We start from the raw sequence: 55,464 nt of genomic DNA, 5'->3' as shown, positions 1-55,464 counted from the left end.
ATTTCTGGACCCGGACGTGCACAGTGTCCAGGCCGGCGGGATCCGGCTCGCCTACCGGGTGTGGGGGGACCCGTCCGCACCACCCGTCGTCCTCGTCCACGGACGCTCCGGCGACAGCACCACCTGGACCACCGTCGCCGAACGCCTCGCCGCCCGGCACCGGGTGTACGCCTTCGACTTCCGCGGCCACGGACTCAGCGACTGGACCGGCCGCTACTCCTTCGAGCTGTTCCGCGACGACCTGCACGCCTTCCTGGAGGTCCGCAACCTCTCAGGTGCCACGGTCGTCGGACACTCCCTCGGCGGCGCCGCCGCCTATCTGCTCGCCGAGCGGCAACCCGGACTCATCGGCCGCCTCGTCATCGAGGAGCCGCCGCCGCCGTTCCCGCTCGACCCGCCCCGCTCACCCGTCGAACACCCCGGCGGAGAGCTGGACTTCGACTGGCACGTCGTGACTTCCACCGACGCCCAGCTCAACGAACCCGATCCCGAGGGCTACGAACGCCTCGGCGAGATCACCGCGCCCACGCTCGTCATCGGCGGCGGACCCAGGAGCCAGATCGCCCAGGAGGACCTCGCCCGGATGGCCCGGCAGATCCCCGGATCACGGCTCGTCACCATAGACGCGGGCCACCTCGTGCACATCGAACGACCGGAGGAGTTCCTCGCCGCCCTCCGGTCGTTCGATGTCGGCTGAGCCCCCGGAGCCCCGCCCTGACGCGGCGTCAGTCCCGGTGCAGCAAAGCCACCATGACCTCGTGCAGCGCCGCCTCGGCGTCCTCGACGCCCGACGTCGCACGCCAGGCGACGAACCCGTCGGGACGCACCAGCACGGCGCCCCCGGCGCCCGTCCCGTGCGCCTCGGCCCAGTCGGCACCGGCTTCCGGCTCCAGATCGCCGCCCGGCCCTGTGCCGATCCCGAAGGCGTCGAGCCGCGCCCCGAGCCGGTCGCCGACCCGCGATGCCGCCTGCCGCCACGCCACGTCCGCCGCGTCGGTCAGCAGGACGAACGACCGCTCGTACAGATCCAGCGTGGAGATCCGCTCTCCGGCCCGGCGCACCCACAAGTGCGGTGCCCTGCTGCCCGGTTCACCCGTCAGCTGGACACCCTCGGGCACTACGGGCCGGTCAGGGCCGATACCCAGCACGGCGCCGTCCACATAGCGGTAGCCCAGCGCCACGTTCAGCATCCCGCCCCGCTTCCCGCCGCCCACGGTCGGCGGCGCCGCGTAACCCGGGTGGCTGTGCTCACCGGAACGCGCCGAGGCCCGCTCGCTCGTCGCGCGTGCCACCGGCCGCCGCTCCGCCTCGTACGTGTCCAGCAGACCCGGACCCGCCTCACCGCGCAGCACTGCCGCGAGCTTCCACGCCAGGTTGTGCGCGTCCTGGATGCCGGTGTTGGAGCCGAACGCACCCGTGGGCGACATCTCGTGCGCCGAGTCGCCGGCGAGGAACACCCGGCCCCGGGCGTAGCGGTCGGCCACCCGCTCGGCCGCGTGCCACGGCGCCTTGCCGGTGATCTCGACGTCGATGTCCGGCGCCCCGACGGCCTTGCGGATGTGCGCCGCACACCGCTCGTCCGTGAAGTCCTCCAGGGTCTCGCCCCGGCCCGGCTGCCACGGCGCGTGGAACACCCACTCCCGCTCGTTGTCCACCGGCAGCAGCGCACCGTCGGCCTCCGGATTGGTCAGGTAGCACACGATGAAGCGCCGGTCGCCCAGGACATCGGCCAGACCGCGGGAGCGGAACGTGATGCTGACGTTGTGGAACAGGTCACCCGCACCCGAACGGCCGATGCGCAGCTGCTCGCGGACCGGACTGCGCGGACCGTCGGCGGCGATCAGATAGTCCGCCCGCACCGTGGTGTGTTCACCCGTCTGCCGGTTCTTCAGGGCCGCGGTGACACCTGAGCCGTCCGGGTCGAACGACATCAGCTCGGTGGAGAACCGCAGATCGCCGCCCTGTTCCCGGGCCCGGTCCAGGAGGACGGGCTCCAGGTCGTTCTGACTGCACAGGCACCAGCCGCTCGGGCTGAAGCGGGCGAGTGCGCCACCCGGGTCGATTTCCTTGAACAGCCACTCCTGGTCGTCACCGGTCAGTGAACCGGCTTGCAGAATCCCGTGGTTCTCCGCCAGGACCGACGCCGCCGCACGGATCTGCGGCTCCACCCCCGCCCGGCGGAAGATCTCCATCGTGCGGACGTTGTTGCCACGGCCGCGCGGATGCGTCGAGGTGGCGGCGTGCTTCTCGACCAGCAGGTGCTCGACGCCGAGCCGGCCGAGGAAGAGGGACGCGGACAGGCCCACCAGGGAGCCGCCCACGATGAGGACCGGTACTTGGACGTCGACGTTCTCGTTCATGAGTTGCTCCAGCTCGGACGTCGTACAGATGCAGTGTTCATGCCCTTGTCGGAGCCTCGTCGGAGCGGTTCGGACGCCCGCTCACCTGAACGGTTCATAAATCTCGCGTCAGCCGGACCAGCGTTTCACGATCGGTCACGGAGACGTCGCCCGCGGTCCGGGCGGACCGTGCGCATCCGCCGGGAGATTCCCCGCTCCGCCCCCACTTGACGGTTCCCCGCCGGCCCGGCCGGTTCGCCCTCGTCTCGAAGGAGTTCGCAAGATGACCACCACCCTCTCGGAACGGACCTCCCAGTCCGCCTTCGACGGATCAAGGCTGCGGGTCATCCTGCTGCTTGACCTGCACGACGGCGCCCAGAAGCAGTTCCTGGAGGCGTACGAGCACATGCGCAACCAGGTCGCCTCGATCCCCGGTCACATCAGCGACCAGCTGTGCCAGTCCATCGAGAACCCGTCCCAATGGCTCATCACCAGCGAGTGGGAGAGCGCGCCGCCCTTCCTCGCCTGGGTGAACAGCGAGGACCACGTCGCCACGGTCCAGCCCCTGCACAGCTGCGTGCGCGACACCCGCTCGCTGCGCTTCAGCGTCCTGCGCGAGACCGGAGCGGCCTTCGAGGAGAGCTTCGAGCCCGTCAAGGGCGGTCTCCAGGCCGCGCCCCGCCTCGGGGACGGGGTGGTGCGCCACGCGCTGACCTTCACCGTCAAGCCGGGAACCGAGGAGATCGTCGCGAAGATCCTCGCCGACTACGACTCCCCGCAGGCCCGGGTCGACGAGCACACCCGACTGCGCCGCACCTCGCTCTTCATGCACGGCAACCGCGTGGTGCGCGCGGTCGAGGTCGAGGGCGACCTCCTCGCGGCCCTGCGCCACGTCTCCCGGCAGCCCGAGGTCCGGGCCGTCGAGGAAGCGATCAACCCGTACCTGGAGCAGGACCGCGACCTGGCCGACCCCGACTCCGCCCGGATGTTCTTCACCCGGGCGGCGCTGCCCACCGTCCACCACGTGACGACGGGCCGCCACGCAGCCGGGGAGCACAAGCGCCACGCGCTGTTCTACCAGGCCAAGGAGGGCTGCGGCATGGCGCTGGCCCGCCTCCTGGCCGAGCACGACGAGGAGGAGGCCGACAACACCGGCAGCCGCATCGAGAGCAGCACGATCTTCCAGCGCGACGACGTCGTGGTCCGCCTCCTCGAGATGAGCGGCCCGCTCGACGCGCAGCCCGCCCAGGCGCTCGGCATCCACGGGCCCGGCAAGGCGGCCCGGCTCGCCCGTCTCCTCGACGGTGAGGCGAACGCCGCGCCGACCACGGACCAGGACGCCGCGCGCTTCCTCGCCCGGTCCGAGATGCGACTCATCACCGACCGTCGGGCCGCGGAGTCCTGAGCCGCGCAGCAGCACCCTGGGGGGTTCTCGCTCAACCCGTCGACACAACGCGCAATGCGCCAGGAGGAAAGCAGCCATGACCATGCACCGGCCACGCATCGTGGACCTCAGCGAGACCGAGCCCAACCGCAGGCGCGGAGGTGACCTGCGCGCACTGCTCACCCCAACGGCCGTGGGAGCCACCAGCGGCTTCATGGGACTGGCCATCGTTCAGCCCGGCGACCGCATCGGCGAGCACTACCACCCGTACTCCGAGGAGTTCGTGTACGTGGTGAACGGGCTCCTGGAGGTCGACCTGGACGGTGAACCGCACGCGATGCGGCCCGACCAGGGACTGCTGATCCCCCCGCACGTCCGGCACCGCTTCCGCAACGTGGGCGATGTCGAGGCGCGCATGGTGTTCCACCTCGGCCCGCTCGCCCCGCGCCCGGAACTCGGCCACGTCGACACCGAGGTCACCGAGTCGGCCGAGCGGGGCGCGCCCCCAGAACGAACCGAGGCCGCGTCATGACCCGGCGCGTGGCCGTCACGGGTGTCGGCGTCGTCGCCCCGGGCGGCATCGGCACCCCGGCCTTCTGGGACCTCCTGTCCAACGGCCGCACAGCGACCCGGGGCATCACCCTCTTCGACCCGGCCGGCTTCCGGTCCCGGATCGCCGCCGAGTGCGACTTCGACCCGAAGGCGCACGGACTGGACGAGGAGGAGGTCGCCCGCGCGGACCGCTATGTGCAGTTCGCGATGGTGGCCGCCCGTGAGGCACTCGCCGACGCGGGCCTCGACCCGGAGCGGACCGACCCGTGGCGCATGGGCGTCTCGCTCGGCACCGCGGTCGGCGGCACCACCCGGCTGGAGCACGACTACGTCGCCGTCAGCGGCAGCGGAGCACGCTGGGACGTCGACCACCGTCCGGCAGGGCCCCATCTGGAACGCGCGTTCTCACCCAGTTCGCTGGCTGCGGCGGTGGCCGAACAGGTCGGCGCGCACGGACCGGTGCAGACCGTCTCGACCGGCTGCACCTCCGGTCTGGACGCGATCGGCTACGCCTTCCACTCCATCGAGGACGGCCGCGTCGACGTGTGCATCGCCGGGGCGTCGGACTCTCCGATCACTCCGATCACGGTGGCGTGCTTCGACGCGATCAAGGCCACCTCGGCCAACAACGAGGACCCGGAACACGCCTCCCGGCCCTTCGACTCCCGCCGCGACGGCTTCGTGATGGGTGAGGGCGGAGCCGTACTGGTCCTGGAGGAACTGGAGCACGCCCGCGCCCGCGGTGCGACGGTGTACTGCGAGATCGCGGGCTACGCGACCTTCGGCAACGCCTACCACATGACCGGGCTGACGCCGGAGGGTCTGGAGATGGCCGAGGCCATCAACCGGGCGCTCGGACATGCCGGGATCGCCGCCTCGGACATCGACTACGTCAACGCGCACGGCTCGGGCACCAAGCAGAACGACCGGCACGAGACCGCCGCCGTGAAGCGGGCGCTCGGCGCACACGCGCACGACGTACCGATGAGCTCCATCAAGTCGATGGTCGGTCACTCGCTCGGGGCGATCGGCGCGATAGAGATCGCCGCCTGCGTACTCGCCCTTGTCCACCAGACCGTGCCGCCCACGGCGAACTACGAGTCCCCGGACCCCGAGTGCGACCTCGACTACGTGCCCCGCACCGCACGTCCCCTGAAACTGCGCAGCGTCCTGTCGGTCGGCAGCGGATTCGGTGGATTCCAGTCCGCGGTGGCGCTGACCAGAAGCGGTGGGAGGACACCATGAGTACCCGCAAGGCCCGGCAGACCGTAGTCACCGGCATCGGCGTCGTCGCCCCCAACGGCACGACCACCGAGGCCTTCTGGAAGCGGACGCAGGAAGGCATGAGCGTCCTGGACCGGGTCACCCGTGAAGGGTGCGAGGAACTGCCGCTGCACGTGGCCGGCGAGGTCAGGGGCTTCGACCCGGTCTCGCTGATCGAGGAACGCTACCTCGTGCAGACCGACCGCTTCACGCACTTCGCGATGGCCGCGGCCGACATGGCTCTGGACGACGCCCGGCTGGGCCGCGCCGACTACGAGGACGCGCCGTACAGCGTGGGAGTGGTGACCGCCGCCGGCTCGGGCGGCGGCGAGTTCGGCCAGCGCGAACTGCAACGGCTGTGGGGCCAGGGCTCCAAGTACGTCGGCCCCTACCAGTCGATCGCCTGGTTCTACGCGGCCAGCACCGGCCAGATCTCCATCCGCGGCGGCTTCAAGGGGCCGTGCGCGGTGGTGGCCAGTGACGAGGCCGGCGGCCTCGACGCCCTGGCGCACGCCGACCGTTCCGTACGGCGCGGCACCGATGCGGTGGTGGTCGGCGCGGCCGAGGCCCCGCTCGCGCCCTACTCCGTCGTCTGCCAGCTCGGCTACCGCGACCTGAGCGCAGCCGAGGAGCCGACGCGGGCCTACCGCCCGTTCACCTCGGAAGCCTGCGGGTTCGTGCCCGCCGAGGGCGGCGCCATGTTCGTGGTCGAGGAGGAGGGAGCGGCGCGGGAGCGCGGCGCCCGCGTCCGGGCCGAAATCGCCGGGCACGCAGCCACCTTCACCACCGCGATGCGCTGGGAGGAGTCCCGCGAGGGGCTCGCCCACGCCATCGAGGGCGCGCTGAGGGAGGCGGGCTGTGCGCCCGAGGAGATCGATGTGGTCTTCGCGGACGCACTCGGCGTGCCCGCAGCCGACCGGGCCGAGGCGATGGCACTGGCCGACGCACTCGGTGCCCACGGCCGACGCGTCCCCGTGACCGCACCCAAGACCGGTATCGGACGGGCCTACTGCGGAGCCCCCGTCCTGGACACGGCCGCCGCCGTCCTCGCCATGGAGAACGGCCTGATCCCGCCCACGCCCAACGTGTTCGAGGTGTGCCACGACCTCGACCTGGTCATGGGCCGGGCCCGCCCCGCCGAACTGCGCACGGCCCTCGTGCTCAGCCGCGGCCTCATGGGCTCGAACGCGGCGCTGGTGCTGCGGCGCCCCGCGTGAGCCCCACCGACCCCTCTCGTGACAAGGAGAAGCCCCTCATGACCGATCGACTGACGTACGAAGAGCTGGCCGCCCTGATGAAGAAGGGTGCCGGACTGACCGTCGACCCCCGGGAGATGGAGAACCGGTCGGGTACCGCGTTCGACGAGTTCGGCCTCGACTCACTGGGTCTCCTCGGCATCGTCGGCGTTCTGGAGAACCGCCACGGGCGGCCGCTGCCGGCCGACGCCGACCGTTGCAAGACGCCCCGCGAGTTCCTCGACCTCGTCAACAACAGCCTCATGACAGGAGCCTGAAGTGTCCGGACACACCGAGAACGAGATCGTCATCGCCGCCCCTCTGGACCTCGTCTGGGACATGACGAACGACCTGGAGAACTGGCCCCAGCTGTTCAGCGAGTACGCCTCGGTCGAGGTCATCGAGCGGGACGGCGAGCGGACCACCTTCCGTCTCACCATGCACCCCGACGACAACGACAAGGTGTGGAGCTGGGTCTCCGAGCGCACCACGGACCGTCCCGGTCGCACCGTCCGGGCCCGCCGCGTCGAGCCGGGCCCGTTCCAGCACATGGACATCCGCTGGGAGTACTCCGAGGTTCCCGGCGGCACCCGCATGCACTGGGCGCAGGACTTCGCGATGCGTCCCGACGCCCCGGTCGACGACGCGTGGATGACCGACAACATCAACCGCAACTCGCGTGTCCAGATGGAACTCATCCGGGACAAGATCGAGCAGCGCGACCGCGAGCGCCGCACGGCCGGGGTCCCGGCCAACTGACACACCGTCCGCCGACGGCCGGCCGCCCGGTCCTCCCCGCCGGGCCCGGACCGGGTACCAGAAAGGCATCATCCGATGCACCACGCCCTGATCGTCGCCCGGATGGCGCCGGAGTCCGCGCCGGACATCGCCGAGCTGTTCGCCGCCTCCGACAGCAGTGAGCTGCCGCACCTGGTCGGCGTCACCCGGCGAAAGCTGTTCCAGTTCGGCGATGTCTACCTGCACCTGATCGAGTCCGAGCGCCCGCCGGGCCCGGAGATCGCCAAGGTGACGGGCCATCCGGCGTTCAAGGACATCAGCGACCGGCTCACGGCCTTCGTCAGCCCGTACGACCCGCAGACGTGGCGGGGACCGAAGGACGCGATGGCGCAGGAGTTCTACCGCTGGGAGCGCGACACCAGCGCCTGACAGCACGGAAACCGCCCCGGGTCCGGCCACAAGGCCGGACCCGGGGCGGTTTCCGTGCTGTCAGGAATCGGCGAGTTCAGGTGGCCCGAGGGCCGTCCGGATCGTGCCGGGCCCGCGGGGTCCGGCACGTGCACACCTGCCGCGTTGTCGTCGGTCGCCAGTGCTCCGCAGTGACTCCCTCCATTGCGCCGCAGCCGCACGCACCGGGCCCCGCTCCCCGATCCGGCCCGATCCGGACGGAAGGTCCTAGTCCGGGACCACACATTCGAACGCGTGCAGGTACGGGTTGACCGGCCGGATCTCGCCGATCTTCAGCCCTGCGTCGGAAAGCCGGTCGACCAGGCTCTGCCGGGTGTGCTTGGCACCGCCCACGTTCAGGAGCAGCAGCAGGTCCATGGCGGTGGTGAACCGCATCGACGGGGTGTCGTCGACGAGGTTCTCGATGACGACGACTCTGGCCCCGGGACGGGCCGCCGCGATGACGGCGCGCAGTGCCCTGCGGGTGCTGTCGTCGTCCCACTCCAGGATGTTCTTGATGATGTAGAGATCGGCCGCCACCGGAATGCCCTCACGGCAGTCACCGGCCACGATGTTCGCCCGGCCGGCGAGAGGACCGCCGTCCCGCAGTCGTCCGTCGGCCCGTGCCACCACGCCCGGGAGGTCCATCAACGTGCCGCTGACCGACGGGTGCTTCTCCAGCAGGCTCGCCAGTACGTGCCCCTGACCACCGCCGATGTCGGCGACCGCCGACACCCCGGTGAGGTCGAGCAGTGCGGCGACGTCCAGTGCGGACTGCATGCTGGACGTCGTCATGGCCCGGTTGAACACCTGGGCCGACTCGTGGGCGTCCTCGTGGAGGTAGTCGAAGAACTCCTTGCCGAACACGTCCTCGAAGACATTGCCGCCGGAGCGCACCGCGTCGTCCAGCCGGGGCCAGACCTCCCACGTCCACGGCTCCGTGCACCACAGCGAGATGTCCCGCAGGCTGTGCGGGTCGTCCTCGCGCAGCAGCCGCGACATATCGGTGTGGGCGAACGTGCCGTCGGCGTTCTCGGTGAAGATGCCGTAGCAGGACAGGGCGCGCAGCAGCCGCCGCAGCGGGCCGGGTTCGGTCTTCACCACGGCGGCGAGCTCGGCCGCGGTGGCCGGCTTCTCACCCAGCGCGTCCGCGACACGCAGCCGCGCCGCGGCGCGCACGGCCGCGGAGCGGGCCGCGCCGAACACGATCTCGCGCAGCCGCATGGCCGGCTGCGGGGTGGGAAGGGGCTGGACGGGAGTGGTGGTGGGGGTGGTGTTCACGGTGGTCATGCCGTCTCGCTTCTCCTTGTGCGGGGGGACACCGGTCAGCACATCCCGGCCGGTGCGGAGGTGGTGCAGACATTGCCGGTGAAGCGGTTGCCCGTGCCGGTGTCCTGGTTGGACAGGTCTGCCGGCCGGTTGCCCTGGACCAGGTTGCGGCTGATGGTGTTGTCCGTGTTCTTCGCACCCACGAAGCTCTTGAACAGCACGACGCCGCCCGAGAGTGGAGTGGCGCCCACGTTGTCGCGGATCACGTTGGACCGCACCTCGGTGGACTCGGTGCCGGTGAGGACGATCCCGGAACCCTGGATCGCGGGCAGCCGCTCGGTGGCGGCACAGAACTTGTTGTTGCCGGTGATCCGGTTGGACCGGATGGTCATGGCACCGGCGCGCGGCGTTCCCTCGTCACCCACGACGAACACGCCGCTGCAGTTGGCGGTGAAGGTGTTGTCGTTCACCGTCAGGTTCCGCACGCGCCGGGCGGTGAATCCGATCCGGTTGTCGGTGAGTGTGTTGCGCCGGACCCGGGTACCGCCGGTGTCGGTGGCGCCGCCCTCCTCGTCGACGCTGTTGGCGACGAAGATGCCCGCGTCCCCGTTGGAGCGGGCGGTGTTGTGCCGGATGTCGGAGCGGGTGGACCGCTGCTGCGCGATGCCCCAGACGCCGTTGGACGCGGACGTCACGGAACGGACCTCCAGCCCGTCCGTCCAGGACGCCCAGACTCCGCTGCGGGTGAAGCCGGAGACGGTCAGGGACCTGATGGACACGTCGTCCACGGTGTGCCCTGCCGTGCCCAGCACGCACACGCCGTTGCCGGCCTTCGCGCAGGCGTTGTCCGGCTGCGTCCCGCTCGCGCCGGGCTGGATGACGGTCCGGTTCCCGGAGCCCCGCAGGGTCAGTCCGGGCGTGGTGATGAGCACGCTCTCCCGGTAGGTGCCGGGCCGGACGATGATGGTGTCACCGGGCTGTGCGGCGTCCACCGCTGCCTGGATGGACTGGCCCGGACGCACCACGTGGCCGCCCGCGGCGGCGGCCGGGACGGACGGCGCGACGACGCACAGTCCGGCAGCCGAGGCGGCGGCGATGCTCACGAGGCCTTTGATGTGTCGTTTCCTCATGAGCCGAAGCTATGGGCGATCACCCCCCGATGCCACGCAGGGTGCCCGGATGGACACGGGGCGTGCCCGAATGGCTTACGTCTGCGCGGATGCCCCGCGTCCGCCGTGGACGCGGGGCCGTGCACTCGGGTGATTCGCCCTCGCGGCGGGGTCCGTGTCAGTCGTCGGCCGGGCCGGCGGGTGCGACGACGGAGCGGGCCCACCGGTAGTCGGCCTTGCCGCTGGGGGAGCGCTGGATCTGCGGCGCGATCACCAGATGGCGCGGGATCTTGTACCCGGCCAGCCGGGTACGGCAGTGTGCCTGGACGTCGCCGAGCGAGGGGGCGTCGGCGCCCTCGCGCACCTGCACCACGGCGGCGACCTGATTGCCCCAGCGTGCGTCGGGGGCGCCCGCGACCAGTGCGTCGTACACGTCCGGGTGGGACTTGAGAGCCTGCTCGACCTCCTCCGGATACACCTTCTCGCCTCCGGTGTTGATGCACTGCGAGCCCCGGCCGAGCACCGTGACGATACCCTCGGCGTCGACCGTCGCCATGTCGCCGAGCAGCACCCACCGCTCATCGCCCTTGCGGAAGAACGTCTCGGCGGTCTTCCCCGGGTCGTTGTAGTAGCCGAGCGGTACGTGACCGCGCTGGGCGATCCGTCCCGGCTCACCCGGGGTCACCGGTTCGTACGTCGCGGGGTCGACTACGGCCGTGCGGGAGTTGACCCGGAGCCGGAAGCCGTTCTCCGGGCCGGAGTCGGCGGTCGCGGTGCCGTTGAAGCCGGACTCGGAGGAGCCGAAGTTGTTCAGCAGCATCACGTGGGGCACCAGTGCCTGGAACTCGGCCCGCACCGAATCGGACATGATCGCGCCCGAACTGGAGACGGAGAACATCGCCGAGCAGTCGGTGCCCTTCAGCGGCCCCTTCAGCGCGTCGATCAGCGGCCGCAGCATCGCGTCGCCCACCAGCGACACGCTGGTGACCTTCTCCTTCTCGATGGTGCGGAGCACCTCGTGCGGCACGTACTTGCGGTGCACGACGACCCGCTGGCCGAAGTTGAAGCCGATGAACGCGGTGAGCGTCGAGGTGCCGTGCATCAGCGGGGGAGTGGGGAAGAAGGTGATGCCCTCCCCACCGGCGGCCACCCGCTCCGCCAGCTCCTGCGGCGTCTTCACCGGATCACCCGTCGGTGCGCCGCCGCCGAGGCCGGAGAAGAACAGGTCCTCCTGGCGCCACATCACCCCCTTGGGCATGCCTGTGGTGCCACCCGTGTAGATGATGAACTGGTCGTCGGCTGAGCGTGGCGCGAATCCGCGCCCAGGATCCCCGCCGGCTTCCGCCGCGGTGAACGCGACGGCATCGGGCCCGGGCGTGCCGTCCACCGGCCTGCCGACCCGCACGAGATGGCGGAGCTGCGGCGCCTGCGGGGCGGCGGCCGCGACGCGCTCGTCGAACTCGGCGTCGAAGACGAGCGCCGCCAGATCCGCGTCGCGGTAGAGGTAGACCAGTTCCTCCTCCACGTACCGGTAGTTGACGTTGACCGGGACGATGCGCGCCTTCAGGCAGGCCAGCACGGTCTGGAGGTATTCGATGCCGTTGTAGAGGTGCAGCCCGAGGTGCTCGCCCGGGCCGATGCCCGCCTCGATCAGATGATGGGCGAGACGATTGGCCGCGGCGTCGAGCTGCGCGTACGTGAGCCTGCGCTCGGCACCTGTTCCGGGATGGTCGAGGTAGACGAGCGCCTCCCGTTCCGGGACAGCGTCGACGACCGATTCGAACAGGTCGGCAAGGTTGTACTCCACCGTTCCTCCTGACCCCGGTTGCTGAGTGGCCCGGCGGTCATTAGAGCGCCCACCGGCACAAGTGGGAAGAGGTCCCGGGAAGAAATCTGACTGACTGTCAGAAAACTATTGAACTGCTCCTCCGTCTACTGCAACCTGTTCTAGCCTTGAGACGGGAGACAGATCATGGGCGGTACGGAACACCTCACCGTGCAGCGCGAAGGCGCCACACTGGTGCTCACCTTGAACAGGCCCGAGAGCAAGAACGCGCTCTCGCTGCCGATGCTGGTCGGCCTGTACGACGGCTGGCTCGCCGCCGACGACGACGAGGAGGTCCGATCCGTCGTCCTCACCGGAGCCGGCGGCTGCTTCTGCGCAGGCATGGACCTCAAGGCCCTTGCCGGCAAGGGGATGGAGGGCGAGCAGTACCGGGACCGGATGAAGGCCGACCCCGATCTGCACTGGAAGGCCATGCTGCGTCACCACCGCCCCCGCAAACCGGTCATCGCCGCCGTCGAGGGCCACTGCGTGGCGGGCGGCACCGAGATCCTTCAGGGCACCGACATCCGCATCGCCGGCGAGAGCGCGACCTTCGGGCTCTTCGAGGTCAGGCGCGGTCTCTTCCCCATAGGCGGCTCGACGGTCCGGCTGCCGCGCCAGATCGCCCGCACCCACGCGCTGGAGATGCTGCTCACCGGCCGCCCCTACACAGCCGGCGAAGCGGCCCGCATCGGGCTGATCGGCCGGGTCGTCCCCGACGGCACCGCACTGGAGGCGGCCCTCGCCGTCGCCGAACAGATCAACGCCTGCGGCCCGCTGGCCGTCGAAGAGGTCAAGGCATCGGTCTACGAAACCGCGGAGATGACCGAGACGGACGGCCTCGCGGCCGAACTCGAGCGCGGCTGGCCCGTCTTCGCCACCGCGGACGCCAAGGAGGGCGCCCGCGCCTTCGCCGAGAAGCGCCCGCCCGTCTACCGGCGGGCCTGACCAAAGGAGCCAACCGTGCCCGAAGTCCTCAGCGCACCGCTGGTGGTCGAATTCCCCTTCACCCGCTCCCTCGGCCCCGTACAGAGCGCCTTCCTGACCGGACTGCGCGAACGCACCGTGCTCGGCGTACGGACCGGCGGCGGCCTGATCCTGGTCCCGCCCGTCGAGTACGACCCCGTCACCGCCGAGGAGATCCACGACCTGGTCGAGGTCGCCGGCACCGGAACCGTCACCACCTGGGCCTGGAACCCGAACCCCCGCCGCGACCAGCCCCTGGACACCCCCTTCGCCTGGGTCCTCGTCCGGCTCGACGGCGCCGACACCGCACTCCTGCACGTCCTGGACGCACCCGGACCCGAGGCCGTCAGCACCGGCATGCGGGTCCGCGTCCGCTGGGCCGAGACCCGCACCGGCGCCATCACGGACATCGCCTGCTTCGAACCGTACGAGAGCGAACCCGGCGGATCCGCCCCGCACGAAGGCGAGTTCACCGACCCGGTCACCGGCATCGTCACCCCCGCCCGCCTCGACTACACCTACTCGCCGGGCCGCGCGCAGAGCGCCTACCTCGAAGCACTCGCGAGCCGGCGCGTCGTCGGCGAACGCTGCCCGTCCTGCCGCAAGGTGTACGTCCCGCCCCGCGGCGCCTGCCCCACCTGCGGCGTCGCCACCGACGAGCGGGTGGAGGTCGGGCCGCGCGGCACGGTCACCACCTTCTGCGTCGTCAACATCAAGGCGAAGAACCTCGACATCGAGGTGCCCTACGTCTACGCGCACATCGCCCTCGACGGCGCGGACCTGGCTCTGCACGCCCGGATCGGCGGCATCCCCTACGACCAGGTGCGGATGGGACTGCGCGTCGAGCCCGTATGGACCGAGGGCAGCCGTCATCCCGACCACTACCGGCCGACCGGCGAGCCCGACGCCGACTACGACGTGTACAAGGAGCTGGTCTAGATGCGAGACGTAGCGATCGTCGCCTTCGCGCAGACCGACCATCTGCGGCGCACCGACGAACTCTCCGAAGTCGAGATGCTGATGCCCGTCCTGCACCAGGTTCTCGACGCCACGGGCCTGCGGACCAGCGACATCGGCTTCACCTGCTCCGGCTCCAGCGACTACCTCGCCGGCCGTGCCTTCTCCTTCACCATGGCTCTCGACGGAGTCGGGGCGCACCCGCCGATCTCCGAGTCCCATGTCGAGATGGACGGAGCCTGGGCCCTGTACGAGGCCTGGGTGAAGATCCAGACGGGCGAGGCGGACACCGCGCTCGTCTACGCGTACGGGAAGTCCTCGCCCGGCCAGGTGCGCGACGTCCTCACCCGGCAGCTCGACCCGTACTACACCGCCCCGCTGTGGCCCGACTCCGTCGCCCTCGCCGCCCTCCAGGCCCAGGCACTGATCGACGCGGGCGACGCCGACGAGACCGCGCTCGCGGCCATCGCCGCTCGCAGCCGCGCGGACGCGTCGGACAACCCGCACGCGCAACTGAGCGGGTCGGTCCCGGCCGGCGGCTATCTCGTGCAGCCGTTGCGGACCGGTGACTGCCCGCCCATCGGCGACGGCGCCGCCGCCGTGATCCTCGCAGCCGGGGACACCGCGCGGTCCCTCTGCGCCAGGCCCGCCTGGATCCGCGGCATCGACCACCGCATCGAGGCCCACGGTCTCGGCGTGCGCGAGCTGACCGAATCGCCGTCGACCCGGCTCGCCGCCGAACGGGCCGGGGTCTTCGAGCGCCCCGTGGACACCGCCGAGCTGCACGCCCCGTTCTCCTCCCAGGAGGTGGTGCTGCGCAAGGCACTCGGCCTCGGCGACGAGGTCCGGGTCAACCCGTCCGGCGGCGCACTTGCCGCCAACCCGGTGATGGCGGCTGGGCTGATCCGTATCGGCGAGGCCGCCGCCCGCATCCACCGGGGCGAGTCCGACCGGGCACTCGCCCACGCCACGTCCGGGCCCTGCCTGCAGCAGAACCTGGTCGCCGTTCTCGAAGGGGAGAGTGCTCATGCCTAAGGAGCCCGTGGCCGTCGTCGGCATCGGCCAGACCAAGCACGTCTCCGCCCGCCGCGACGTCTCCCTCGCCGGCCTCGTCCGCGAGGCCGCCGTAGCCGCCCTCCAGGACGCCGGACTGACCTGGGCGGACATCGATGCCGTCGTCATCGGCAAGGCCCCCGACTTCTTCGAGGGCGTGATGATGCCGGAGCTCTATCTCGCCGACGCCCTGGGCGCGGTCGGCAAACCCATGCTCCGGGTCCACACCGCGGGCTCGGTCGGCGGCTCGACCGCACTCGTGGCCGCGAACCTCGTGGCGGCGCGCGTGCACCGGACCGTCCTGACGCTCGCCTTCGAGAAGCAGTCGGAGTCCAACGCGATGTGGGGCCTCTCCCTCCCCATCCCGTTCCAGCAGCCGCTGCTGGCCGGTGCGGGCGGCTTCTTCGCCCCGCATGTGCGCGCCTACATGCGCCGGACCGGGGCGCCGGACACCGTGGGCTCCCTTGTCGCCTACAAGGACCGGCGCAACGCGCTGAAGAACCCGTACGCGCACATCCACGACCCGGACATCACCCTGGAGAAGGTGCAGGCCGCACCCATGCTCTGGGACCCCATCCGCTACTCGGAGACCTGCCCGTCCTCCGACGGGGCCTGCGCGATGATCCTCACCGACCGTGCGGGCGCGGACCGTTCACCGCACCCGCCCGCCTGGGTGCACGGCGGCGCGATGCGCAGCGAACCGACCCTCTTCGCCGGCAAGGACTTCGTCTCGCCGCAGGCCGGCAAGGACTGCGCCGCCGACGTGTACCGGCAGGCGGGGATCACCGACCCGCGCCGGGAGATCGACGCCGTCGAGATGTACGTGCCGTTCTCCTGGTACGAGCCGATGTGGCTGGAGAACCTCGGCTTCGCCGACGAGGGCGAGGGCTGGAAGCTCACCGAGGCCGGAGTCACCGAGCTCGACGGCGACCTGCCGGTCAACCCTTCGGGCGGAGTGCTCTCCACCAATCCCATCGGCGCCTCCGGAATGATCCGCTTCGCCGAGGCGGCACTCCAGGTCCGGGGACAGGCCGGTGAGCACCAGGTGGACGGTGCCCGGCGGGCCCTCGGCCACGCCTACGGCGGCGGGGCCCAGTTCTTCTCCATGTGGCTCGTGGGCGCCCAGCCGCCCACGGGCTGAACCACAAGCCCCGGACAGGCCGCACGCAACGGTTTCCGCGGCCTGTCCGGGACGGCCCGCGATGGCTGAGGGCTGTCCCGTAATCCCTGGCGGGCGCGCGACGACAGCTACGGCACCTCGCCGCGTTGTCGGAACGTCCGAATGCATCCAGTATGGGACGCTCCTCCGCCTTGCGATGCACCGCATCCGACGCCGCGCGCTGATCCACCACGGATTACGGGACAGCCCTCAGGCTTCGTCCGGCCGCATCCGACGAGCAGGAGGAGCCGACGTGGCACGGAGGATGATCCCCCAGCAGCGGTTCGCCGGCTGGGACAAGGCGGGGCTCGACCTGGGCAACGCCCGGTGGCAGTCCGGCAGTCAGGGCATCGGCGACGTCCAGATCGCCTTCGTCGAGGGATTCATCGCGATGCGCAACGCCGGGCGCCCCGGCAGCCCGCCGCTCGTCTTCACCCCGGCGGAATGGCGTGTCTTCGTCGAGCGCGCCCGGGACGGCGCGTTCGACCCGAAGTGAAGGACCCCGGTCGGGACCACAGCAGCTCGCGCCCCCAGCCACCTGCCTGCGGCCGGTGGCCGAGCGGCCTGTGCCATGCACCGGCCCGCGAGAAGTCCGCGCCGACCGCACCCGAGGGGCACGTCCTCGCGAGCGGCACCGCGAACCATCGGTAGCGTGGTGGACGCGACAGGTGAGAATGATCTTCGCGTCCTGCTGAGCGACCTGCGTCCGGAGCTGAACCCCGGGCGCTACGTCTACGCCACCGCGCCCGACGGAGTCGTGCCCGAAGGCACCGCCCCCGTCGTCATGGTCCGTGAGGCCGAAGGGCTCACGCTGGTGCTCCCGGAGGCGCAGGCCGCGGCGGCGGGACTGTCCTGCTCCTTCACTGCCGGCTGGATCACGCTCCGTGTGCACTCGGCGCTGGAGGCCGTCGGGCTGACCGCCGCCGTCTCGCTCGCCCTCACCGACGCGGGAATCAGCTGCAACGTGGTGGCCGCCTTCCACCACGACCACCTCTTCGTCCCTTACGACCGGGCCGCCGAGGCCGTCGCCGTTCTCGAGACGCTGGCCGCGGAGTCGGGCGCGGGGTGACAGGGCGGCGCGACAGGGCGGACGGGGGCACCCTCCTGCGCACGGGTGCCTCCGGCTGCCGAGCCCGCCTTGCGGGCCCGGCTCGGCGAGGCGGGCCCGGCCACGTAACATGTCTGCATGTCCTTCCTCCGCCGCCGTAGCGCCGCCACACCCGCGGGCCCCGACTTCGACGTCCTGGCCATGGACCCGGGCGACTGGCCCGGAAACCTCGGCGCCGGCCTGCTGCCCGCCCCCGACGGCAGCTGTCAGGGCGTCTTCCTGCGCTACGACCTGTTCGGCGGCCGCGGCCCCGCGATGATCATCGGCAACCTCCCTGAGGGATCACCCGCCCGCGAGACGGAGGAGGGCCAGGTCCCCTTCGAGGTGGCCCAGCTGCTGCTCGCGCTGGAGAACGACGAGCCGGTCGAGGTGACCGGCACCGAGGACATGCCCGTGATGCAGGGGGACAACCTGCTGATCGTCCGCCGTGTGAAGCTCTCCGAGAGCCGCATCTCCTGCGTCCAGTTCGACCGCAGCGACGGCGTGCTCGTCACCATCGCCAGCTGGGACCGGCCGATCACCGACGATCTGTACACCCTCCTGAAGCCGCTGCCCGCCGAGCTCTTCCAGCAGGGCTGATCCGGCCCGGGTCGCCGCACGGCGGCCCGACCGGTGGTGGCACTTCCGTCCAAGTACAAGCGGCCTCCGTCCAAGAGGCCGCTTCGTCATGCGTCTTGTCCGGGCAGTCGTCGGACCTCTAGCGTCGTTCGGCATGACATCCGGGATGACGCGACGTACCACCGTGAAGACAGCGATCGGCGTATCAGGTGCTCTGGCACTGGGAGTTCCCGCTCTCAATGGCACTGCCACCGCCGCAGGGACCTCCGATGAATCGACGACGGTAAAGCAGAAGGCGGAGCTGCCGAACCCGGTGCTCCACTACCGTGCGCCCGCCGCCGACTGGGAGCGCGAATCCCTGCCCATCGGCGGCGGAGCCCTCGGCGCGAGCGTCCATGGAACGCTGGCCTCCGAGCTCCTCACCTTCAACGAGAAGACCCTCTGGACCGGCGGCCCCGGTTCGGCCCAGGGGTACGACTTCGGCAACTGGACCGCCCCCAGACCGGGCGCCCTCGCCGGCGTGCAGGAGCGCCTCGACAACGAAGGCGCCCTCGGTCCCGACGCCGTGGCCGCCGAGCTCGGACAGTCGCGGCGCGGCTACGGCGCCTACCAGGTCTTCGGAGAACTGCACCTCGACGTGCCGGGCGCACCGGTCGCCCCCGACTCCTCCTACCGCCGTGGCCTGGACCTGCGGACCGCCCTCGCGACCGTCACGTACACGCACGAAGGCGTCGCCCACAGCCGGGAGTTCTTCGTCTCCCACCCCGGTTCCGTCATCGCCGGACGGCTGACGGCGGACCGCCCGGGACAGGTGGCCTTCACTCTGCGCCACACCTCGCCGCGCACCGACTTCTCCGCATCCGCCGTCGGTGACCGCCTCACCGTCAGGGGCGCCCTCAAGGACAACGGCCTGCGCTTCGAGGCCCAGATCCGCGTCCGCACCACCGGTGGCAAGGTCACCGCCGGGGCCGACGGCAGCCTCACCGTCACCGGCGCGGACAGTGCGTGGTTCTTCCTCGCGGCCGGCACCGACTACGCGGACACCTGGCCCGCCTACCGCGGACAGGACCCGCACACCAAGGTCACGGCCGCGGTCGACACCGCGGCGGCAACCCCGTACGAGCGCGTCCGCGACGCCCATGTGAACGACCACCGCACTCTCTTCGACCGGGTCGCCCTCGACATCGGTCAGCAACTGCCCGACCTGCCCACCGATCAGTTGCTGAGCGCCTACACCGGCGGAACGAGCGCCGCGGACCGGGCACTGGAGGCGCTCTTCTTCCAGTACGGCCGCTACCTGCTGATCGCCTCCTCGCGGGCCGGCTCGCTGCCCGCCAACCTCCAGGGCGTCTGGAACAACTCGACCACCCCGCCCTGGTCCGCCGACTACCACACCAACATCAACCTCCAGATGAACTACTGGCTCGCCGAGGTCACCAACCTCGCCGAGACCACCGCCCCGTACGACCGCTACATCGAGGCCATGCGCGAGCCCGGCCGCAGGACGGCGAAGGAGATGTTCGGCACCGACGGCTGGGTCGTGCACAACGAGACCAACCCGTACGGCTTCACCGGAGTGCACGACTGGTCCACCGCGTTCTGGTTCCCCGAGGCCGCCGCCTGGCTCACCCAGCAGATGTACGAGCACTACCGCTTCAGCGGTTCCACCGACTACCTGCGCTCCACCGCCTACCCGGCGATGAAGGAAGCCGCCGAATTCTGGCTGGCCAACCTCCGCACCGACCCCCGCGACGGACTCCTCGTCGTCACCCCGAGCTACTCGCCCGAGCACGGTGACTTCACCGCAGGGGCCGCGATGTCCCAGCAAATCGTCCACGACCTCCTCACCAGCACCCTGGAGGCGGCCCGCACCCTCGGTGACGCACCCGCCTTCCGCGGCCGTCTCGAAACGGCCCTCGCCCGCATCGACCCCGGCCTGCGCATCGGGTCCTGGGGCCAGCTCCAGGAGTGGAAGACCGACCGCGACGACCCGGCCGATGACCACCGCCACGTCTCCCACCTCTTCGGCCTCCACCCCGGCCGGCAGATCGAGGCGGGCAGTGCCTGGGCCGAAGCCGCCAAGGTCTCCCTGGGTGCCCGCGGGGACGGCGGCACCGGCTGGTCCAAGGCCTGGAAGATCAACTTCTGGGCGCGGCTGCGGGACGGAGGCCACGCCCACAAGATGCTCTCCGAGCAGCTGAAGAACTCCACCCTGCCCAACCTCTGGGACACCCACCCGCCGTTCCAGATCGACGGGAACTTCGGCGCCACTTCGGGTATCGCGGAGATGCTGCTGCAGAGCCAGCACGACGCCGTCGAGATCCTCCCCGCCCTCCCCGCCGCCTGGCCGGCCGGGTCGGTGCGCGGGCTGCGCGCCCGCGGAGGATTCACCGTCGACATCGAATGGGCCGCCGGGCAGGCCCGCCGTGTGGTGATCACGGCGGGCCGGACCCGCGAAGTGACCGTCCGCAGCACGCTGTTCAGCGGCGGCGAGAAGGTCATCAGGGCCCGCGCCGGCAAGCGCTACACGCTGACCCCGGAGAGCTGAGCGAACAGCGAGGTCACCTGCGCCGCCGAAGTACCGATCCCCGTGGGACCGCTCAGGTGCCACGGGGCCGCGGTGCCCCGTCGCAGATCCTCCTCGCGGTAACGCCTGCAGCCCCGGTGCCAGATCAGGATGCCCGCGATCCAGTGCTTCAGCTCCTGGACGTATCCGGCTAGGACCTCCCTCGCCTCGGCATCCAGACCGAAGTCGTCGTACAGCACAGGGAGTTCGTTCTCGGCGACGTGCAGGAACTGGCGCAGCCGCGACTTCATCAGATCGTGCAGGATCGCCACCCCCGTCGGATAGTCCACCCCGAAGAAGTTCTGCACCACCAGCACACCGTTGTGCACCTCACCCTCGTACTCGATCTCCTTCTGGTACGAGAACAGGTCGTTGAGGAGTGCGGCGTAGTCGGCCGCCGCGTTCTCCAGGGAGCGCAGCGGGCCGCTCTCGTAGATCTCCGGCGGTACCTTCCTGCCGTGCCCGAGCCGGCACAGGCTCATCGTCAGATCCGAGCCGAACGTCATGCGGCGCATCTCGACATAGTCCACCGGGTCAGGAATCCGGTTCTGCGCCTGGTTCGCCAGCTCCCACAGCCAGCTGGCTGTCATGTCCTCGATGGACGTGCGGAACGCACGCCTGCCGCTGTCGTCCATGGGCGCGCAGGTGCGCTGCCAGAGGTCGCACAGGCCGCGTTCCAGCGCGTTGACGGGCGCGGGCGGCGCGGCCCCGTCCAGTGGCATGAAGAGCGACAGCCGCTCGTTGGCGAGGCGGGCCCCCGCCAGATCACGGGTGCGACCGTGCACCACCGGGAACCAGTCGTCCCCGTACGTCCCCCACGCCAGCCACTGCGAGGACAGGTCGAGTTCCTCCGGGGTGGCGTCCGGGTGGATACCCGCCGCGCACAGTGGCAGGTCGATCGCCCGCAGCCGCTGCTCGTCCCAGATGTGCGAGCCCGGCACCCCCGGCTGCGCCTGGAGGATGCCCACCCCGTCCGCCCAGCCGACCATCCGCTCCCGGGCCCCGTCCAGATGCGGACTGAGCGTCGTGCCGAACGGAAGATCGAAGTCGGGCAGCAGGGACGGGCCGACATGCCGGTACGGCAGATGGGTGTGGCTGCGCAGCCTGGCGAACTCCGAGCGAGGAGTGAAGCGGATCGACGCGGCGGCCATCCCGAAACCCGGCACGGCCGGTTCGGCCCCGCCGTCGTTCATGTAGCGGCTGGAGCGCATGTGCCACTCATGGCCGCCGGACTGCCAGTCCTGCAGCCCCTTGACGTACGCGAGCACCGCGGCCGTCTGCGCGGCGTCGAGACCCTTCCCCGCGCAGAGCGGGCCCAGTTCGGTGAGTGCGGTGTTCTCGAACTGCTGGAGCCGTGACGTCAGCAGATCGTTCACCGCCTCGGCGGCCTCCTGCGTCGAGCAGTCGAGAAAGCGCTCAAGGACCAGGACGCCGTTGCTGTTCTCGCCCTCGTCCTCGACCTCGCGCTGGTACGAGAACAGGTCGTTGCGCAGGTGGACACCGTCCGAGAACGCGTCACGCAGTACGCGCAACGCCCGTTCGCCGGCCACCGCCTCGGGCACCTCGGCACCGGCCGCGTACTCCACCAGACCCGCCGACCAGGGGGCGCCGCCCACCTTGCGGCGCATCTCGATGTACTCGACGGGGTTCGCGATGCGCCCCTCGTTGATGTTGGCGAGCTCCCACAGCGACTCGTTCAGCAGGTTCTTCGTCGCCTCGGCGAACCTCACGCGCCATGCGTCCGTCATGCCGGGCACCGTCCGCGCCCACAGGTCCGCCAGCCCCGCCTCGACCGGATTGGTCGGCTCCGGCGTCGGCGCACCCCGCTCCATCGGCATGAACGCGGGCAACCGGTCCAGGTACGCCTTGCCTCCCGCGCGGTCCGGGGTCCGCTTGAACAGTTCCAGGAAGTGGTCGTCGAAGAAGAAGACCCACACGTACCAGTCGGTGACCAGGGACAGGGCCTCGGCCGAGCAGTCGGGGTGGGTGTACGCGCACAGCAGCGCGTAGTCGTGGGAGTCGAGGTCCTTCTCCTCCCAGATGCCGGACCCCTCCAGCATCCCTATGGCCCGCGCCCACGTCTTCGTGTGCTGCCGCGCCTCCTCGACATGCGGATTGAGGCGCGCCGGATACGGAACATAGAAGTCCGGCAGAGTGAAGGGCTGTGCCATGTGCGTCCGGCCTTTCGGTGAGCCTCCGCGCGAGCGTCACGCGGATCGGTCGTGTCCGCGCGAGCACTACCCCTCGGCCGTTCGGGGCACGCACAGACATCATTAGTCACACAAGAAGTGCGCTCGTTCGAGGGACGACGCCCGGCCCCGCCGGCCGGCCGGCCCCTGCGTAAAACTCAGGTAACGCGGCATCGCCAGAATCCCGTTGCTCCTTTCCGGCCGCAGGTCAGAGCACCTGCCAGTGGTCTGGTCCACTGGCTCGACCCGCGGCCTCCACCACACCCTTGACGTGCCATCACCTCAGGTCACAGAGTGTGCGCGCACGAAGCAACACGAGATCGGAACACGAACACCTCTCGACACGTACGGCTCGGGAAACGCCCAGCTCCAAGAAGGGTTGTCATGACGTCCAAGCAGAGGACCGGACGCGCACTCGCGCTGACCACCGCCGGCGCACTGAGTCTCGCGCTGCTGAGTCCCGCGGCACACGCCGACGCGGACGGGGTGCGGCCGGAGTGCCCGCGCGGTCTGGCATGCGACTGGGTCCCGGCCGCCTACCAGCAGACCGGTGACCCGGCCGACAAGGAGACGTACGGCAACTACGACACCGCGGACCGGCCGCACAGCAACAAGATCAAGTTCATTGTCCTCCACGACACCGAGGAGGACTTCGACACCACCCTGAAGATCTTCCAGAACCCGCTGAAGCAGACCTCGGCCCACTACGTGGTGCGTTCCGGCGACGGTCATGTCACGCAGATGGTGAAGAACAAGGACGTTGCCTGGCAGGCCGGGAACTGGTACCTCAACACCCACTCGATCGGCATCGAGCAGGAGGGCGTCGCCACCGAGGGTGCGAAGTGGTACACCCCCGAGATGTACCGCTCCACCGCGGCACTCGTGCGCTATCTCGCCGCCAAGTACGACATCCCGCTCGACCGCCAGCACATCATCGGCCACGACGGGGTACCGCCCACCAGCGCCGCCGGCACCAAGAACATGCACTGGGACCCGGGCACCTACTGGGACTGGAACCGCTTCATGGCCCTCCTCGGCGAACCCACTGTGCCGACGGCCCGGAAGAGCAGCGAACTCATCACCGTCAGCCCGCGGTTCAAGGACAACCAGCAGGCGTTCCGCGACTGCGAGAAGGGCGTCGACCTGCCCGTGCAGGGCTCCAGCGCCGTGCCGCTCCACACGGAACCCTCCGACGACGCACCGCTCTTCTCCGACCCGGGGCTGCATACGGACGGCTCGCCCGGCACCAACTGCGCCGCCGACTGGGGCAGCAAGATCAGCGCCACTCAGCAGGCCGTCGTCGCCGACCACGCACCCGGCTGGACGGCGATCTGGTGGTACGGCAAGAAGGCTTGGCTCCGCACCCCGGACCACGCCCGCACCACCACCCCCACCGCCGGGTACGTCGTCAGGCCCAGGGCGGGCAAGGCGGAGGTGCCGGTGTACGGGGTGGCGTACCCGGAGAAGTCGGAGTACCCGGCCGACTTCGCTGACCAGCGGGTGGGCACTGCCCTGCAGTACACCATCAAGGCCGGCCAGTCCTACCCCGGCGGTGGAGAGGCCCCCACCGGCTTCTTCTACGCGCCGACCATCGACTCCTCCTACCCCCTGGACCACGCGTACTTCCGGGGCAAGGAGAAGTACGTGACGGTCCAGATCGGCCACCGCATCGCCTTCGTGAAGGCAGCCGACGTGGACATCGTCCGCGCACACTGAGGCCCGCCGGCCGGGCTCAGGCCTCGGCCCGGGGGACAGCACAACAGCGCGCTGCGGGTCCGGTGTGTCGGCACCGGCCCCGCAGCGCGCATCCCCATCGGCAGGTCAGCGAGTGCCGACCGCGGCTCGAACGGCACTCCGCGCCATGGCGCAGTCGTCGTGCAGGCGACGCAGCAGCAGTCGCTGCTCCTCACCCGACGAGAGCGCACCCGGACGGTCCTGCCCCGTCCTGGCCGGTGCGGTGGTGTCCCGCATGGCCCGCTGGAGGGCCGTCTCGTACGTACGGATCTCTCGCGTGAGTACGAGCATCAGGTTGACCAGGAACGAGTCCCGCGCCGCCGGGCCCGCGACCTGGGCCAGCTGGCTGATCTGACGGCGCGCCACCGGCGCGTCCCCCAGAACCGCCCACAGCGTCGCCAGGTCGTAGCCCGGCAGGTACCACCCGGCGTGTTCCCAGTCCACCAGAACCGGACCGGTGGGCGACAGGAGGATGTTGGAGAGCAGGGCGTCACCGTGGCAGAACTGCCCCATGCCTTGACGGCCCCCGGCGTGGGCCAGGCCGTGCAGCAGCTTCTGAAGGTCCCCCAGATCGCGGTCGGTGAACAGACCGAGCTCGTGATACCGCGCGATGCGTGCCGCGTAGTCCAGAGGGGCGTCGAACAGACCGGCCGGTGGGCGCCAGGCGTTGACCCGGCTGACCGCACCGAGCACGGCCCGCAGGTCGGCGCGTGGCGGGGCCTCCGACGGGTGCCTGGTCAGCGCCGCCACCCGGCCGGGCATCCGCTCGATGACCAGAGTGCAGTTCTCCGGGTCCGCTGCGATGAGCCGGGGCACCCGGACCGGCGGACGGTGCCGGACGAACGCCCGGTATGACGCTATTTCGTGGCGGAACCGCTCCGACCATGCGGGGGAGTGGTCGAGTAAACACTTGGCGACCGCGGTCGTGCGGCCGGTGGAACCGACGAGGAGTACCGAACGGCCGCTGCGCCGCAGCACCTGAACCGGATTGAACTCCGGGCAGATCCGGTGGACCGAGGCGATCGCCATCCTCAGCTGAGCGCCCTGCGGACCGGAGAGGTCCAGTCTGCCGCTGAGCGAGGGGGTACCCGGCCCTGCCGCGCGCCGGGGCCGGCCGATGCCGGGCGCGGGGACGACGGCGCGGGGGTCGAGATACGGTCCGCCACCCACTCCCAGGGGACGCAGCGGCCGGGGCGGGGCGGACACGGAGGACGATGCTGTGTACATGGGCTAGACAGATCCCTTCGTGCGCCGACAAGTTGCGTGCGCCGCCCCGGCCGACGGCCGTTCGGCACCCTGGGGAGTACCTAGGGCTGCCGGGCGGGGTGGCGCTTTCCTACCTGACACCGGCGCGCGGGTGGCAGACCATGTGGCGGACCCTGGCGAACCCTGGCGAATAGTCGCAGGGCATCTGACAGGGGGTTACTGTCAACACAGCCGAGAACCTGGGGGCTTGACGTGACCGGAGAACCCAACACCCGCCTGTCGGACCTGTTCGGCCTTGCCGGCTGGTCCAAGGGCGAACTCGCGAGAATGGTGAACCGGCAGGCGGCGGCCATGGGCCACCCGCAGCTGGCCACCGACACCTCGCGCGTAAGGCGATGGATCGACATGGGGGAGTCCCCGCGCGATCCCGTGCCCAAAGTGCTGGCAGCTCTGTTCACCGAGCGGCTCGGTCGTGTCGTGACCATCGAGGATCTCGGGTTCGGCCGACGCGGGCGTGTGGGGAAACGGCGAGAGACCGGGACGGAACACAATCCCGACCAACTCCCGTGGGCGCCCGAGCGGACGGCAGCGGTCCTCACCGAATTCACGGGAATGGACCTCATGCTCAACCGACGCGGCTTGGTGAGCGCGGGCGCCGCGCTCGCCGCCGGCTCCACGATTGCCGGCCCCATGCACGACTGGCTGCACACTGACCCCGTACTGGCGGCCGACGCCCCACGCATCGACGACCCCGTGCACGCGGATCCGGCCGGCTACGACCGGTACGAGGCAGCGCCCATCGGCTCCGAGGAGATCGAGGCGCTGGAGCGCTCTGTGGAGGTGTTCCGCGCCTGGGACGCCTCCCGTGGCGGCGGCCTCCAGCGCAAGGCCGTGGTGGGCCAGCTCAACGAGGTGGGAGGCATGCTCGCCTACCGCCACCCCGACCATCTGCAGCGCCGCCTCTGGGGCGTCGCCGCCAACCTCGCCGTACTCGCGGGCTGGATGTCCCACGACATCGGCCTCGAACCCACGGCCCAGAAGTACTTCGTCATCGCCGCGCACGCCGCGCGTGAGGGCGGTGACCGGCCGCGGGCGGGCGAGGCGCTCTCCAGGGCGGCCCGCCAGATGGTCCATCTGGGCCGTCCCGACGACGCACTCGACCTCATGAAGCTCGCCAAGTCCGGCTCGGGCGACATGGTTCTGCCACGCACCCAGGCGATGCTGCACACCATCGAGGCATGGGCGCAGGCCTCCATGGGGCGGGGACAGGCGATGCGGCGCACCCTCGGCCGGGCCGAGGAGCTCTTCATCTCCGACAAGGGGGATGTGCCACCGCCCAGTTGGATGCAGATGTTCGACGAGGCGGATCTGCACGGCATGCAGGCCCTGGCGTTCCGCACGCTGGCCGAGCACGACCCCTCAGCTGCCGTCCCCGCCCAACGCCATGCGAAGCAGGCGCTGGAACTGCGGGTCAACGGACGCCAGCGATCCAAGATCTTCGACTACATCTCGCTGGCTTCGGCATGCTTCATCGCCGACGACCCCGAGCAGGCCGACCGTTACGCCCGGCTCGCCCTGGTGACGATGGGGGAGACATCCTCGCACCGCACCTGGGACCGGCTGCGCGAGATGTACAGGCTCACGGGCCAGTTCGCGGGCTACGCGAAGATCGAGGACCTGCGTGAGGAGATCGAGCTCTCGCTGCCGCACAGTTCCATCATCAAGAGGCCCAGGAGTTCAGAGATCTGACCATCGGGTGTGTGGCGACAGCGGTCCCGTGCCCTGAACTTCCTGAGCCCACTCCTGTGCGTGGTGTGCCCGTACTGTTCTACGCCCCGACACGGGCGATCAGTACACACGCGTCGTCCAGTCGCTCGGTGCCACCGAACTCCTCGACGACGGTCCGCACACATTCCTGCGCCGTTCGGGCCTCGGCGAAGCGCGGCGCGAGTCCGAGGAGTTTTTCCGTGCCCGGACGAAGACCGCTGTGTGCGTTCCCCGTGCCCCGGGCCAGCCCGTCGGTGTGCAGTACCAGCACATCACCGGGCAGCAGGTGCACTTCGTCCTGCTCGTAGGCGACCCCGGATGCCGCTCCGAGGAGCACACCGTCGGGCTGGGGAATCGGGCGCCCGGCTCCGTTGCGGAAGAGCAGCGGAGCCGGGTGTCCGGCCTGCGCCCACTCCAGCGTGCGGGTGGCGGGGTCGAACCGGCAGCACACCGCACTGCCGAGGGCCGGCTGGATCGATGTCTCCAGTAACTGGTTGAGGTGTCCCATCAGGGCTCCGGGCTCGATCCCGGCCACCGCCATGCCTCGCAGTGCACCCAGGATCATCGCCATGGCGGAGGTGGCCTGGATGCCGTGACCGGTCAGATCCCCGACCGTGAGCAGCGTCCTGCCGTCCGGCAGTTCCATCGCGTCGTACCAGCCGCCGCCGATCAGGGCGCTCGAATCCGACGGCAGATAGTGGGCCGCGATGTCCAGGGACCCGGGCCCCTGATCCGGAAGGCTGAGCGAGCCCCGCCACGGGGGGAGTACGGCCTCCTGCAGTTCCACGGCCATCCGGCGTTCGGTCCTGGCGATGTGCTGCTGGTGGCGGAGGGACTCCTGGGTCCGGTGCACCGCCTGCTGGCTGCGGCGCAGCGCGCTGACATCGCGCAGGACCGCCCACATGGATGCGGTGCAGCCGTCGATGTCGAGGACGGGTTCGCCCATCATGTGCAAGGTCCTGATCCGCCCGTCCGTGCGCAGGACGCGGAACTCGCCGTCTATCGGCTTGCCGTCGACCAGGCAGTCCGTCACCAGCGCGGTGAGCAGGGGCTGGTCCTCGGGCACGAGCACGGAGGGAAGGTCGTCCAGCGAGAGCGGTCCTTCCTCGGACGTGCGGCCGAAGATCTGGAGCAGTTCGTCGGACCAGCGCACCTCGTCGGTCAGCAGATTCCATTCGGCGCTGCCGACCCGGCCGATGAGCGAACCCGGTTGCTCGCCGGCGGGCGAGTCCTCGCCCGCGAGCCCCGCAGCCTCGGCCGTGAACTGTTCCGCGGCCTCCGACGGCAGTCCCTGCTTGAGCTGCCCCAGATGCGCGCCGAGATCATCGAGCTGATGGACCGCCAGGTCGCACAGGGCGCGCTGCCAGCGCAGCCGAGGGTCGTCCTCGTCGACGAGGACGGTGTCGCGCCGCACCGCGTCCACATCGCCACGCAGCCGTTGCGTCCGGTTGATCAACGCGTCGACGGCATCGCGCTCGGGCGGCTGGGGGGCGCGGCGGTCCGCGGACGGATGGGGCGGCATGTCGTACTCCGATACAGGCGCGGTACAACCAGGTCTGAGGGGGGACCGAATACGACTGTTGCACAGCCCGCAGGCGCCCGTAAGGGGTTTGGCAACACTCGAGGCGTTCTTGCATCCGGCATATGCCAGCGGCTGGCCGGAACTCCGATTCATCGAACACCCTTGCTGAATACGGGTGTTGATGCAAGTCACCGGGTACCCGATGCCTGATGCGCGCCCGGGGAGCGGCGTTTCGCGCGGTGGTGGCGGACCGGTGGCGGGGCATATGCGGGGCCGGAGCCCCTGCCGGGGGCGGGGGCTCCGGGGTCGCGTGGGCCGGGCCGCGGGGGCGGTGCCGGCCCGCGGTGTCAGCAGAGGGCGATGCGGCCGTACGAGCCCATCTTCCACTTCCATTCGAGGGTCTCGCCGGGGGAGGTGGTCCAGCACGACCTGTCGGGACCGTTGTTGATCACCAGCTGGATGTGCATGTTCCGGCCGCAGTTGTTCGTCGTCCAGGCGGTCTTGTTCTGCTTGATGACGTCGCGCGCCACGCAGGCGGGCGCGGTGTCCCCGGCGGCGGCCGCAGGGCCCGCCGCCGTCATCGAACAGGCGGCGATCATCGCGGTGGCCGCCAGGGTGGTCAGGGAGTTCTTCAGGCGCATGGCTCACGTTCCTCGGGAAGTCGGCTGCAATGCCGGGCACAGCGATCAACGATCGTCACGGCCCCGCGTGACGGCCCGCCGGAGAGTGCGCGAGGCGTTCGGGTGCGGCGCGCGGACGCTCGGTGAGGGAGTGGCCGACGGGCCGGGAATGGACGCGCGCGGGCCCGCGTTACAGGACCAGAATGAAAACGAATCCCGTTCCCGGTAAGGGGTCGGGGTCGGTGCAGAAGTCCGGAGGTGCCCATGGCCCGCAGTGAGGCCCGTCCCGTCGTCACGCTCCGCTCGACCGCCGGAACCGGTCAGAGCTATGTGACGCGCAAGAGCCGTCGCAACAACCCCGACCGCCTGGTCCTGCGCAAGTACGACCCTGCGGCCGGGCAACACGTTCTGTTCCGCGAGGAACGCTGACCGCGGCCCCGACCGCCGACGGGCCGGACGCGTCGTCCGGCCGCTCCCGCACCAGGGAAGGAATGCCCATGAAGTCCCGAATCCACCCCGTCTCCCGTCCGGTGGTCTTCCGTGACCGCGCCGCGGGGGCGGCCTTCCTCACCCGTTCCACCGCGGATTCCGATCAGCGGGTGACGTGGGAGGACGGCCGGAGCTATCCCGTCATCGACGTGGAGACCTCGTCGGCGAGCCACCCGTTCTACACGGGGACCCGGCAGGTGTTGGACACGGCCGGCCGGATCGAACAGTTCAACCGCCGTTACGGCGCCGAGGTGCCCACCGCCGGAGCGTGACGCCGCGTCCCGGAGCCCGGGAGTCCGTGCCCTGGATCACAGTCCGGGGTGCGGATTCCCGGGAACTGGACCGGATGATTTATCGTTCACCTATATGTGGATGACGCGCTGAGCGCCCACACCAGAGCCGCCCCGGCTGGATTCCCCCGATCCGGCCGGGGCTTCCCTTTGCCCGTGGCCTACGACCGGGCCGGTGCCGGGACGGCCCGCCGTCCGGCGGCTTCGACGCACAGCGCGGCGGCCGCCAGACCAGCGGCGGAAACGGCACCCGACGCAGGCCACAGGCGCACCGTCAGCGCCGCCAGTGCCGCTCCGGCCACGACGGCGAGCAGCCGGCCGGTGACCCAGCCGTCGTCGCGGTGCCACGATGCCCGGGCCAGCCGTGCGACGAGAGCCGTCAGCGTTCCGGTGAAGTAGTTCGTGGGGGTGGCCCGGACACGCCCCTGAATGCCCATCGCGAGCCCCATGACCACGAGCAACCCCAGCCGGTCCGCATCCGATGTGATCAGTCCGCACGCCCACAGCACCGCGCCCGCTGCGAGCAGCACCACCTCGAACAACAGCATGACGGGCAGCCGCCACCACATCCGCTCGCCTGCCACCGCGCCCCAGGCCACCCCGCATCCGTACGAGACCAGCGCGGTGACCACCCGCAGCGCGACCCCCTCCTCGCCGGCTCCCGCGGCCGAGGCGCCCAGCAGCACCAGATTGCCCGTCATCACACCGGCGAAGACCTGGCCGACGCAGATGAAGACGAAGGCGTCCGCCGCCCCGGAGGCCGCCGACAGCAGCAGAAGCGCCGTATGGGCACGGGAGCCGTCCGTGGTGTCGCGGCCGGCGGGTTCGGTGGATGCGGTGGGAGTCGGCACGTCAGCATCTTCGCCGCCGCCCGGCCGGCCGGGCGGCGTTGCCCACGGTGCGGCGCGGCGGACGCGGCGCCGCACCGTTCCCGGTGGACGCGGGCCGTGCTCACCGGCTTCGGCTCCGGAGCGCGTGCGGCGCTCAGTCCAGACCTCGCGCCCGCCTGAAGCGGGACAGGCCGTCGGGCAGCTCCACCACAGGCCGCGGATAGTCCGGCAGGTCGTGCCCCGCCCCTCGGAGCTTCCACGGCTCGTGTACGGCGGCTCCGGACACCGCCGCCAGCTCCGGCACCCAGCGGCGGACGTAGTCGCCGTCCGGGTCGTATCGCTTGCCCTGGGTCACGGGATTGAGTACCCGGTTGGGGCGGCTGTCCGTACCCGTCCCGGCCATCCACTGCCAGTTCAGCTGGTTGTCGGCGATGTCGCCGTCGACCAGCAGGTCCAGGAAGTGCCGGGCGCCGACGCGCCAGTCCACGTACAGCGTCTTGGTCAGGAATCCGGCGGCGAGCAGCCGTCCGCGGTTGTGCATCCAGCCCTCGTGCAGCAGTTGACGCATCGCCGCGTCGACCACGGGGTAACCGGTGCGCCCCTGCCGCCAGGCCTCGATGTCGTCGGCGGCCTCCGACTCGGACCGCCAGTGATCGTGCCGGGTGCGGTAGTCCTGCCGGGACGCGGCGGGACGGGCCGCGAGGACCTGGTGATGGAAATCGCGCCAGCACAGCTGTCGGACGAAGGCGTCGGCCCCGGCCCCGCCGGCCGCGCGGGCCCGGTGGACGAGTTCGACGGGGGACAGGGTGCCGAAGTGCAGATGCGGCGAGAGCCGGGACGTGCCGTCGCCGGACAGATCGTCGTGACCCTCCTCGTACGCGGCGAGCCCGTGGCGGAGCCATGCGGCGAGCCGGGTGCGGCCCTGCCGCTCCCCGCCCTCGGCCAGCCCCTCCGACACACCGGACACCTCACCCCGGTCCGGCAGGGCCTCGGACCCCGGCCCGTCCGGGACCCGCACGGCACGTGGTGCGGCGAAGGCCTCCCGTACCCCTTGCGAGGACCAGCGCCTGAAGTACGGCGTGAACACGGCGAAGTGGTCCGATGCCGCCGGCGTCACGGCGCCCGGCACGACCGCGGTGATCACGCCGTCGTGGACGTGCAGCCGTTGCCCGCCGGCTTCGAGCGCGGCGCGCAGCCGCTCCTCGCGACGACGGGCGTACGTGCTGACGCCGGCCGCGAGATGGACGTCCGCCGCACCGGTCTCGGCGACGATCCGGCCCACCTCCTCGACGACATCGCCCGAGCGGACCACCAGCCTGCCGCCGCGCTCACGCAACCCGGCGTCGAGGTCCCGCAGGCAGTCGGCGAGGAAGGCAAGGCGGTTCGGGGCGCCGAAGCCCGCCGCCTCGATCGCGCTGTCACGCACGAACAACGGCACGACCTCGTCCGACGAGGCGAGCGCCGCCCGCAGCGGCGGATGGTCGTGCAGCCGGAGATCGGCAGTGAACAGGACGACCGCTGCGGTCATGGCACAACTCCTGGGAGGCCGGGGACCTGCCATGCTGCCGCCCCCGGCCGTCCGCGGGCGCACCGGTCAGGGCGACACCGCGGCACTCGCCGGTTCGGGTGACCTTGCGGCTGCTGCCGAACGGGCGATGTTGCGGGCCATGCCGCCGAACACGATCGAGTGAAAGGGCCACACGCTCCACCAGTACGCGTGGCCGAGCAGCCCGCGCGGATGGAACAGCGCGCGCTGGCGGTAGCGCGAGCGGCCCCGCCCGTCGGGCTCCGCGTACATCTCCAGCCAGGCCAGACCCGGCAGCCGCATCTCGGCGCGCAGCCGCAGCAGGCGGCCCGGCTCGATCTCCTCGACCCGCCAGAAGTCCAGCGAATCACCCACGCGCAGCCGGTCGGTGTCCCGCCGTCCGCGCCGCAGTCCCACCCCTCCCACCAGCCGGTCGAGCCACCCGCGCACCGCCCAGGCGAGCGGGAAGGAATACCAGCCGTGGTCGCCGCCGATCCCTTCGACGACCCGCCACAGAGCCTCCGGGGGCGCGTCGACGTCGAGTCCGCGGACATCCGTGTACAGGCTGCCGCCGGCCCAGTCGGGGTCGGTGGGCAGCGGATCGCTGGGCACGCCGGGCACCGATGCGGAGGACCACCGGGTGGTGACCCGCGCCTCCCGGACCCGTTGGAGTGCCAGCCGCAGCGCCTTGTCGAGGCCGAACGGCTGCCCGGGGCCGTCGGGGACGTACTGCGCGATGTCGTGTTCCCGGCACACCACCTCGTACCGCAGCGACTCGGCGAGCGGGCGCGCAATCGACCGAGGCACGGGTGTGACCAGTCCGATCCAGTGGCTGGACAGCCGTGGGGTCAGCATCGGAACGGGCAGGATGAGCCGCTGCGGAAGGTCTGCGACCTCCGCGTACCGCTGCATCATGCCCCGGTAGGTGACGATGTCCGGCCCGCCGATGTCGAAGGTGCGGCTCACCTCCCGCTCCATCCGGGCGCTGCCCACCAGATAGCGCAGCACGTCCCGCACGGCGATCGGCTGGATCCGCGTGGACACCCAGCTCGGCGTCACCATGACGGGCAGCCGCTCCGTGAGATAGCGCAGCATCTCGAAGGAGGCCGACCCGGATCCGATGATGACCGCGGCCCTCAGAGCGGTGGTCGGGACGCCGGAGGCCAGCAGGATCCTGCCGACCTCGGCCCGCGACCGCAGGTGCGGTGACAACTCCTGCTCGGGTACGCCGGAAGGAGTGAGGCCGCCGAGGTAGACGATCCGGCCGACCCCCGTCGCGCGTGCCTGTTCACCGAAGACCGTGGCGGCCCTGCGGTCCGTCTCCTCGAAGCCGCCACCGGCCGTCAGTGCGTGCACCAGGTAGTAGGCCACGTCGATGCCCTGCATGGCAGGGGCCAGCGACTTCGCGTCGGTGACATCGCCGCGGACGATCTCCACCTCACCGGCCCACGGGTAGTCCCGCAGCTTCTCCGGGCTGCGGGCCAGGCAGCGCACCCGGTACCCCGCCGCAAGAAGTTCCGGGACCAGCCGCCCACCGATGTAGCCGGTGGCGCCGGTGACCAGGCAGTGCGGAGGCTGATTCCCGCGGTCGCTCGTCATGAGATCTCCGCATCGTCTCGTCCAGCCGTGCCCGCCGGGCCGTTCGCGTGCCCGGCGGCTCAGACCAGTCTGGCCCGCGCCCACCCGTATCGCATGCGCCGGTGCGCGTGCCCGGAGCGGCAGGACCAGGTGTGGTGCGGCCGGTCGGGGGCACCTGTCGCCCATGAACGCAGAGGCGGGAAGAGACGAGCGCGACGTGACGCGGCACAGGGCATGGGGTCATGTTCTGCTCCAGATCACCATCCTGGTGACGGCCTTCGTGGCCATGGTCGGATTCTCCGTCGTCCTGGCGAAGGTGACGCTCACACCGTCGCCGGCCTCGGAGGATCTCGTGACGTCCAATCTCCGTCCGGGACGCTCACTCCGGCAGTACGCGGAGGACTACACCTTCCTTGCCGCCTGCAAACAGGCCGGCGGCAACCTCGTGCTGGGCATGCCGTTCGGAATTCTGCTGCCCGTCCTCGTGCCGCGACGGCTGCGCATGATCCGCATGGTCCTGCTGACCGTGCTGGTCATCGTCGTGGTCGAACTGGTGCAGGGAGCCCTGGTCGCGGGGCGGGCCTTCGACATCGACGACGTCATTCTCAACACGACGGGTGCGTTGCTCGGCTATCTGTTGCTGGGGCGGCGGCTGAGCCACCGGTACCACGTGCTCGCGGACGGACCAGGGCGCGAGGCCACCCCGGCCCGGACCCGGAGGCCCCGGCCCGCCCGGCCCCGGACCGGGAAGCGAACCGGACGGGTGGCCACGTCCTGGACGCGGGTGCGACAGGGAGTACGGACGGGCCTCACCCGAGGTCGCGCCCGCAAGGAATGACCCGGAACCGGGGCCCGACGGCGCGACAGCCGGCCGGGCTCCGGCCGGGCACTCGATCGGCCCGTGGCCGATTGCAGGTTCGTCCGGGTGGTCCCAGCGTGGGGTGACGCCGCATTGTGCCGCGGCCGTACGGATCACCCGCCGAAGGGGAACGACATGGCCGACGCGCAGTGGAGTCCGGGGCGCCGGGCAGGGGACGCGGAGGAGTTCCTGCCGGTTCTGGACATCATCGAACCGGCCCGCCAGCGCAGGCTCACCGTCCTGGTCCGTCTCCTGCTGCTGATCCCGCACTTCATCGTGCTGTTCTTCCTGGAGATCGCGGCCTTCTTCACCGTCGTGTTCGGCTGGTTCGCCGCCCTGGTTCTGGGCAGGCTGCCCGAACCCGTCTTCCAGTTCCTCGCGGCGACCCTCGCCTACCGCACGAGGGTCGCCGCAAGCGGCATGCTCCTCGTCGACAGCTATCCGCCGTTCACCCTGACCCAGCCGCCGGACCATCCGGTCCGGATCGACGTCCGTCCAACGCGGCTCAACCGGCTGGCCGTCTTCTTCCGCCTGATCCTGGTGATCCCCGCGGCCATCCTGCAGAGCCTGGCCACGTACGGCTGGTACGCCCTGTCGTTCGTGTGGTGGCTCATCACGCTCATCCTCGGGCGCATGCCCCGCCCCCTCTTCGAAGCCACGGCGGCGACCCTCCGCTACGAGATGCGCGTGTCCGCCTACGTGACGATGCTCAGCCCCGCCTATCCCAAGGGGTTCTTCGGCGAGGACGCACTCTCCGTACCGCAACAGCAGGGACGTTCCGCGACCAGGCCCCTGGTCATGAGCACCGCCGGCAAGGCGCTGCTGGTCCTCTTCCTGGTCATCGGGCTCATCGGCAGCATCACCACGTCCGTGACCCGCTCGTCGTCGGACGACGTCGACTACCACATGCAGGCGTAAGGGACTCGTGCGAACCACCGGCCGACCGGCATGATCGCCCGATGACATGGACAGCGCCTGAAGCCATACGTACCGAGGGCTCACTCTTCGCCGGGGAGCGGGAGATGCTCACCGGATACCTGGCGTGGTTCCGCGGCACTCTTCTCCAGAAGTGCGCCGGCCTGACGGGCGAACAACTTGCCGAGCGGACCACGCCGCCGTCGAACCTCTCGCTCCTCGGACTCGTCCGCCACATGGCCGAGGTCGAACGCATCTGGTTCCGGCAGCGGTTCGCCGGTCAGGACCTCGCGCCGATGTACGACCCGCGGAAGGGCAAGGACGCGGACTTCGAGGACCTCGATCCTGCCCTGGCCGCCGAGGACTACGCCCGGCTGGTCGAGGAGTGCCGCCTGGCGGACGAGATCGTCGCCGGTGCGTCGTTCGACGACACGGTCGTCCACAACGGCGAGGTCTTCTCGCTGCGCCTCGTGCACGTCCACATGATCGGTGAATACGCGCGCCACATCGGCCACGCCGATCTGGTGCGTGAGCGGCTGGACGGAGTCACCGGGGACTGAGGGGCCGAGAACGTACGGCCGCGGAGCCGCCGTCCGCGTGCCCGCAGCCGCACCGATCCAGCCACTTCGCGTGCCGAACACTCTTTCGGCGCCGTGCACTTGACGGTCAGCCTCGATGGGTATGGTCTAGTCCAAGTGCAGGGTCGGCGTCGGACGCCCCGTTCCCGGGGCGTATCCGGCCAGGCAATCCTGCCGTGCCCTTCGCGCCTCTTGGCCCCACACCTGAGAGGCTGGACTGCCGCTTCCGGGCTCCCCACCGTCCGCCCGCGTGCAGCGATGCCTCATGTGAAGGAGAAGCATGCACGCGAAAAGGAAGACTGCCGCGGTCATCGGTGCCCTACTCGCACCGGTGCTCGCCCTGAGCCTCCCGGTGAGCTCCGCCAGTGCCCACGGCTACATCTCGTCACCCCCCAGCAGGCAGGCCCAGTGCGCCGCCGGAACGGTCAGCTGCGGCGACATGAAGTACGAGCCCCAGAGCGTGGAGGGCCCCAAGGGTCTGACCAGTTGCAGCGGCGGCAACAGCAGGTTCGCCGAACTCGACGACGACTCCAAGGGCTGGAAGGTCACTCCGGTGAGCCGGAGCACCTCCTTCCAGTGGGTGCTGACCGCCCGCCATTCCACCAGCACCTGGCAGTACTTCGCCGGTGGCCAGAAGATCGCCGAATTCAACGACAACGGCGCCCAGCCCGGCGCCACCGTCACCCACCAGGTGGACTTCGGCAGCCACACCGGAAAGCAGAAGGTCCTCGCGGTGTGGAACATCGCCGACACGTCCAATGCCTTCTACGCGTGCATCGACGTCGACGTCAGCTGACCGCCCGCACGACCCGCCGTTCTCACACGCACACCGGCGGAACAGGAGCCCCCACCCCGCGCAGGGTGGGGGCTCCGGCGGCGTCGCCGGTCCACGGCCCGCGACTTGACGCGCGGGGCGGACGGATGGCGACGCCGTCGCCGACCTGTGGGTGGGGCCGGAATCCGACCGGAACCCGACCGGAGCGCGACGTGCGCAGGATCCGCACCTCTCGCCACTCGGTGAACGACATCGCCGTCGGGTTGAACCGGGCCATGGGTCACACCGACGCCGAATGACCCGCGCGGGCCCTCGAAGAGGCCGACACGTCGGCGGGACCGGGATTTTTCGGTGGCCGGTGTTGTTGAAGCCATGATGAGGGTCCGCGGCCGACTCGATGCCGCGGACGGACGTCGACGACGGGACAGCTGCCATGCCGCTTCAGGGCGAGTACGAGCCGAGCCCCACCCCTTGGGTGCGTGAACAGGTCGAGCAGTACGAGAGTTCGGGCGGGACGGAGGGGACGACCATGCGGGACATGCCGGTGATCGTCCTGACGACGCTGGGGGCCAGGAGCGGGAAGATCCGCAAGACGCCCCTGATGCGGGTCGAGCACAACGGCTCGTACGCGGTGGTCGCCTCACTGGGCGGGGCGCCGAAGCATCCGGTCTGGTACCACAACCTCACCGCCGACCCACGTGCCGAACTGCAGGACGGCCCGGTGCGTCAGGACATGATCGCCCGTGAGGTGACCGGGGACGAGAAGGCGCTCTGGTGGGAGCGCGCCGTCGAGGCGTATCCCGACTACGCCGACTACCAGGAGAAGACCGACCGGCAGATCCCGGTCCTCGTCCTGGAGCCCGTGGACGGCGGCCACTGAGCGACACGGAACGTACGGACGGGCCTGGCTCGCCCCGGTACGGGTGCGGCCGGTCCGTCCGGCTGCGCGGAGCCGGACGGACATCACGTCTGCGGGCCGGCCGTTGCGTACGAGTGCGGACAGCACGACGGGATACTCTCCAGCACGGCTCCTGAGGGTGGGGCCGAGCGGAAGGATGCACAACCAGATGACAGACAACTCCGAGCTGGTCGCGTTCGTGCGGGCGCGCCTCGACGAGGAAGAAGACGTCGCACGCGCGGCCGGCGGCGAGGGGTGGCGGTGCCCGGCCGAGGTACCCGGCGAGATCCACGACCGGACCGGGGCCATCGCCTTCACCCTGAGGACGCACGGCTACGACCACCACATCGCTCTGCAGGATCCCGCGCGAACCCTGCAGCGTATCGAGACCAGCCGGGTACTCCTGGACGAGTACGCGGAGGTCGCCTCCCTGGACGTCGACCGCCCCGAGCGGGACTTTCCCTCGGGACGGGCTTTCGGCCTGGGGTTCGTGGTCCGGCAGATGGCCGCGGAACACGCGGGTCACCCCGGCTACCAGGTGAAGTGGCTGCCCAGGTTCACGCGGTAGGCCCACCGGTCCGGGGACTTCGCCCCTCGCGAAGCGGAGAGGCGGCCGGGCACTCGCGGACCCGGCCACGCGCAGGGAAGGGCCACGCGCAGAGGCGGGTCGGCTGCCCCTCGTCGCCACGACGAGGGGCCACCGTCCGGTGGGCACCGCGGTCGCTCAGAGCGGGTTCGTGCCGCCTTCACCCTTGGTGGACACCTGATCGCTCCGCTCCTGGAGCCGGCGCGCCTTGTCCTCGAGACGCCGGCGCTCCTGCGGATCGGAGACACGCTCGGCTGCCTCCTTCATTTCCTGTGCCTTGGCACGAATACGCTCGGCACGGCCGCCGGTTTCATCCGCAACACTCATGATCGCTCCTGGGTCTCGAGGGAGAGCCGACCACACCAGCGAATCAGCGCGTACCCACACCTGCATCTCGAACGGTCACCCGCCGCTACGGAACACGGTGCGCGAGCCGGTCGTGCCCCTGTCCAGTGGTTGCCTATGCTCTGCGGGTCGGGACCGCGCGGTCCCGTAGGTTGCGAGGCCGTGGCAGAGCGGCCCATTGCGATCGTCGTGGGGGAGGTCCCCCTCACGACGACTGACGGGGTGCGGGCGGACCTGCCCCTGCCTGTCCGCGGGTTCGAATCCCGTCGGCCTCGCAACCGCCCCACCGCACCCGCAACCCGCACCCGCACCGGGCCGGCCGGAAGCGGACACGGCCGGGAGAAGAGGGAGAGCAGACCCATGCAGTACGTACGTGCGCGGCGCTTCGTCGCGGCTCTGTTCGCCTTGTCGTCCGTCGCTCCGCTGGCTGCCTGCGGTGACGCCGCCGCACCGTCCCGTCCGGCGGAGGCAACGCCGTCCCGGGCCGTGTCCCCCGGCACCGGACCGACGCCGTCGGCGGACCGGTGGCGGAAGCTCGAGCGCAGGTTCGACGCCAGGGTCGGTGTCCATGCTGTCGACACCGGAACGGGACGCGAGATCACGTACAAGGACAGGGAGCGCTTCGCCCACGCCTCGTCCTTCAAGGCGCTGGCTGTCGGTGCGGTGCTGCGCACGTACACACCGAAGGAGAGAGAGGAGACGATCCGCTTCTCCCGCGAGGACCTGGTGAGCCACTCACCGAGGACCGAACAGCGCCTCGGTTCGGGCATGAGTCTGAACGAGCTGTGCCAGGCAGCCATCCGCTTCAGCGACAACACCGCCGCCAACCTGCTGATCGACCGGCTCGGCGGGCCCGAGGGCCTTGAGGCCGAGCTCCGCGAGCTGGGCGACGACGAGACCCGGACGGACCGCAAGGAGCCGGACCTGAACGACTGGACGCCGGGGGAGACGCGTGACACCAGTACACCGCGGGCCCTCGCCGCCGGGCTTCGTGCCTACGTCCTCGGTGACGCCCTCACCAAGAGCGAGCGCGCCCTGCTCACACAGTGGCTGAGGAACAGCACCACCGGAACGGGCCTCATCAGGGCGGGGGTGCCCGAGAACTGGCTGGTCGGGGACAAGTCCGGGGCCGGTGGCACGTACGGCACCCGCAACGACATCGCCGTGCTGTGGCCGCCCCACGCGGCCCCGATCGTGGTGGCGATCATGTCGAACCGTCCGGAGGAGGACGCCTCGTACGATGACGCTCTGATCGCCGAGGCGGCATCGATCGTGGCCGACGCGATGTCGTAGACATCCGCATTTCAGTTTCTGTCACGTCATGCCGATCTGCTCCGGCAGAGAGCTGTACTCATCGACGACGGCACAGGAGCGCACCATGGATGCTCGTTTGAACCTCTTCGGCAACGCGGTCGGGGGCAAGTTCCTGCGGTACATCAACTCGGCAGGCAAGGTGGTCTCGGACTCGACGCTGCCGGCCGCCACCCAGGAACTGGTGAAGATCCGCGCAAGCCAGATCAACGGCTGCGGCTTCTGCACCGACATGCACACCAAGGACGCGACGCACGCCGGGGAGACCGCGATCCGCCTCAACATGGTCGCGGCCTGGCGGGAGGCGACGGTGTTCACCGATGCCGAGCGCGCCGCGCTCGAACTGGTTGAGCAGGGCACCCGCATCGCGGACGCGGCCGGAGGCGTCTCGGACGAGGCCTGGGCGAACGCCGCCCGGCACCACGACGAGGACCAACTGGCCGCGCTGGTGGTCCTCATCGCCCTCATCAATACCTACAACCGAGTGAACGTCATCGTCCGGCAGCCCGCCGGTGACTATCAGCCCGGCCAGTTCGGGTAGCTCCGGTCGACAACGAGTGCCCGGCCCGAAACGGCCGGCCACGGACCCCGGTGCGCCCGGGGCCGCCCCCTCTGGCAGGATCGTGCGCCTGAACCGACGTCCCGGCCCGCGGAGTTGTATGCCGCGGGCCGGGCGCACGAGCATGTTGAACGGGGAACGAGGAAGCTATGCGTACGTGGACTCGAGCGGTATCTGCTGCGATGGGCGTCCTGGCGCTGGCCGTGGTGCTGAGCGGCTGCAACGGCACGGATTCGGCCAAGGGCAGGAAGGGGTCCAGGTCCGGCTCCGAGGCGTCGGACAACGAGAAGGCCTACAGCCTGGGTGAGGCCAGCCCGCCGCAGAAGAGCACCATGCAGGACTCGAAGGACAGTACGTACACGGTCACCCCCACGAAGGTGGAGACGGGGACGAAGGCCGACATGGACAAGTCCGGCCTGGACATCGACAAGGACAAGAGCCCCAGGGTCCCGGTGTATGTGTGGGCGACCGTCACGCACAGGAGCGGCAAGGCCATGGAAGTCGGTGACATGGACGACGACCTGGTCGTGGAGACGGACAAGGGCCAGCGCACGAGGGCCCTCATCGTCATGATGGGCGAGGCCGAATGGCCGAACTGCCCGGCGCCCGACTCGGTCAAGAAGCTGAGCGCGGGGCAGTCGGAGAAGATCTGCAAGGCGTTCCTGATCCCCGAGGGCCAGAAGGCCGCCGCCGTCCAGCTGAGCCAGGGCTTCTCCGCCGCGCCTCTGGAGTGGCCGGTCAAGAGCTGACGGCCGGCCGGGCCCACCGTGGCCCGCTCCTGGGATCCGAGCACGGAGGAGCGCACGTACCCGAGGAGCGGGGACGTGCACTCCTCCGTGTTCAGGCGGCCGCGCCAGCAGCAGGCGTGTCGGGCGGCGGTGCGATTGCCCATGGTCCGACCCATGACCCGGCCCACGGCCGGACCGCAGCACGGGGCTGCGCAGGATGCACCCGTCCGGGACGCACGTCCGCTGAGGCATCATGTCGTCGGTGATCACCATTCATCTGAAGTACGAGATCGACCCCGACCGCATCGAGGACTTCGAGGAGTACGGCCGTCGATGGGTCGCACTCGTCAACCGGTTCGGCGGCACCCACCACGGCTACTTCCTGCCCAGTGAGGGTGACAGCGACATCGCCTACGCGCTCTTCTCGTTCCCCGGCTTCGCGGAGTACGAGCGCTACCGCGCCGACAGCACCACCGACCCCGAGTGCCAGGCGGCATTCGAGCTGGCGCGCCGCACGCGATGCATCCGACGGTACGAACGCCGCTTCCTGCGCCCCCTCGACGCGGGGGAGAAGTGAGCACCACGACTGCGCGCGTGACCGCTGTGAGCAGCAACGCGACGTACGCGTTCAGCAAGCCGAACCGGGCGGGAATCACCCTGCTCGCCGGTCTCGGCGTGGAGGACGACGTCCATGCGGGGAAGACCATCAGGCACCAGTTCCGCATGACGTACGAACCGGAGCTGCCCAACCTGCGCCAGGTGCATCTCATGCACGAGGAGCTCTTCGACGAACTTGCCGGAAAAGGTTACGCGGTTGCCCCGGGCGAGCTCGGCGAGAACATCTCCACCCGCGGGATCGACCTGCTCGGTCTGCCCGCAGGCGCGCTGCTGAACCTGGGTGAGCGAGCGATCGTGGAAGTCACAGGGCTGCGCAACCCGTGCTCGAAGATCAACACGTTTCGACCGGGCCTCCTGAACGAGATGTTCGAGATCGACCTCGCGACCGGGGACTTCGCTTTCAAGTCCGGGATCATGGGCGTGGTCCGGCAGGGCGGCCGGGTGCGAGCCGGTGACCCGATCGGCGTGGATCTGCCCGCAGGCCAGCACCGGCCGCTGGAGCGCGTCCAAGCGCGTCCAGGGCTCGTTCGGACGGCCCCGCAAGGACGGCGCTACTTGCCCAGCTTCTCGGCGAGGGCGGCCCGCCGGGCGAACGTCTCGTCCTTGGACGCAGCCATCTCCCGCAGGGCCGTCTTTCGCTCCCGCTGTGCCAGCCGGTCCAGATACAGCTGACCGCGAAGGTGGTCGGTCTCGTGCTGAAGACATCGCGCGAAGTACCCGCGGCCCTCGATCACCAGCGGTGCACCGTTCCTGTCCTGGCCTCGGACGACGGCACGGTCGAGGCGGGGCACCATCCGGTAGGGACCCGGAACGGACAGACACCCTTCCGATTCCTCGACCAGACGGCGCTCTCCGGCCGGAACCTCCACCAGGACCGGGTTGGCGACGTGCCCGACATGACGGACTCCCCATTCGTCCGTGATGTCCCACACGAACAACTGGAGATCGACGTCGACCTGGTTGGCCGCAAGTCCCGCGCCTTCCGCCACCTGGTTCGTGGCGAACATGTCGTCGATCAGCCGCGACAGCTCCGGCGTGCCGAACCGGGTGACCTCCTGGCAGCGGCGCCGAAGGATCTCCTCGCCGACGACGGTGATGCGGCGCACCGAACCCCGCTCGGCCTCCGGCGCGAACCGTGGATAGGAGTCCACCGGCTCTCCCAGCACGCGCACCCGGCGGTCCTGCCCAGTGTTGTCGAACCGAACCGTCATGGAGCATCAACGCCTTCCGCACATGCCTCGGACGGCCGAAGCCGTGGGCCGCGGCCGGTCCGCGCAGCAGCTTGACCGAATGCTTTGCAAAGTAGCACCCTTTGCAAAATGAGCGACGAGAACCGCCAACTTCCCTGCGTGGACCCCCTGCTCCATCGCGCCCGCCGGCAACTCCCCAATCACCCCGTACGCGTTGCCCTCCTGGACCTGCTTGCCGAGACCGGCACGGTCACGTCCACCCAGGCCGCCGCCCGCCTCGGTCACAGCTCCGGTCTGTGCTCCTTCCACCTGCGCCAGCTCGCCCGGCACGGCCTCATCGAGGAAGTGCCCCACAGCGGTGGCCGGGCGCGGCCGTGGCGGCTTCGCTGGACGACCGCCGAAGGGCCGGACGGGCTGGTCACGGATGCGCCTGAAGAGTACGCGGAGCGGTCACCCGGACCGGAGGACGCCAGCTACCAGTACTGGCTGGACCACAGGGAGCAGGCGCCGGGCGAGTGGCAGCACGACGAGTCGTTCAGCGCCGTGGTCCACCTCACCCCGGACGAGATGGCCGAACTCGGCGCGTCGATCCGCCGCCTGGTGGCCGGCTACCGCGACCGGGACGGGCGACCCGACGGCGCGGTGGCCGTGGCCGCGGTCACCCGGCTGTTCCCGCTTCTCGGCCGGTGAGCGGCCCGTCGGCCCGGGCGCGCGGCCGCCTGACCGTGAAGACCGGTGGACGGGGCGCGCGATGCTGTACCGGCCGTCCCGGGGCCCGTGTGCGACACCCGTTGTCAGTGGCGCGGTGGAGAATCGCCCCATCGGCTCTTCGAAGAGGTGGGGATTCATCATGTCGATCGCGAACCAGCAGGTGAAGTCGTACGCGTTCCTGCAGGGGCTGTACGAGGACGGGTACTTCCCGGACCACGTCGTGGACAAGGGCCGAAGGATCCTCCTGGGCCTGTGCGAGCGGATAGAGACGGAGCGGCCTTCGAACCTGACCGCGCTGTACGTGCTCACGGAGGTGGCGACGATCGAGTTCAACGAGCTGGAGGCCGAGTTCGACGCGGCGGGAAGCGAGATCGAGACCGTTGCGCGCGAGGAGATATCCGAGGACTTCTGGTTCGTGGCCAAGGCCTATGGGTTCGATGACGCCGATACGGAAGAGCTCGTCGCCGCTCGTGAGTGGTGAGGGTCGTTCGGGAGCCGCCGGCACCGGGAGGGCTGAACAGAAGACGTGGGCGCACCGGGATCACGCGGCCGTGCGCCGCTGATGCGCGCCCGGTCCGCACAACGGTCTAGGCAGGCTCCGCGGGAGCGTGGCCTGCTGCCGTGTCGATGACTTCGTCCAGAACCTCGCGGGAACGGAGCAGGTCGGTGATCATGCGGTCGATGCGGTCCCGCTCGGTGGTGAGCTCGGAGACCAGTGCCGGGGTGGCGCGCAGGGACGGCCCGCCGTCCTCGTCGCGCATACAGGGAAGAATCCGTGCGATCTTCGAGCTGTGGAGACCGGCCGCGTAGAGCTCCTGGATGCGGATGACCCGGTCGACGGCCCTCTCGGGATAGTCGCGGTGACCGCCTGGTGTCCGGTCGGCTGCGAGCAGCCCCTGTTCCTCGTAGTAGCGCAACGAACGCTCGCCGACACCGGTGCGAGCCGCCAGTTCACCGATTCGCATGTCCACCCCGCGACTTGAATCTCACATCAATGTCAGGTTCTACGGTACCGGCATGACGCACACACAGCAGGTGCCCGCCGCATCCCGTCTCTTCGAGTCCGCCCGCCTCGGCGACCTCGGACTCGCCAACCGCCTGGTCATGGCGCCGCTGACACGTAACCGCGCAGGGGCCGACGGAGTCCCGGGCGAGCTGATGGCCACCCACTACGCACACCGTGCCTCGGCCGGTCTGATCATCGCCGAGGCCACGACCCCCAACGCCGACGGACAGACCTACCCCCACATCCCCGGCATCCACAGTCCCGCGCAGATCGCCGGATGGCGCCGGGTCACCGAAGCGGTGCGCGCGACGTCCGGCAGGAGCCCGATGTTCCTCCAGTTGCAGCACGGCGGCCGGGTGGGCCACCCCGAAACCAGCGGCCGGATCCAGCTCGCACCGTCCGCCGTGCGCTTCCCGGAGACGCTGCCGACACCGCGCGGGCTCCAGGACGGCGTCGTGCCCCGTGAGATGTCCTCGCGGGACATAGGGTCCACCGTCGCCGACTTCGCCGCCGCCGCCCGCAACGCCGTCGAGGCAGGCTTCGCCGGTGTGGAGGTGCACTCGGCCAACGGCCATCTGCTGCACCAGTTCCTGGCCGAGAACACCAACCGCCGGACCGACGAGTGGGGCGGCCCGGCAGCGAACCGGATCCGTTTCACCGTCGAGGTGGTGCGGGCCGTCGTGGAGGCCGTCGGCCCCGAACGGGTCGGTGTGCGCATCTCGCCCGGAGCGGATGTCAACAGCGTCGAAGAGGGCGATACCGAGGCCGTCTACGCGGCGCTCCTGCCCGCCCTCGCGCGCATCGCCCCGGTCTATCTGCATCTGGTCCGGGCCGATCCGGCCCAGCCTCTCTTCCACGAGATCCGCAGCGCCTGGCCAGGCACACTGATCGCCAATCCCGCGCTGTCACGCGAGGAAGCGGCGGCCGACGGCGGCATGAGTCGCGGGGAGCGACTCCTGGCCGAGGGCGCCGACCTGATCGCGCTGGGCCGGGGCTTCCTCGCCAACCCCGACCTCGTGGAGAGACTGCGCACGGGCGCACCGCTCAACGAGATCCGCCCGGAGTTCCTCATGCACGTACACGGGGAGGAGGGGTACAACGACTATCCCCCGCTCGGACGCGTCGGGTCCGTCAGCGGCCGCCGGCCCTCGGAGAGCGGCGGCACATCGGTTCCGAGCGCTTCCGCCGCGGGGGCCGGGCGATGATGTCGCCGCCGCGGGGACTGCCCGGTCAGCCGCACCTGCCGGGCGACAGGCCCCGCGGGCCGGCCGCGGCACGCAGCAGCTCGCGCAGTTCCAGGGCGGCCGGGAGCGGGGAGTTGGGCAGCGCGACGTGCACGGTCCGGCGCAGCGCCGGGTCGGTGAGGCGGCACAGGACCAGTGTGCCGGGGACGGCCCGGGCGGCCAGCGAGGGGACGAGCGCCACCCCCAGCCCCGCGGCGACGTAGCCGAACTTTCCGGTCCACTCCGCGATGCGAATGACCTTCCTGGGGGTGAAGCCCGCTCGGGCGCAGGCGTCCGCGAGCAACGTGGGGCGATCGCCGTAAGCGCTCTGGAGCCAGGCCTCGTCGCGCAGTTCGCGCAGGTCGAACGTACCGGCTTCGGCCAGCCGGTGTCCCCGGGGGAGCGCGACGCACAGCTCGTCCTCGCACAGCACTGTCGTGGTGACGCCGTCGGCCTGCGGCAGGCCGGACGGGTAGTCGCTGACGACGGCCAGGTCCAGGGCGCCGTCCACGAGCCGCCGCATGAGCAGGTCGGTCGGCCCCTCGGACGCCGCGACCTCGACCCCGGGCCGGGTGTCGCGGAGCGACCGCAGGGCGCCGGGTACCAGAGAGATGTTGGCGGTGGCGAACGCGCCGACGTGCAGCAGCCCGCCCTGCCCGGCGTGGAGCGCCGCCAGTTCGCGTTCCGCCCTCGCCAGCCGGTCCAGCACTTCGGTGGCGTGCCGGTGCAGCGTGCGGCCGGCCGAGTTGAGGCGTACACCCCTGGGCAGCCGGTCGAACAAGGGGCCGCCCGCCTGCTGTTCCAGCGTGGCGATCCGACGGGACACCGCGGACTGGGTGTAGTTGAGCCGGATCGCCGCCTGCGTGAACGAACCGCACTCCGCCACGGCCACAAGCAGCCGGAGCGCATCGTTCTCGAACACCCGCTCATCATCTCCTGGTTGTCGCCGGTCCGGCCGCCACTCTCGCCCCTCGCATTCTCGCCCCTCCCATTCCTCGGGCGCATGGTTTCCATGCGATCCAGTCGCTGGTGGTATGCCGGGCTCCGCCCTAACGTCGGTCACACGGCGGTGCTGCGGCACGGATGAGCGCGCCGCCACTCCATCCATGGACCAAGGGACCTTAGGGGGACGTGTGTTGTCACCAAGAGAAGCGATGACGAGGCGGGTCCGGTGACGGGGGAGAGGGTCCTCTCGCTGCCGAGGATGCTGACCGATGTGGAGGAGCTCGTGCGGTGTGAGTCCTTCTCGTCCGACCTGGTGGCGGTGGCGCGCAGCGCGAGGGTGGTCGGCGCCCTGGGGGCACGGTTGCTGGGGGTCGCGCCGGACCGGATCGTGATCGGGGGAGTGAGCCACCTGAGGTGGTCCTTCGGCACTCCGAGGGTTCTGCTCGTCGGACATCACGACACGGTGTGGCCCATGGGCTCGATCCGCAAGCGCCCCTGGTCGGTGGCGCACGGCAGGGCGCGCGGGCCCGGGGTTCTGGACATGAAGGCGGGGTTGGTGCAGATGTTCCACGCGCTGGCCTCCCTCCCCTCGCCGGAAGGGGTGTGCGTGATCGTCAACGGGGACGAGGAAGTGGGCTCCACGACCTCCCGTCAGCTGATCGAGCAGTCCGCCGCCGGGTGCGCCGCCGCGTTCGTGCTGGAGGCGTCGGCCGACGAAGGGGGCGCGCTCAAGACCGCCCGGAAGGGCACGTCGCGCTACGAGATCGTGGTGCACGGCAGGGCCGCGCACGCGGGCCAGGAACCCGAGAAGGGGGTCAACGCCACCATCGAGGCCGCTCACCAGGTACTGTCCGTCGCCGGCCTGGGCGCCTCGGCCGCCGCGGCCGTGGACGGCAGCCCCCTGGGCGCGGCTACCATCACGCCCACCCTCCTGTCGGCGGGAAGCGCACGCAACACCGTTCCCGCGCTGGCACGGCTGACGGTCGACGTACGCGCGCCCAGTGCGGCGGCGCAGGAGACGATCGACGCCCTGGTGCGAGGGATGACGCCCCGGATCCCCGGTGCGCGACTGGAAGTGCGGGGCGGCAGACAGCGGCCGCCCATGGGCCCGGAGTCCTCCGCCGACCTGTTCGCCCTGGCGTCCCGGATCGCTGCCGAACAGGGGCAGGAACCGCTGAGGGGGGCGTCCGTCGGTGGCGCGTCCGACGCCAACTACACCGCCGCGATGGGCTGTCCGACGCTGGACGGCCTTGGGGCGGTGGGTGCCGGCGCGCACGCGGACTCAGAGTATGCCGATGTCACCCGGATGGTTCCCCGGGCCCGGCTGCTCGCCGAACTCATCGCACGCACGAGGCGATGACGTGTTCGTCCGTACCGGCCCGGTTGACCGTGACACATTCTTCAGGGGGACGATTCGTATGAGAACAGGCGTGAACGGGTTCGGTTTGGGCGAGGCGTGCGGCGATTACGCCGTCGCGGGAGTGGGTGGCGCACTGGCGCAGACGGGACGGCGGGCGCTCATGATGCTCTGCCTGGTGCTGCTCGTCCTCCTGGTCGTCAAACAGCCAACGGCGGCGTTGACCAAGGGTGTTGTCGTCGCCGGGATCGCGCTCGCCGTGTGGGGGCTCACCCGCGCGTGGGGCCTCGTGTCCGCGCGGCTGGGTCTCCGCAGGTGCTACCTGTTCGCGGGCGGCATGGTTGTCACGGACCTGTTCGGCCGGCCGCGTGGGGTCGTGGCATGGAGCGAGGTGACGGCGCTCAACGTGATCGTCACGCGGTCGCTCCTGATGGCCTTCCACCGGTTCGAAGTCGACAGACGAGGGGCCGGACGCCTGGCGTTCCTGGCCATGGGCATGCAACCTGCCCTGGTGGAACCTCTGCTGAGCCGGGCGGCAGCGAACGGCGCGGGTGGCTGACCCCGGCGTGGCCGGCCCGCGCACCCCTTGAGGTGCCGCAGTCGGCTCAGCGGCGCCGCGCTCGACAGGGCGGCCCAGGAGCGCGAAGCCGAGAGGTCCGCAGGAGCGGTGCCGCGACCGGGCCCGCCTCGGTGCCGCAGGATCCCCGTCCTCCAGGGCAACCGTCCACGCGAGGTCGCGACCGCCCTGGTGTCCGATGGGTCGTGGGTGAATCGTCTCGGCGGGCCCGCCGGGGACGCGGCGGGGCGAGGCTTCGTGCGCCGTCAGGCGAACAGCCCGCTGGGGTGGGAGGCGCGGCGGGCGGCTGCCAGCAGGGCGTGGATCCGGGGGCCGGCCTGGTCCATCTCGGTCATGGGCGTCGCGAACGGCAGCCGCACGTCGCGCTGCGTGCGCCGGTACTCCAGGCGCAGGGTTATGCCGTACCGGTCCAGCGCCACGGGCAGGGCGCGCAGCAGGTTCTTGTCCGGCCGGGGGCGTACGAGGCGCAGCAGCAGCGGTACGAGTTCCGCGTGACTGTCCACGAGGTGGGTCAGCATGTCCGCCTCGTGTGTGGTGACCGGATCGGGAGTTGCCGCAAGGAGCGCGGACAGCGTGACGAATGTGCGGCCGTCGCCGTCGTCGAGAACCGCCTGGCCGAACTCCATGCAGATGCTGTCCGTGGCATCCGCGTCGTAGCGGGCGGCCAGCAGTCCGGTCATAGTGACGCGGGCGCGCAGCCGGTCGCGTACCGGCGTGGGTGCGATGTCCGTGAACTCCAGCCGGACCGGGACGGGGACGGCCGGATGCGCGGGGCCCGTCCCGGACGGTTCGTGGAGGTGGATGTGGCCCATGGCGCCTGTTCCGTCGAGGCGGTGGACCTCGATGGGGTCGAGGCCGTCACTCACCACCGTCATCGAATGGGCTGCGATGAGGATCGACCGCATGCGTTCGGCGGGAGTCGGCTGCGTGGAACGGGCGCTGAAAGGGCGCATCCAAGGTCTCCTGAGGGGAGGGCGGCGAGATCCGATATCGATTACTTAGGTATGCCTAACCTAACCTATGAGGCGGGGGTGGTGGGGCGGGGTGAGGAAATGGGCCGGAACGTGCCGCCGGTGGGCGGCCGCCGGAACCGCCGGCGGGCGGCGATCCCGGGTCCGCCGCCTCGAAGTCCCGTCGACGCGAAGGCGTTCCGGCGGCGCACTCTCGTCGGCGGCTCGGCGGCTCGCGGGCTCGGTGGGTGGCCGGGGCTACGGAATCGACGTGCCGCCACGCGGGGTATGTCGCTGATCCATGCGCGTCACGGGGGTGCTGCTCCATTCAGCGCCGCGCCGCAGCGGCCGACTGGCGAGCCCCCTGGAGGGCACCTAGCGTCGCCCGAGCCGAGGGGTATTGCTCACTTGTGCGGACAAAAGGTCCACAGCTGCTTCTCGAGAATCCGGAGAACCATCATGCGCGTGATACGTGCTGCTTCTGTCGCACTGCTCGGTGCCGCCGCTTTCGGAGTCGCTGCTCCGGCGGCCCTCGCCGACGACGGGAACCACGACATCACGTCGTTCGGCTTCACCGTCTCCCCGTCGACGGTGGCTCCCGGTGGCACCGTGACCCTCAACGCCACCGGGTGCGAGGTCCCGTCCGTGACCGTCACCTCGGGTGTGTTCGACACCGTCACTCTTGAGGAGGGGCGTTCGGCCACCGCGCGCGTCGATGACGACGCCAAGCCCGGTGCCGAGTACGACGTCACCTTCGACTGCAAGGGAGAGAAGGGGACCACGCCGCTGACCATTCGCGAGGGCTCGGGCCGCGGCGACCAGGCGGGCTCGGTGATGCCTGGCAACGGCGACCAGGCGGGCTCGGTGATGCCTGGCCGCGGCGACCAGGCGGGCTCGGTGATGCCTGGCCGCGGCGACCAGGCGGGCTCGGTGATGCCTGGCAACGGCGACCAGGCGGGCTCGGTGATGCCTGGCAACGGCGTCCGGGCCGGCGCCGGTGGCAGCCTCTCCGGCATGAGTCCGGGAGAGATCGGCGCGGGCTCCGTCCTCGTCGCAGGCGCGCTCGGATTCGGCGCCTACAAGATGCGCCGCCGTTCCGGCAGCAACGCCTGACCGCGAGAGCGCCGACGAACCGGGCCCTTTCGCGGGTCCGGTTCCGGCATCACAGGACCGAAGTGCGGAGAAGACGTGCACAGAGCCGTGTGGCACGAGTGGATCGAACCCGCCGAACCGCCGGAACGGGAACGTAAGAAGCTGTTCGGCCGCCGTGCCGCCGCCGATGGCCGGGACGGAGGCAACAGGGACGGTGCCCGCCGCGGCCCGGGCTGGTGCACGCTCGTCGTCGCCCTGCTGCTCGGTCTGGCCCTGATCCGGCAGGGTGTCGGAGGCGACGACGGGCCCCCGCAGCCCGCGTCGGCCATGGGCGACCGGTCCGGCGCCTCGGGTGCCGGCGTCTTGCCGAAGGGGCCGCCTCCCGAACCCCTCACCCGCTCGCTGCCCGAACGGATCACCATCCCCTTTCTCGACGTCGACGCCCCGGTCGGAAAGGTGGGCCTGGGCGCGGATGACTGGATCGACGCACCCCCGCTGACGGACAACAACCTGGCCGCCTGGTACGACGGTTCCGTCACTCCCGGCGAACCAGGTACCTCCGTGCTGGTGGGCCATGTGGACAACAAGACGGGCCCTGCCGTCTTCTACGGCCTCGGCGCGCTGGAGAAGGGGCGCCGCATCGAGATCCGCCGCACCGACGGCACCACCGCCGTCTTCTCCGTCTACGCCGTAGAGGTCGTCAGCAAGGCCGAGTTCCCGGCCGCCCGTGTCTATGCGAACACCTCCGACCCGGAGCTGCGCGTGCTCACCTGTGGTGGCGGCTTCTCCCGGAAGGCGGGCTACGACGGCAACGTCGTGGCCTTCGCGCGCCTGACGGCCGTCCTCTGAGCAGGGCGGCCGGAGTTCAGCGGCTACGGCGTGTCCGCCTTTGGGTGTTCACGCGGCGGGTCGGGGGCGCCGCCACGTGAGACCTCGGGGTGCGGCCGTTGATCCGCGTGCGTGTCACGGGCCAGGAGGCCCCTGGTGCACGTCGTCGGGGAGGCGAAGCTGCGGACCGCCAGTGCCACGAGGGTGTCGGCCGAGCGGTTCCCGGCTGCACCGTCCCCGCCGAGTGGCACCAACCGGGCGCGGACGTCAGCTCGCCCGTGAGCCCGTGGCTCGCGCGGTCGGACTCGGCCTGCAGGGCGTTCTGCAGGGATCCCGCCCGCATGACATCGGGAGAATGTGCCGGGCGGACGTGCAGGTGAGCGTTCGGCGCTGTGTCTTGATGCTGCTCGCTCATGTGGCCGAGTGGGCGAGATCGTGGCGGCGATGCGGCCGACCTCGAAGAGTCCGCGCAGGCGCCTCGTCCGCTTCTTGCAGGAGTTACAGGAGCAGAAGCACGCAGGGGCAGGGGCAGGGGCAGGGGCAGGGGCACGAGGCAACGGTCGATGTTCCCGACGCCAGAGCGGCCCTCGGGGCGCAGTACTGCCACGAATGGGAGAGCGGCCCGATGGGGCCGCTTCGTCACGACAGGGGGGTCCAGGCTGTGACCAGGTCGAGGAGGCCCGTGAAGCGGGCGTTGAGGTCGTCGACGCGTACGTGGCTTCGGCGCTCGAGCCCGTACTGGCGCTGTCGCGTGACTCCCGACTCCCGCAGCACCTTGAAGTGGTGCGTGAGAGAGGACTTGGGCCGGTCGAAGCCGAACCAGCCGCAGGGATGATCGAACTGTTCCGACTCCAGCAGGAGCTTGTGGACGATCGTCAGCCTCAACGGGTCGCTGAGGGCGGCGAGAACCGTCTCCAGACGAAGGTCCTCGACCGCCGGCTCCGGCAGCCGTTCCGGCAGGCCGGGCGGCTCCGGGAACGCCTTGACGGCGACGGGTGCGGTGCGCGCGGTCGGAGGCACGGTCGCTCCTCATGGCTCGATTCCTATGTACGACTTCAATCGTACTGCATGCTAAGTTCGACTTAATTCGTACTGCACGATGCCGGGAGGAACAGTCATGTCCAGAACCCGCACCGCATCAGTCCCTGCCGTCGGCCGCGTGGGGCGTCAAGGCGTCCCCATGGGGTCCGACGCGCGTAGTTCCGCTCCGTTGTGGTGGGTATGGCTCGCTGCGTGGCCGGTCACGGCCGTCTTCGTTCTCTCGAACGCCGCAACCCCGTTGTACGTGTTGTGGCAGCGGGACATCGGTTTCTCCAAAGGCACCCTGACCGTCGTGTTCGCCTTCTACATCGTCGGACTCATCGGCTCACTCCTCGTCTCCGGTGTGGTCTCCGACCGGATCGGCCGCAAACCGGTGCTGCTGCCCGCCCTGGCGCTTGCCCTGGTTGCGTGTCTGATCTTCGCGACCGCCGCCGGTGTGGTCGCCCTGATGGTGGCCCGGCTGTTCAGCGGTGTCGCTGTGGGTGCCGTGGTCTCGGCCGGAATGGCCGCGGTGACCGATGTGGCCGGTCCCGAACGCAAGCGGACCGCCGCCCTGCTCGCCTCGTGCGCGATGGTCTTCGGCGCCGGTCTCGGCCCGTTCCTGGCCGGGGTCCTCTCCGAGACCCTCCCCGCGCCGACCGTCACCGTCTTCGTCGTCGAGGCCGCACTGCTCGTCACCGCGGTGCTTGTGGTGCTGCGCATGCCGGTCCGGCGCCCCACGGCGCCCGAGAAGGGGGCCTGGGTGCGTGTGCCCGCGGTGCCGCGTGGCTGCGGCCGTCAACTCGTCCAGGGTGTCGCCGTGTTCGCGCCCGGACTCACCGCCACATCCTTCGTGCTCTCGCTCGGTCCCTCCCTTCTTTCGGGACTGCTGGGCACCACCAGCCGGATCATCGCCGGCGGCATGGCGTTCGCCATGTTCCTCGCCGCCACCGGAGTGCAGTTCGCCGTCCGGCACCTGAGCCGGCACACCATCCTTGCGGCCGGTGCGATCGGCACCGCGATGAGCATGGTCACGCTCATCATCGCGGTGCATGCCTCGTCGGTACCGGTCCTCGTCACTTCGGCGCTGCTCGCCGGGGCCGGTCAGGGCATGGGGCAGCTCGGCGGCCTGTCGTTGCTCAATTCCGGCGTGCCTCCTCAGCGCCTCGCGGAGGCCAACGCCGCGCTCAACGTGGGGGGTTACACCCTTGCGGGTGTCCTGCCCGTCTCCGCCGGCTACCTCAGTGACGCGGTAGGCCTGCCTGCGGGCGCCACGGTGTTCGGAGTGGTCCTCATGAGCCTCGCGGTCATCGGCGGGCTGGTGGTTCTGGCCGGACGGGGCAGGACGGCGGAACCGGCCTGAGTCCCTGCCCGGCGGCGCCCGGTGCCCGCTCCTGCCGGGGCGTGCCATCCGGCTTGCGTGGCAGGGCCGGGAGGTGGGGGCCGTCAGGCTCGTGCGTCCGGCCACGGTCCGGACAGGAGCGGCATGAAGCCGTACTGCGGGCACGGTGTGGTGAAGCACTGCTTGGGTGCGGGGACACAGACGTACCCGGCGGGTGCGGTGACGGACGCGCAGGGGTCCGCCTGCGACAGGACCGGGCCGCCCGCGGTGTGCGCCGGGCCGGCCAGGGCGAGAGACAGGGCGGTCAACGCGACTGCCGGGGCGGTGCGCATCAGGTTCTTGATCACGAACGACAGGGATAGCCGCCGACCTGCCCGGGCGGTAGTCCCTGGCGCCTCAAGTCACCCGCCTGGCCGACGAATTACCCGCAGAAGGGGACTCCTTGCAGACAGCCGCTCGCCCTGCTTGTTCCCGTTGCTCCGTCTGTTGTGCCGGTGTGCGACGGGACAGGTTCGAACGGCGCAAAATCGAGCAGGTGAGTGGTATGAGTTCACTCTCGCGTACCACTCCACCACCGTCCGAGCGATTGCGCCGGCCGCGGAGCGGGAGGACAGCCCGGAGGGCTCGCATGCTCCGTCGGCATGTCCTTGTCCCCGTCGCGATCGCGTCGTTCACCCTTGCCGCAGCCGGCTGCGGCGGAAGCCCGGCCGCGGCCCGACCGCCCGGGGGCCCGTCTTGCGGCCCCGCGGTCTCCGCGCGGGGGGCGGTTCGGC

At 70.5% G+C, this 55,464-nt stretch carries 56 protein-coding genes, 1 tRNA gene and 1 pseudogene (1 of these 58 only partly in view); 40 read left to right on the top strand and 18 right to left on the bottom strand.

Annotated features, from left to right (window positions below):
- Nucleotides 1-697, top strand: the final stretch of a protein-coding gene (locus tag ABT025_RS03955; protein WP_350989534.1) for an alpha/beta fold hydrolase. Its footprint begins 827 nt before the window's first position; 697 of the gene's 1,524 nt are visible here — the last part of the coding sequence; its start codon lies off the left edge, out of view; it ends in the stop codon at nt 695-697.
- 28 nt (nt 698-725) lie between these two features.
- Here ABT025_RS03955 and ABT025_RS03950 read toward each other — a convergent pair whose 3' ends face one another.
- The gene (locus ABT025_RS03950) at nt 726-2,360 is read right to left on the bottom strand and encodes an FAD-dependent oxidoreductase (RefSeq protein ID WP_350989532.1); all 1,635 of its coding nucleotides are present in this window, start codon (nt 2,358-2,360) and stop codon (nt 726-728) included.
- A gap of 262 nt (nt 2,361-2,622) precedes the next feature.
- Between ABT025_RS03950 and ABT025_RS03945 the strand changes: the two genes are divergently transcribed.
- From ABT025_RS03945 to ABT025_RS03915, 7 genes are all read left to right on the top strand, one after another.
- A complete protein-coding gene (locus tag ABT025_RS03945) occupies nt 2,623-3,744 on the top strand; it encodes a SchA/CurD-like domain-containing protein (protein WP_350989530.1) in 1,122 nt (373 codons plus the stop codon).
- 76 nt (nt 3,745-3,820) lie between these two features.
- Nucleotides 3,821-4,255, top strand: a complete 435-nt coding sequence (locus tag ABT025_RS03940; protein WP_350989528.1) for a cupin domain-containing protein — start codon at nt 3,821-3,823, stop codon at nt 4,253-4,255.
- On the top strand, nt 4,252-5,520 hold the full coding sequence (locus tag ABT025_RS03935; RefSeq protein ID WP_350989526.1) for a beta-ketoacyl-[acyl-carrier-protein] synthase family protein: 1,269 nt from the start codon (nt 4,252-4,254) through the stop codon (nt 5,518-5,520). Before ABT025_RS03940 ends, ABT025_RS03935 begins: the two co-directional genes overlap by 4 nt.
- Nucleotides 5,517-6,755 carry a ketosynthase chain-length factor gene (locus ABT025_RS03930; protein WP_350989524.1) on the top strand — a complete coding sequence of 413 codons (1,239 nt, stop codon included), beginning with the start codon at nt 5,517-5,519 and terminating at the stop codon, nt 6,753-6,755. The genes ABT025_RS03935 and ABT025_RS03930 overlap by 4 nt, the downstream gene beginning before the upstream one ends.
- 38 nt (nt 6,756-6,793) lie before the next feature.
- Complete coding sequence (locus ABT025_RS03925; protein ID WP_350989522.1) at nt 6,794-7,051, top strand: phosphopantetheine-binding protein; 258 nt, start codon at nt 6,794-6,796, stop codon at nt 7,049-7,051.
- Between the two features lies 1 nt (nt 7,052).
- The gene (locus tag ABT025_RS03920) at nt 7,053-7,532 is read left to right on the top strand and encodes an SRPBCC family protein (protein WP_350989520.1); all 480 of its coding nucleotides are present in this window, start codon (nt 7,053-7,055) and stop codon (nt 7,530-7,532) included.
- A 75-nt stretch (nt 7,533-7,607) separates the two neighbouring features.
- On the top strand, nt 7,608-7,940 hold the full coding sequence (locus ABT025_RS03915; RefSeq protein WP_350989518.1) for a TcmI family type II polyketide cyclase: 333 nt from the start codon (nt 7,608-7,610) through the stop codon (nt 7,938-7,940).
- Between the two features lie 246 nt (nt 7,941-8,186).
- Here ABT025_RS03915 and ABT025_RS03910 read toward each other — a convergent pair whose 3' ends face one another.
- The 3 genes from ABT025_RS03910 to ABT025_RS03900 form a co-directional block, all read right to left on the bottom strand.
- Nucleotides 8,187-9,248: a methyltransferase gene (locus ABT025_RS03910; RefSeq protein ID WP_350989516.1), complete on the bottom strand. Its 1,062-nt coding sequence runs from the start codon at nt 9,246-9,248 to the stop codon at nt 8,187-8,189.
- 35 nt (nt 9,249-9,283) lie between these two features.
- The gene (locus tag ABT025_RS03905; protein ID WP_350989512.1) at nt 9,284-10,357 is read right to left on the bottom strand and encodes a right-handed parallel beta-helix repeat-containing protein; all 1,074 of its coding nucleotides are present in this window, start codon (nt 10,355-10,357) and stop codon (nt 9,284-9,286) included.
- Between the two features lie 157 nt (nt 10,358-10,514).
- Entirely contained in the window at nt 10,515-12,143 is a 1,629-nt protein-coding gene (locus ABT025_RS03900; protein WP_350989510.1) for an acyl-CoA synthetase, read from the bottom strand.
- 165 nt (nt 12,144-12,308) lie between these two features.
- Between ABT025_RS03900 and ABT025_RS03895 the strand changes: the two genes are divergently transcribed.
- The 8 genes from ABT025_RS03895 to ABT025_RS03860 all read left to right on the top strand — a co-directional run bounded on the left by ABT025_RS03895 (nt 12,309) and on the right by ABT025_RS03860 (nt 20,510).
- Nucleotides 12,309-13,109, top strand: coding sequence for a crotonase/enoyl-CoA hydratase family protein (locus tag ABT025_RS03895; RefSeq protein WP_350989508.1), 801 nt, complete (start codon nt 12,309-12,311; stop codon nt 13,107-13,109).
- A gap of 15 nt (nt 13,110-13,124) precedes the next feature.
- Nucleotides 13,125-14,066: a Zn-ribbon domain-containing OB-fold protein gene (locus ABT025_RS03890; RefSeq protein WP_350989506.1), complete on the top strand. Its 942-nt coding sequence runs from the start codon at nt 13,125-13,127 to the stop codon at nt 14,064-14,066.
- Complete coding sequence (locus ABT025_RS03885) at nt 14,067-15,119, top strand: thiolase family protein (RefSeq protein ID WP_350989504.1); 1,053 nt, start codon at nt 14,067-14,069, stop codon at nt 15,117-15,119.
- Entirely contained in the window at nt 15,112-16,278 is a 1,167-nt protein-coding gene (locus ABT025_RS03880; RefSeq protein WP_350989502.1) for a thiolase family protein, read from the top strand. Before ABT025_RS03885 ends, ABT025_RS03880 begins: the two co-directional genes overlap by 8 nt.
- A gap of 283 nt (nt 16,279-16,561) precedes the next feature.
- Nucleotides 16,562-16,792 (top strand): DUF397 domain-containing protein, encoded by a 231-nt coding sequence (locus tag ABT025_RS03875; protein WP_350989811.1) that lies wholly within the window; start codon nt 16,562-16,564, stop codon nt 16,790-16,792.
- Nucleotides 16,793-16,948: 156 nt separating this feature from the next.
- A complete protein-coding gene (locus ABT025_RS03870; RefSeq protein ID WP_502971884.1) occupies nt 16,949-17,365 on the top strand; it encodes an ACT domain-containing protein in 417 nt (138 codons plus the stop codon).
- A gap of 117 nt (nt 17,366-17,482) precedes the next feature.
- On the top strand, nt 17,483-17,983 hold the full coding sequence (locus tag ABT025_RS03865) for a hypothetical protein (RefSeq protein WP_018550733.1): 501 nt from the start codon (nt 17,483-17,485) through the stop codon (nt 17,981-17,983).
- Between the two features lie 292 nt (nt 17,984-18,275).
- Nucleotides 18,276-20,510 (top strand): glycoside hydrolase family 95 protein, encoded by a 2,235-nt coding sequence (locus ABT025_RS03860; RefSeq protein WP_350989807.1) that lies wholly within the window; start codon nt 18,276-18,278, stop codon nt 20,508-20,510.
- On the opposite strand, the gene ABT025_RS03855 is transcribed toward ABT025_RS03860, so the two are convergent.
- The gene (locus ABT025_RS03855; protein ID WP_350989500.1) at nt 20,486-22,699 is read right to left on the bottom strand and encodes a terpene synthase family protein; all 2,214 of its coding nucleotides are present in this window, start codon (nt 22,697-22,699) and stop codon (nt 20,486-20,488) included. The genes ABT025_RS03860 and ABT025_RS03855 overlap by 25 nt on opposite strands.
- 402 nt (nt 22,700-23,101) lie before the next feature.
- Between ABT025_RS03855 and ABT025_RS03850 the strand changes: the two genes are divergently transcribed.
- Nucleotides 23,102-24,433, top strand: a complete 1,332-nt coding sequence (locus tag ABT025_RS03850) for an N-acetylmuramoyl-L-alanine amidase (RefSeq protein ID WP_350989498.1) — start codon at nt 23,102-23,104, stop codon at nt 24,431-24,433.
- Between the two features lie 105 nt (nt 24,434-24,538).
- On the opposite strand, the gene ABT025_RS03845 is transcribed toward ABT025_RS03850, so the two are convergent.
- Nucleotides 24,539-25,678, bottom strand: a complete 1,140-nt coding sequence (locus ABT025_RS03845; RefSeq protein WP_350989496.1) for a phosphotransferase — start codon at nt 25,676-25,678, stop codon at nt 24,539-24,541.
- Between the two features lie 231 nt (nt 25,679-25,909).
- On the opposite strand from ABT025_RS03845, the gene ABT025_RS03840 reads away from it, so the two are divergent.
- Nucleotides 25,910-27,406, top strand: a complete 1,497-nt coding sequence (locus ABT025_RS03840; RefSeq protein ID WP_350989494.1) for a DNA-binding protein NsdB — start codon at nt 25,910-25,912, stop codon at nt 27,404-27,406.
- A gap of 79 nt (nt 27,407-27,485) precedes the next feature.
- Here ABT025_RS03840 and ABT025_RS03835 read toward each other — a convergent pair whose 3' ends face one another.
- Nucleotides 27,486-28,946, bottom strand: a complete 1,461-nt coding sequence (locus tag ABT025_RS03835) for a PP2C family protein-serine/threonine phosphatase (RefSeq protein ID WP_350989492.1) — start codon at nt 28,944-28,946, stop codon at nt 27,486-27,488.
- A gap of 347 nt (nt 28,947-29,293) precedes the next feature.
- A complete protein-coding gene (locus tag ABT025_RS03830) occupies nt 29,294-29,587 on the bottom strand; it encodes an alpha-amylase inhibitor (RefSeq protein WP_350989490.1) in 294 nt (97 codons plus the stop codon).
- Between the two features lie 243 nt (nt 29,588-29,830).
- On the opposite strand from ABT025_RS03830, the gene rpmG reads away from it, so the two are divergent.
- Nucleotides 29,831-29,995, top strand: a complete 165-nt coding sequence (gene rpmG / locus ABT025_RS03825) for a 50S ribosomal protein L33 (RefSeq protein WP_326734205.1) — start codon at nt 29,831-29,833, stop codon at nt 29,993-29,995.
- A gap of 68 nt (nt 29,996-30,063) precedes the next feature.
- On the top strand, nt 30,064-30,327 hold the full coding sequence (locus tag ABT025_RS03820; protein WP_350989488.1) for a type B 50S ribosomal protein L31: 264 nt from the start codon (nt 30,064-30,066) through the stop codon (nt 30,325-30,327).
- A gap of 179 nt (nt 30,328-30,506) precedes the next feature.
- On the opposite strand, the gene ABT025_RS03815 is transcribed toward ABT025_RS03820, so the two are convergent.
- The 3 genes from ABT025_RS03815 to ABT025_RS03805 form a co-directional block, all read right to left on the bottom strand.
- A complete protein-coding gene (locus tag ABT025_RS03815; RefSeq protein WP_350989805.1) occupies nt 30,507-31,121 on the bottom strand; it encodes a DUF1275 family protein in 615 nt (204 codons plus the stop codon).
- A 208-nt stretch (nt 31,122-31,329) separates the two neighbouring features.
- A complete protein-coding gene (locus ABT025_RS03810) occupies nt 31,330-32,703 on the bottom strand; it encodes a cryptochrome/photolyase family protein (RefSeq protein WP_350989485.1) in 1,374 nt (457 codons plus the stop codon).
- 66 nt (nt 32,704-32,769) lie between these two features.
- Nucleotides 32,770-34,299, bottom strand: coding sequence for an SDR family oxidoreductase (locus ABT025_RS03805; protein ID WP_350989483.1), 1,530 nt, complete (start codon nt 34,297-34,299; stop codon nt 32,770-32,772).
- A 163-nt stretch (nt 34,300-34,462) separates the two neighbouring features.
- On the opposite strand from ABT025_RS03805, the gene ABT025_RS03800 reads away from it, so the two are divergent.
- The 6 genes from ABT025_RS03800 to ABT025_RS03775 all read left to right on the top strand — a co-directional run bounded on the left by ABT025_RS03800 (nt 34,463) and on the right by ABT025_RS03775 (nt 38,871).
- Entirely contained in the window at nt 34,463-35,116 is a 654-nt protein-coding gene (locus ABT025_RS03800; RefSeq protein ID WP_350989481.1) for a VanZ family protein, read from the top strand.
- A gap of 156 nt (nt 35,117-35,272) precedes the next feature.
- Entirely contained in the window at nt 35,273-36,055 is a 783-nt protein-coding gene (locus ABT025_RS03795; protein ID WP_350989479.1) for a DUF4389 domain-containing protein, read from the top strand.
- A gap of 41 nt (nt 36,056-36,096) precedes the next feature.
- Entirely contained in the window at nt 36,097-36,612 is a 516-nt protein-coding gene (locus ABT025_RS03790) for a DinB family protein (RefSeq protein ID WP_350989477.1), read from the top strand.
- Nucleotides 36,613-36,910: 298 nt separating this feature from the next.
- On the top strand, nt 36,911-37,426 hold the full coding sequence (locus tag ABT025_RS03785) for a lytic polysaccharide monooxygenase auxiliary activity family 9 protein (protein WP_350989475.1): 516 nt from the start codon (nt 36,911-36,913) through the stop codon (nt 37,424-37,426).
- Between the two features lie 412 nt (nt 37,427-37,838).
- Nucleotides 37,839-38,285 carry a nitroreductase family deazaflavin-dependent oxidoreductase gene (locus ABT025_RS03780; RefSeq protein ID WP_350989473.1) on the top strand — a complete coding sequence of 149 codons (447 nt, stop codon included), beginning with the start codon at nt 37,839-37,841 and terminating at the stop codon, nt 38,283-38,285.
- A 187-nt stretch (nt 38,286-38,472) separates the two neighbouring features.
- Entirely contained in the window at nt 38,473-38,871 is a 399-nt protein-coding gene (locus ABT025_RS03775; protein WP_350989471.1) for a DUF6221 family protein, read from the top strand.
- A 156-nt stretch (nt 38,872-39,027) separates the two neighbouring features.
- Here ABT025_RS03775 and ABT025_RS03770 read toward each other — a convergent pair whose 3' ends face one another.
- The gene (locus ABT025_RS03770) at nt 39,028-39,216 is read right to left on the bottom strand and encodes a DUF6381 family protein (protein ID WP_219566791.1); all 189 of its coding nucleotides are present in this window, start codon (nt 39,214-39,216) and stop codon (nt 39,028-39,030) included.
- A 174-nt stretch (nt 39,217-39,390) separates the two neighbouring features.
- Between ABT025_RS03770 and ABT025_RS03765 the strand changes: the two genes are divergently transcribed.
- The 6 genes and pseudogenes from ABT025_RS03765 to ABT025_RS03740 all read left to right on the top strand — a co-directional run.
- A tRNA-OTHER gene (locus ABT025_RS03765) sits at nt 39,391-39,509 on the top strand.
- An 85-nt stretch (nt 39,510-39,594) separates the two neighbouring features.
- Complete coding sequence (gene bla, locus ABT025_RS03760) at nt 39,595-40,527, top strand: class A beta-lactamase (protein WP_350989469.1); 933 nt, start codon at nt 39,595-39,597, stop codon at nt 40,525-40,527.
- An 85-nt stretch (nt 40,528-40,612) separates the two neighbouring features.
- On the top strand, nt 40,613-41,086 hold the full coding sequence (locus ABT025_RS03755; protein ID WP_350989467.1) for a carboxymuconolactone decarboxylase family protein: 474 nt from the start codon (nt 40,613-40,615) through the stop codon (nt 41,084-41,086).
- A gap of 167 nt (nt 41,087-41,253) precedes the next feature.
- Nucleotides 41,254-41,853, top strand: a complete 600-nt coding sequence (locus ABT025_RS03750; protein ID WP_350989465.1) for a hypothetical protein — start codon at nt 41,254-41,256, stop codon at nt 41,851-41,853.
- A 241-nt stretch (nt 41,854-42,094) separates the two neighbouring features.
- A complete protein-coding gene (locus ABT025_RS03745; RefSeq protein WP_350989463.1) occupies nt 42,095-42,409 on the top strand; it encodes an NIPSNAP family protein in 315 nt (104 codons plus the stop codon).
- A 26-nt stretch (nt 42,410-42,435) separates the two neighbouring features.
- Nucleotides 42,436-42,957, top strand: a pseudogene (locus tag ABT025_RS03740) (MOSC domain-containing protein); the annotation flags it as partial.
- 44 nt (nt 42,958-43,001) lie between these two features.
- Here ABT025_RS03740 and def read toward each other — a convergent pair.
- Entirely contained in the window at nt 43,002-43,661 is a 660-nt protein-coding gene (def, locus tag ABT025_RS03735) for a peptide deformylase (protein WP_350989461.1), read from the bottom strand.
- Nucleotides 43,662-43,769: 108 nt separating this feature from the next.
- Here def and ABT025_RS03730 point away from each other — a divergent pair, with 108 nt between their 5' ends.
- Complete coding sequence (locus tag ABT025_RS03730; RefSeq protein WP_350989459.1) at nt 43,770-44,330, top strand: helix-turn-helix domain-containing protein; 561 nt, start codon at nt 43,770-43,772, stop codon at nt 44,328-44,330.
- Between the two features lie 160 nt (nt 44,331-44,490).
- Nucleotides 44,491-44,832, top strand: a complete 342-nt coding sequence (locus ABT025_RS03725; RefSeq protein WP_350989457.1) for a DUF5713 family protein — start codon at nt 44,491-44,493, stop codon at nt 44,830-44,832.
- Between the two features lie 106 nt (nt 44,833-44,938).
- Here the strand turns inward: ABT025_RS03725 and ABT025_RS03720 are convergent, their stop codons facing one another.
- Nucleotides 44,939-45,316, bottom strand: coding sequence for a MerR family transcriptional regulator (locus ABT025_RS03720; protein WP_350989803.1), 378 nt, complete (start codon nt 45,314-45,316; stop codon nt 44,939-44,941).
- Nucleotides 45,317-45,368: 52 nt separating this feature from the next.
- Here ABT025_RS03720 and ABT025_RS03715 point away from each other — a divergent pair, with 52 nt between their 5' ends.
- Nucleotides 45,369-46,562 (top strand): oxidoreductase, encoded by a 1,194-nt coding sequence (locus ABT025_RS03715; RefSeq protein ID WP_350989455.1) that lies wholly within the window; start codon nt 45,369-45,371, stop codon nt 46,560-46,562.
- A gap of 25 nt (nt 46,563-46,587) precedes the next feature.
- On the opposite strand, the gene ABT025_RS03710 is transcribed toward ABT025_RS03715, so the two are convergent.
- Nucleotides 46,588-47,502, bottom strand: coding sequence for a LysR family transcriptional regulator (locus ABT025_RS03710; protein WP_350989452.1), 915 nt, complete (start codon nt 47,500-47,502; stop codon nt 46,588-46,590).
- 282 nt (nt 47,503-47,784) lie between these two features.
- Here ABT025_RS03710 and ABT025_RS03705 point away from each other — a divergent pair, with 282 nt between their 5' ends.
- The gene (locus ABT025_RS03705; RefSeq protein WP_350989800.1) at nt 47,785-48,885 is read left to right on the top strand and encodes a M20 family metallopeptidase; all 1,101 of its coding nucleotides are present in this window, start codon (nt 47,785-47,787) and stop codon (nt 48,883-48,885) included.
- Between the two features lie 58 nt (nt 48,886-48,943).
- Nucleotides 48,944-49,441, top strand: coding sequence for a hypothetical protein (locus ABT025_RS03700; RefSeq protein ID WP_350989450.1), 498 nt, complete (start codon nt 48,944-48,946; stop codon nt 49,439-49,441).
- 263 nt (nt 49,442-49,704) lie between these two features.
- On the opposite strand, the gene ABT025_RS03695 is transcribed toward ABT025_RS03700, so the two are convergent.
- Nucleotides 49,705-50,412 (bottom strand): DUF2470 domain-containing protein, encoded by a 708-nt coding sequence (locus ABT025_RS03695; RefSeq protein ID WP_350989448.1) that lies wholly within the window; start codon nt 50,410-50,412, stop codon nt 49,705-49,707.
- Between the two features lie 456 nt (nt 50,413-50,868).
- Between ABT025_RS03695 and ABT025_RS03690 the strand changes: the two genes are divergently transcribed.
- Together ABT025_RS03690 and ABT025_RS03685 are read left to right on the top strand one after the other, a co-directional pair.
- A complete protein-coding gene (locus ABT025_RS03690) occupies nt 50,869-51,522 on the top strand; it encodes a hypothetical protein (protein WP_350989446.1) in 654 nt (217 codons plus the stop codon).
- A 141-nt stretch (nt 51,523-51,663) separates the two neighbouring features.
- Nucleotides 51,664-52,350 carry a class F sortase gene (locus ABT025_RS03685; protein ID WP_502971885.1) on the top strand — a complete coding sequence of 229 codons (687 nt, stop codon included), beginning with the start codon at nt 51,664-51,666 and terminating at the stop codon, nt 52,348-52,350.
- Between the two features lie 618 nt (nt 52,351-52,968).
- Here ABT025_RS03685 and ABT025_RS03680 read toward each other — a convergent pair.
- On the bottom strand, nt 52,969-53,349 hold the full coding sequence (locus ABT025_RS03680; protein ID WP_350989442.1) for an ArsR/SmtB family transcription factor: 381 nt from the start codon (nt 53,347-53,349) through the stop codon (nt 52,969-52,971).
- Between the two features lie 97 nt (nt 53,350-53,446).
- On the opposite strand from ABT025_RS03680, the gene ABT025_RS03675 reads away from it, so the two are divergent.
- A complete protein-coding gene (locus ABT025_RS03675) occupies nt 53,447-54,712 on the top strand; it encodes an MFS transporter (protein WP_350989440.1) in 1,266 nt (421 codons plus the stop codon).
- Nucleotides 54,713-54,795: 83 nt separating this feature from the next.
- Here ABT025_RS03675 and ABT025_RS03670 read toward each other — a convergent pair whose 3' ends face one another.
- Nucleotides 54,796-55,038 (bottom strand): hypothetical protein, encoded by a 243-nt coding sequence (locus ABT025_RS03670; protein ID WP_350989438.1) that lies wholly within the window; start codon nt 55,036-55,038, stop codon nt 54,796-54,798.
- Nucleotides 55,039-55,464 lie beyond the last annotated feature (426 nt).

The sequence above is a fragment of the Streptomyces sp. NPDC002809 genome (genome assembly GCF_040295435.1).
Classification (GTDB): Bacteria; Actinomycetota; Actinomycetes; order Streptomycetales; family Streptomycetaceae; genus Streptomyces.
Note: the sequence above shows the minus strand (reverse complement) of the source record. Positions and strands in the feature narration are given on the sequence as shown.

Bases quoted from the DNA above. Each gene is read 5' to 3' on its own strand.
- ABT025_RS03950 (WP_350989532.1), bottom strand. From the start codon at position 2,360: ATGAACGAGAACGTCGACGTCCAAGTACCGGTCCTCATCGTGGGCGGC.
- ABT025_RS03945 (WP_350989530.1), top strand. From the start codon at position 2,623: ATGACCACCACCCTCTCGGAACGGACCTCCCAGTCCGCCTTCGACGGA.
- ABT025_RS03940 (WP_350989528.1), top strand. From the start codon at position 3,821: ATGACCATGCACCGGCCACGCATCGTGGACCTCAGCGAGACCGAGCCC.
- ABT025_RS03935 (WP_350989526.1), top strand. From the start codon at position 4,252: ATGACCCGGCGCGTGGCCGTCACGGGTGTCGGCGTCGTCGCCCCGGGC.
- ABT025_RS03930 (WP_350989524.1), top strand. From the start codon at position 5,517: ATGAGTACCCGCAAGGCCCGGCAGACCGTAGTCACCGGCATCGGCGTC.
- ABT025_RS03925 (WP_350989522.1), top strand. From the start codon at position 6,794: ATGACCGATCGACTGACGTACGAAGAGCTGGCCGCCCTGATGAAGAAG.
- ABT025_RS03915 (WP_350989518.1), top strand. From the start codon at position 7,608: ATGCACCACGCCCTGATCGTCGCCCGGATGGCGCCGGAGTCCGCGCCG.
- ABT025_RS03910 (WP_350989516.1), bottom strand. From the start codon at position 9,248: ATGACCACCGTGAACACCACCCCCACCACCACTCCCGTCCAGCCCCTT.
- ABT025_RS03905 (WP_350989512.1), bottom strand. From the start codon at position 10,357: ATGAGGAAACGACACATCAAAGGCCTCGTGAGCATCGCCGCCGCCTCG.
- ABT025_RS03895 (WP_350989508.1), top strand. From the start codon at position 12,309: ATGGGCGGTACGGAACACCTCACCGTGCAGCGCGAAGGCGCCACACTG.
- ABT025_RS03885 (WP_350989504.1), top strand. From the start codon at position 14,067: ATGCGAGACGTAGCGATCGTCGCCTTCGCGCAGACCGACCATCTGCGG.
- ABT025_RS03880 (WP_350989502.1), top strand. From the start codon at position 15,112: ATGCCTAAGGAGCCCGTGGCCGTCGTCGGCATCGGCCAGACCAAGCAC.
- ABT025_RS03875 (WP_350989811.1), top strand. From the start codon at position 16,562: ATGATCCCCCAGCAGCGGTTCGCCGGCTGGGACAAGGCGGGGCTCGAC.
- ABT025_RS03865 (WP_018550733.1), top strand. From the start codon at position 17,483: ATGTCCTTCCTCCGCCGCCGTAGCGCCGCCACACCCGCGGGCCCCGAC.
- ABT025_RS03855 (WP_350989500.1), bottom strand. From the start codon at position 22,699: ATGGCACAGCCCTTCACTCTGCCGGACTTCTATGTTCCGTATCCGGCG.
- ABT025_RS03850 (WP_350989498.1), top strand. From the start codon at position 23,102: ATGACGTCCAAGCAGAGGACCGGACGCGCACTCGCGCTGACCACCGCC.
- ABT025_RS03845 (WP_350989496.1), bottom strand. From the start codon at position 25,678: ATGTACACAGCATCGTCCTCCGTGTCCGCCCCGCCCCGGCCGCTGCGT.
- ABT025_RS03835 (WP_350989492.1), bottom strand. From the start codon at position 28,946: ATGCCGCCCCATCCGTCCGCGGACCGCCGCGCCCCCCAGCCGCCCGAG.
- ABT025_RS03830 (WP_350989490.1), bottom strand. From the start codon at position 29,587: ATGCGCCTGAAGAACTCCCTGACCACCCTGGCGGCCACCGCGATGATC.
- rpmG (WP_326734205.1), top strand. From the start codon at position 29,831: ATGGCCCGCAGTGAGGCCCGTCCCGTCGTCACGCTCCGCTCGACCGCC.
- ABT025_RS03820 (WP_350989488.1), top strand. From the start codon at position 30,064: ATGAAGTCCCGAATCCACCCCGTCTCCCGTCCGGTGGTCTTCCGTGAC.
- ABT025_RS03810 (WP_350989485.1), bottom strand. From the start codon at position 32,703: ATGACCGCAGCGGTCGTCCTGTTCACTGCCGATCTCCGGCTGCACGAC.
- ABT025_RS03805 (WP_350989483.1), bottom strand. From the start codon at position 34,299: ATGACGAGCGACCGCGGGAATCAGCCTCCGCACTGCCTGGTCACCGGC.
- ABT025_RS03800 (WP_350989481.1), top strand. From the start codon at position 34,463: ATGAACGCAGAGGCGGGAAGAGACGAGCGCGACGTGACGCGGCACAGG.
- ABT025_RS03795 (WP_350989479.1), top strand. From the start codon at position 35,273: ATGGCCGACGCGCAGTGGAGTCCGGGGCGCCGGGCAGGGGACGCGGAG.
- ABT025_RS03790 (WP_350989477.1), top strand. From the start codon at position 36,097: ATGACATGGACAGCGCCTGAAGCCATACGTACCGAGGGCTCACTCTTC.
- ABT025_RS03785 (WP_350989475.1), top strand. From the start codon at position 36,911: ATGCACGCGAAAAGGAAGACTGCCGCGGTCATCGGTGCCCTACTCGCA.
- ABT025_RS03780 (WP_350989473.1), top strand. From the start codon at position 37,839: ATGCCGCTTCAGGGCGAGTACGAGCCGAGCCCCACCCCTTGGGTGCGT.
- ABT025_RS03775 (WP_350989471.1), top strand. From the start codon at position 38,473: ATGACAGACAACTCCGAGCTGGTCGCGTTCGTGCGGGCGCGCCTCGAC.
- ABT025_RS03770 (WP_219566791.1), bottom strand. From the start codon at position 39,216: ATGAGTGTTGCGGATGAAACCGGCGGCCGTGCCGAGCGTATTCGTGCC.
- bla (WP_350989469.1), top strand. From the start codon at position 39,595: ATGCAGTACGTACGTGCGCGGCGCTTCGTCGCGGCTCTGTTCGCCTTG.
- ABT025_RS03755 (WP_350989467.1), top strand. From the start codon at position 40,613: ATGGATGCTCGTTTGAACCTCTTCGGCAACGCGGTCGGGGGCAAGTTC.
- ABT025_RS03750 (WP_350989465.1), top strand. From the start codon at position 41,254: ATGCGTACGTGGACTCGAGCGGTATCTGCTGCGATGGGCGTCCTGGCG.
- def (WP_350989461.1), bottom strand. From the start codon at position 43,661: ATGACGGTTCGGTTCGACAACACTGGGCAGGACCGCCGGGTGCGCGTG.
- ABT025_RS03730 (WP_350989459.1), top strand. From the start codon at position 43,770: ATGAGCGACGAGAACCGCCAACTTCCCTGCGTGGACCCCCTGCTCCAT.
- ABT025_RS03725 (WP_350989457.1), top strand. From the start codon at position 44,491: ATGTCGATCGCGAACCAGCAGGTGAAGTCGTACGCGTTCCTGCAGGGG.
- ABT025_RS03720 (WP_350989803.1), bottom strand. From the start codon at position 45,316: ATGCGAATCGGTGAACTGGCGGCTCGCACCGGTGTCGGCGAGCGTTCG.
- ABT025_RS03715 (WP_350989455.1), top strand. From the start codon at position 45,369: ATGACGCACACACAGCAGGTGCCCGCCGCATCCCGTCTCTTCGAGTCC.
- ABT025_RS03705 (WP_350989800.1), top strand. From the start codon at position 47,785: ATGCTGACCGATGTGGAGGAGCTCGTGCGGTGTGAGTCCTTCTCGTCC.
- ABT025_RS03700 (WP_350989450.1), top strand. From the start codon at position 48,944: ATGAGAACAGGCGTGAACGGGTTCGGTTTGGGCGAGGCGTGCGGCGAT.
- ABT025_RS03695 (WP_350989448.1), bottom strand. From the start codon at position 50,412: ATGCGCCCTTTCAGCGCCCGTTCCACGCAGCCGACTCCCGCCGAACGC.
- ABT025_RS03690 (WP_350989446.1), top strand. From the start codon at position 50,869: ATGCGCGTGATACGTGCTGCTTCTGTCGCACTGCTCGGTGCCGCCGCT.
- ABT025_RS03675 (WP_350989440.1), top strand. From the start codon at position 53,447: ATGTCCAGAACCCGCACCGCATCAGTCCCTGCCGTCGGCCGCGTGGGG.